The 57,671-nt window shown below is 43.9% G+C and carries 50 protein-coding genes (2 of these 50 running past the window's edge); 21 read left to right on the top strand and 29 right to left on the bottom strand.

The annotated features are described in order from the left end of the window. Window positions 1–809: the 5' portion of a leucine-rich repeat domain-containing protein gene (locus tag G6047_RS06050; RefSeq protein ID WP_235946502.1), read on the bottom strand. Its footprint begins 40 nt before the window's first position; 809 of the gene's 849 nt are visible here — the first part of the coding sequence; it begins with the start codon at window positions 807–809; its stop codon lies off the left edge, out of view. Between the two features lie 201 nt (window positions 810–1,010). Between G6047_RS06050 and G6047_RS06045 the strand changes: the two genes are divergently transcribed. Beyond that, the gene (locus G6047_RS06045) at window positions 1,011–1,493 is read left to right on the top strand and encodes a DUF1761 domain-containing protein (protein ID WP_169526585.1); all 483 of its coding nucleotides are present in this window, start codon (window positions 1,011–1,013) and stop codon (window positions 1,491–1,493) included. Between the two features lie 21 nt (window positions 1,494–1,514). After that, complete coding sequence (locus tag G6047_RS06040; protein ID WP_235946501.1) at window positions 1,515–2,705, top strand: peptidogalycan biosysnthesis protein; 1,191 nt, start codon at window positions 1,515–1,517, stop codon at window positions 2,703–2,705. A 2-nt stretch (window positions 2,706–2,707) separates the two neighbouring features. Here G6047_RS06040 and G6047_RS06035 read toward each other — a convergent pair whose 3' ends face one another. Both G6047_RS06035 and G6047_RS06030 read right to left on the bottom strand, forming a co-directional pair. Next, complete coding sequence (locus G6047_RS06035) at window positions 2,708–3,319, bottom strand: hypothetical protein (protein ID WP_169526584.1); 612 nt, start codon at window positions 3,317–3,319, stop codon at window positions 2,708–2,710. A gap of 14 nt (window positions 3,320–3,333) precedes the next feature. Beyond that, window positions 3,334–4,221, bottom strand: coding sequence for a diacylglycerol/lipid kinase family protein (locus G6047_RS06030; RefSeq protein ID WP_169526583.1), 888 nt, complete (start codon window positions 4,219–4,221; stop codon window positions 3,334–3,336). Window positions 4,222–4,278: 57 nt separating this feature from the next. On the opposite strand from G6047_RS06030, the gene G6047_RS06025 reads away from it, so the two are divergent. Then, window positions 4,279–5,274 (top strand): App1 family protein, encoded by a 996-nt coding sequence (locus G6047_RS06025; protein WP_169526582.1) that lies wholly within the window; start codon window positions 4,279–4,281, stop codon window positions 5,272–5,274. A gap of 184 nt (window positions 5,275–5,458) precedes the next feature. Here G6047_RS06025 and G6047_RS06020 read toward each other — a convergent pair whose 3' ends face one another. Beyond that, complete coding sequence (locus G6047_RS06020; RefSeq protein ID WP_169526581.1) at window positions 5,459–7,360, bottom strand: ABC-F family ATP-binding cassette domain-containing protein; 1,902 nt, start codon at window positions 7,358–7,360, stop codon at window positions 5,459–5,461. Window positions 7,361–7,431: 71 nt separating this feature from the next. On the opposite strand from G6047_RS06020, the gene G6047_RS06015 reads away from it, so the two are divergent. Next, a complete protein-coding gene (locus G6047_RS06015) occupies window positions 7,432–7,815 on the top strand; it encodes a DUF983 domain-containing protein (protein WP_169526580.1) in 384 nt (127 codons plus the stop codon). Here the strand turns inward: G6047_RS06015 and G6047_RS06010 are convergent. From G6047_RS06010 to topA, 7 genes are all read right to left on the bottom strand, one after another. Further along, complete coding sequence (locus G6047_RS06010; protein WP_169526579.1) at window positions 7,793–8,845, bottom strand: NAD(P)/FAD-dependent oxidoreductase; 1,053 nt, start codon at window positions 8,843–8,845, stop codon at window positions 7,793–7,795. The genes G6047_RS06015 and G6047_RS06010 overlap by 23 nt on opposite strands. A gap of 74 nt (window positions 8,846–8,919) precedes the next feature. After that, on the bottom strand, window positions 8,920–9,909 hold the full coding sequence (porN, locus tag G6047_RS06005) for a type IX secretion system ring subunit PorN/GldN (RefSeq protein ID WP_169526578.1): 990 nt from the start codon (window positions 9,907–9,909) through the stop codon (window positions 8,920–8,922). Window positions 9,910–9,950: 41 nt separating this feature from the next. Further along, entirely contained in the window at window positions 9,951–11,489 is a 1,539-nt protein-coding gene (gene porM / locus G6047_RS06000) for a type IX secretion system motor protein PorM/GldM (protein ID WP_169526577.1), read from the bottom strand. Between the two features lie 43 nt (window positions 11,490–11,532). Beyond that, window positions 11,533–12,165 (bottom strand): type IX secretion system motor protein PorL/GldL, encoded by a 633-nt coding sequence (gene porL / locus G6047_RS05995; protein ID WP_169526576.1) that lies wholly within the window; start codon window positions 12,163–12,165, stop codon window positions 11,533–11,535. Window positions 12,166–12,217: 52 nt separating this feature from the next. Beyond that, window positions 12,218–13,621, bottom strand: a complete 1,404-nt coding sequence (porK, locus tag G6047_RS05990) for a T9SS ring complex lipoprotein PorK/GldK (RefSeq protein WP_169526607.1) — start codon at window positions 13,619–13,621, stop codon at window positions 12,218–12,220. Between the two features lie 240 nt (window positions 13,622–13,861). Further along, on the bottom strand, window positions 13,862–15,019 hold the full coding sequence (locus tag G6047_RS05985) for a formimidoylglutamase (protein WP_169526575.1): 1,158 nt from the start codon (window positions 15,017–15,019) through the stop codon (window positions 13,862–13,864). A 2-nt stretch (window positions 15,020–15,021) separates the two neighbouring features. Next, window positions 15,022–17,562: a type I DNA topoisomerase gene (gene topA, locus G6047_RS05980; RefSeq protein ID WP_169526574.1), complete on the bottom strand. Its 2,541-nt coding sequence runs from the start codon at window positions 17,560–17,562 to the stop codon at window positions 15,022–15,024. 181 nt (window positions 17,563–17,743) lie between these two features. Between topA and G6047_RS05975 the strand changes: the two genes are divergently transcribed. The 8 genes from G6047_RS05975 to groL all read left to right on the top strand — a co-directional run bounded on the left by G6047_RS05975 (window position 17,744) and on the right by groL (window position 28,374). Next, the gene (locus G6047_RS05975; RefSeq protein ID WP_169526573.1) at window positions 17,744–21,382 is read left to right on the top strand and encodes a S8 family serine peptidase; all 3,639 of its coding nucleotides are present in this window, start codon (window positions 17,744–17,746) and stop codon (window positions 21,380–21,382) included. Between the two features lie 75 nt (window positions 21,383–21,457). Next, entirely contained in the window at window positions 21,458–22,906 is a 1,449-nt protein-coding gene (miaB, locus tag G6047_RS05970) for a tRNA (N6-isopentenyl adenosine(37)-C2)-methylthiotransferase MiaB (RefSeq protein WP_169526572.1), read from the top strand. 146 nt (window positions 22,907–23,052) lie between these two features. Beyond that, a complete protein-coding gene (locus G6047_RS05965) occupies window positions 23,053–24,297 on the top strand; it encodes a sigma-54 interaction domain-containing protein (protein WP_169526571.1) in 1,245 nt (414 codons plus the stop codon). 7 nt (window positions 24,298–24,304) lie between these two features. Further along, window positions 24,305–24,802 carry an LptE family protein gene (locus tag G6047_RS05960; protein ID WP_169526570.1) on the top strand — a complete coding sequence of 166 codons (498 nt, stop codon included), beginning with the start codon at window positions 24,305–24,307 and terminating at the stop codon, window positions 24,800–24,802. A 50-nt stretch (window positions 24,803–24,852) separates the two neighbouring features. Next, a complete protein-coding gene (locus G6047_RS05955; protein ID WP_169526569.1) occupies window positions 24,853–25,884 on the top strand; it encodes a tetratricopeptide repeat protein in 1,032 nt (343 codons plus the stop codon). A gap of 4 nt (window positions 25,885–25,888) precedes the next feature. Further along, the gene (gene secG, locus G6047_RS05950) at window positions 25,889–26,275 is read left to right on the top strand and encodes a preprotein translocase subunit SecG (protein ID WP_169526568.1); all 387 of its coding nucleotides are present in this window, start codon (window positions 25,889–25,891) and stop codon (window positions 26,273–26,275) included. A gap of 145 nt (window positions 26,276–26,420) precedes the next feature. Further along, window positions 26,421–26,696 carry a co-chaperone GroES gene (locus G6047_RS05945; protein ID WP_169526567.1) on the top strand — a complete coding sequence of 92 codons (276 nt, stop codon included), beginning with the start codon at window positions 26,421–26,423 and terminating at the stop codon, window positions 26,694–26,696. 46 nt (window positions 26,697–26,742) lie between these two features. Next, window positions 26,743–28,374 (top strand): chaperonin GroEL, encoded by a 1,632-nt coding sequence (groL, locus tag G6047_RS05940; protein ID WP_169526566.1) that lies wholly within the window; start codon window positions 26,743–26,745, stop codon window positions 28,372–28,374. Between the two features lie 666 nt (window positions 28,375–29,040). Here the strand turns inward: groL and G6047_RS05935 are convergent. From G6047_RS05935 to xrtF, 6 genes are all read right to left on the bottom strand, one after another. Continuing rightward, a complete protein-coding gene (locus G6047_RS05935) occupies window positions 29,041–29,742 on the bottom strand; it encodes a DedA family protein (protein WP_169526565.1) in 702 nt (233 codons plus the stop codon). Window positions 29,743–29,826: 84 nt separating this feature from the next. Then, entirely contained in the window at window positions 29,827–30,174 is a 348-nt protein-coding gene (locus tag G6047_RS05930) for a heavy-metal-associated domain-containing protein (protein WP_169526564.1), read from the bottom strand. Window positions 30,175–30,255: 81 nt separating this feature from the next. Then, on the bottom strand, window positions 30,256–32,280 hold the full coding sequence (locus G6047_RS05925) for a TonB-dependent receptor plug domain-containing protein (RefSeq protein WP_169526563.1): 2,025 nt from the start codon (window positions 32,278–32,280) through the stop codon (window positions 30,256–30,258). Between the two features lie 47 nt (window positions 32,281–32,327). Next, entirely contained in the window at window positions 32,328–32,723 is a 396-nt protein-coding gene (locus G6047_RS05920) for an HYC_CC_PP family protein (protein WP_169526562.1), read from the bottom strand. 39 nt (window positions 32,724–32,762) lie between these two features. After that, window positions 32,763–33,209: an exosortase F system-associated membrane protein gene (locus G6047_RS05915; protein WP_169526561.1), complete on the bottom strand. Its 447-nt coding sequence runs from the start codon at window positions 33,207–33,209 to the stop codon at window positions 32,763–32,765. After that, the gene (gene xrtF / locus G6047_RS05910) at window positions 33,196–33,738 is read right to left on the bottom strand and encodes an exosortase family protein XrtF (protein ID WP_169526560.1); all 543 of its coding nucleotides are present in this window, start codon (window positions 33,736–33,738) and stop codon (window positions 33,196–33,198) included. The genes G6047_RS05915 and xrtF overlap by 14 nt, the downstream gene beginning before the upstream one ends. Before the next feature lie 106 nt (window positions 33,739–33,844). Between xrtF and G6047_RS05905 the strand changes: the two genes are divergently transcribed. The 3 genes from G6047_RS05905 (at window position 33,845) to G6047_RS05895 (ending at window position 37,244) form a co-directional block, all read left to right on the top strand. Continuing rightward, on the top strand, window positions 33,845–34,303 hold the full coding sequence (locus tag G6047_RS05905) for a GAF domain-containing protein (RefSeq protein ID WP_169526559.1): 459 nt from the start codon (window positions 33,845–33,847) through the stop codon (window positions 34,301–34,303). A 220-nt stretch (window positions 34,304–34,523) separates the two neighbouring features. Continuing rightward, window positions 34,524–34,793 (top strand): 30S ribosomal protein S15, encoded by a 270-nt coding sequence (gene rpsO / locus G6047_RS05900; RefSeq protein ID WP_169526558.1) that lies wholly within the window; start codon window positions 34,524–34,526, stop codon window positions 34,791–34,793. A 141-nt stretch (window positions 34,794–34,934) separates the two neighbouring features. Next, entirely contained in the window at window positions 34,935–37,244 is a 2,310-nt protein-coding gene (locus G6047_RS05895; protein ID WP_169526557.1) for a polyribonucleotide nucleotidyltransferase, read from the top strand. Between the two features lie 36 nt (window positions 37,245–37,280). Here the strand turns inward: G6047_RS05895 and G6047_RS05890 are convergent, their stop codons facing one another. The 4 genes from G6047_RS05890 to G6047_RS05875 all read right to left on the bottom strand — a co-directional run bounded on the left by G6047_RS05890 (window position 37,281) and on the right by G6047_RS05875 (window position 41,009). Next, window positions 37,281–38,645: a phosphatidate cytidylyltransferase gene (locus tag G6047_RS05890; protein WP_169526556.1), complete on the bottom strand. Its 1,365-nt coding sequence runs from the start codon at window positions 38,643–38,645 to the stop codon at window positions 37,281–37,283. After that, complete coding sequence (locus G6047_RS05885) at window positions 38,632–39,219, bottom strand: CDP-alcohol phosphatidyltransferase family protein (protein ID WP_169526555.1); 588 nt, start codon at window positions 39,217–39,219, stop codon at window positions 38,632–38,634. The genes G6047_RS05890 and G6047_RS05885 overlap by 14 nt, the downstream gene beginning before the upstream one ends. A gap of 11 nt (window positions 39,220–39,230) precedes the next feature. Beyond that, entirely contained in the window at window positions 39,231–40,355 is a 1,125-nt protein-coding gene (locus G6047_RS05880; protein ID WP_169526554.1) for a hydroxymethylglutaryl-CoA reductase, read from the bottom strand. A 147-nt stretch (window positions 40,356–40,502) separates the two neighbouring features. Further along, the gene (locus G6047_RS05875) at window positions 40,503–41,009 is read right to left on the bottom strand and encodes a hypothetical protein (protein ID WP_169526553.1); all 507 of its coding nucleotides are present in this window, start codon (window positions 41,007–41,009) and stop codon (window positions 40,503–40,505) included. Between the two features lie 99 nt (window positions 41,010–41,108). On the opposite strand from G6047_RS05875, the gene G6047_RS05870 reads away from it, so the two are divergent. Then, a complete protein-coding gene (locus G6047_RS05870; RefSeq protein ID WP_169526552.1) occupies window positions 41,109–42,065 on the top strand; it encodes a hypothetical protein in 957 nt (318 codons plus the stop codon). 3 nt (window positions 42,066–42,068) lie between these two features. Here the strand turns inward: G6047_RS05870 and G6047_RS05865 are convergent, their stop codons facing one another. Together G6047_RS05865 and G6047_RS05860 are read right to left on the bottom strand one after the other, a co-directional pair. Continuing rightward, entirely contained in the window at window positions 42,069–44,174 is a 2,106-nt protein-coding gene (locus G6047_RS05865; protein ID WP_169526551.1) for a DUF3857 domain-containing protein, read from the bottom strand. A gap of 2 nt (window positions 44,175–44,176) precedes the next feature. Further along, on the bottom strand, window positions 44,177–46,075 hold the full coding sequence (locus G6047_RS05860) for a transglutaminase-like domain-containing protein (RefSeq protein WP_235946500.1): 1,899 nt from the start codon (window positions 46,073–46,075) through the stop codon (window positions 44,177–44,179). Between the two features lie 152 nt (window positions 46,076–46,227). On the opposite strand from G6047_RS05860, the gene G6047_RS05855 reads away from it, so the two are divergent. The 5 genes from G6047_RS05855 (at window position 46,228) to rpe (ending at window position 51,387) form a co-directional block, all read left to right on the top strand. After that, window positions 46,228–47,091, top strand: a complete 864-nt coding sequence (locus tag G6047_RS05855) for a sigma-70 family RNA polymerase sigma factor (RefSeq protein WP_026707723.1) — start codon at window positions 46,228–46,230, stop codon at window positions 47,089–47,091. A gap of 448 nt (window positions 47,092–47,539) precedes the next feature. After that, window positions 47,540–48,643: an acyltransferase family protein gene (locus G6047_RS05850; protein ID WP_169526549.1), complete on the top strand. Its 1,104-nt coding sequence runs from the start codon at window positions 47,540–47,542 to the stop codon at window positions 48,641–48,643. A gap of 81 nt (window positions 48,644–48,724) precedes the next feature. Then, the gene (locus G6047_RS05845) at window positions 48,725–49,630 is read left to right on the top strand and encodes a helix-turn-helix domain-containing protein (protein ID WP_169526548.1); all 906 of its coding nucleotides are present in this window, start codon (window positions 48,725–48,727) and stop codon (window positions 49,628–49,630) included. Window positions 49,631–49,710: 80 nt separating this feature from the next. After that, window positions 49,711–50,469 (top strand): SDR family NAD(P)-dependent oxidoreductase, encoded by a 759-nt coding sequence (locus G6047_RS05840; RefSeq protein WP_169526547.1) that lies wholly within the window; start codon window positions 49,711–49,713, stop codon window positions 50,467–50,469. Window positions 50,470–50,727: 258 nt separating this feature from the next. Continuing rightward, a complete protein-coding gene (gene rpe / locus G6047_RS05835; protein ID WP_169526546.1) occupies window positions 50,728–51,387 on the top strand; it encodes a ribulose-phosphate 3-epimerase in 660 nt (219 codons plus the stop codon). On the opposite strand, the gene G6047_RS05830 is transcribed toward rpe, so the two are convergent. The 6 genes from G6047_RS05830 to G6047_RS05805 form a co-directional block, all read right to left on the bottom strand. Continuing rightward, entirely contained in the window at window positions 51,384–52,196 is an 813-nt protein-coding gene (locus tag G6047_RS05830; RefSeq protein WP_169526545.1) for a zinc-dependent peptidase, read from the bottom strand. The two genes, rpe and G6047_RS05830, sit on opposite strands and share 4 nt — an antisense overlap. An 84-nt stretch (window positions 52,197–52,280) precedes the next feature. Further along, the gene (locus G6047_RS05825; protein ID WP_169526544.1) at window positions 52,281–53,534 is read right to left on the bottom strand and encodes a T9SS type A sorting domain-containing protein; all 1,254 of its coding nucleotides are present in this window, start codon (window positions 53,532–53,534) and stop codon (window positions 52,281–52,283) included. Between the two features lie 41 nt (window positions 53,535–53,575). Beyond that, complete coding sequence (locus G6047_RS05820; RefSeq protein ID WP_169526543.1) at window positions 53,576–54,955, bottom strand: alpha-amylase family glycosyl hydrolase; 1,380 nt, start codon at window positions 54,953–54,955, stop codon at window positions 53,576–53,578. 3 nt (window positions 54,956–54,958) lie between these two features. Continuing rightward, window positions 54,959–56,014: a pullulanase X25 domain-containing protein gene (locus G6047_RS05815; protein WP_169526542.1), complete on the bottom strand. Its 1,056-nt coding sequence runs from the start codon at window positions 56,012–56,014 to the stop codon at window positions 54,959–54,961. A gap of 11 nt (window positions 56,015–56,025) precedes the next feature. Continuing rightward, window positions 56,026–57,531, bottom strand: a complete 1,506-nt coding sequence (locus G6047_RS05810) for a RagB/SusD family nutrient uptake outer membrane protein (RefSeq protein ID WP_169526541.1) — start codon at window positions 57,529–57,531, stop codon at window positions 56,026–56,028. A 10-nt stretch (window positions 57,532–57,541) separates the two neighbouring features. Next, a protein-coding gene (locus G6047_RS05805; RefSeq protein ID WP_169526540.1) for a TonB-dependent receptor crosses the window boundary here: on the bottom strand, window positions 57,542–57,671 show its final stretch. The gene runs 3,134 nt beyond the window's last position; the window shows 130 of its 3,264 coding nt (coding positions 3,135–3,264); its start codon lies beyond the right edge, outside the window; its stop codon occupies window positions 57,542–57,544.

Raw genomic sequence — 57,671 nt, 5'->3', positions numbered from 1 at the left:
GGAAGATTCACTGCAAGGCCTTGTTCGTTGATCATTTTCATGTGCATCACGTCAAGCTGGGCAAGCTGGTGTGAAACCGGACCATTGAATTTGTTGTAGGAAATGTTCATTTCTTTAAGTGACCCTAATTTTTCAAGGGCGAAAGGAACTTGTCCTTCAAGATTGTTCTCAAACAAACTCAGATTTTCCAATGAAGTCAGGTTAGCGACTTCACGGCTTAGTTTTCCTGTGAATTTATTGCTGCTTAGCAAAAGTACTTTCAGTGAATTCAGTTTATAGATTTCAGTTGGAATCTGACCTGCAAGCTCGTTGTTGTAAACCGCAAGTGTCTGAAGCCTTGAACACTTCCCTATAGAAGCAGGAAGTTGTCCTGAAAAACTATTCATGGAAAGCTCCATAGATTTCAAAGAAGTCAATTCCCCTACGGTTGCAGGGATTTCTCCGGTGAATTTGTTGAACGCCAGGTTCAGGAACATCAATGATTTCAGTTTCCCGATTTCGGCAGGAACGGTTCCGCTCAATTGGTTCTTGAAAAAGTTCAGGCGGATAAGACCTGTAAGGTTTCCAATTTCACTTGGGATTTCGCCTTTAAGGTTGTTGTTCGACAAATCGATGGAAACCACTTTGTCGTTCTGGATCTTGACACCATACCAGGTCGTTTCCGGCTGTTTCAGGTCCCATTTGTTTGTCCAGTTCTTTCCATTGGTGCTTTTATATAAACGTACCAACGCAATTTTTTCGGCTGCTGAAATGTTGGCCATCAGTGAAGCGGAAGCCATCAGCATAAAGAGTAAGGTAAATTTTTTCATGATCGGTTGATTTAGGGATATTTTGTTGGTGTAAACGTACACACATAATCGACAATGAGCAAAAATAATCGACGAAATGCATTGTTTTATTTTATTTTAAATGTATTTTCTTACAATTATGCATTTTTGGACATAATGTCTGATTTTCAATTCCTTAAAATTTTTAGTTATTTTTGATGAAACCAATAATAAATCAACCTTATGGAAATCAATTTTTACGCAGTTTTAGTGGCCGCTTTGTCATCATTGGTGACAGGAATGATTTGGTACAACCCGAAAGTATTCGGAAACGCCTGGATGCGCGAAATCAAATTCACGCCGGATCCGAACGTTAAACCCAACATGATCAAAATGTTTGGGCTTACGTTTGTCTATTCTTTCTTTGTGGCTTTCTTTATACAAATGATGGTCATACATCAGTTCGGCGCCATTGGAATGGTCGGAGGAGATCCGACAAAAGCACTTCCCTCATTTACGGCATTCATGGCAGATTACGGAACGGCTTTCCGCACGTTCAAGCATGGCGCTTTACACGGAACGATGGTCGGATTGTTTTTCATTACTCCTATAATGGGTGTTGGTGCCCTATATGAAAACCGCAGTTTCAAATATGTATTGATCACCGGCGGATACTGGGTACTGACTTGTGCCGTTATGGGTGCCATTGTGTGCGGCTGGGTTTAATCGATATTCAAAACATAAATTATGAGCGGCTTTTGTGGTCGCTCATTTTTATTCCGCAACTTTGCAGCATTGGAACCAGTCGCTTACAAAATTTTCGAAACGTCCCGGGAATTGTTTCCAGATTCAGCCGAATCACCGGAAAATCTATTCCTTTCCAAGAATTATCTTCAAGTCCTGGCAGAATCGGCTCCCGAAAATATGCAGTGTTTCTACATTGGTTTTTATGCCGATGAAAAATTGATTGGCGGTGCACTTGCGCAATATCTCAATCTGGAAAAACTGGAATCGTTTGGTGACAGGGACAGATGTTTTAAAACGATGGTCCGCGATTTCCTGTTCCATAGCTTCAGCAGCCGCGTGCTGTTCATCGGAAACAATATGCTTACGGGACAAAATGCGTTTTTCCATGATGTTTCGGTCGATAGAAAAACAATCATTGCCTCTCTTTTGCCTGCCGCCGATGCCATCTGTAAATTATTAGCTGACAGAAACCAAAAGATACACCTAATCACATTCAAGGATTTCGGCCCAAACGATACAAAACATTTCGAAGAAGCCGGATTTTCAAATCTGTATACATTCTCGACCCAGCCGAATATGGTTCTGGACATACCCGAGAATTGGAAAACGATGGACGATTACGTATCGGCACTGAACAAAAAATACCGCGACCAATACAAACGCGCGCTTAAAAAAGCGGCCGGAATTGTTTGTCGTGAACTGAATCTGCCGGAAATCATTTTGTTTGAAGACCAGCTTTACGACTTGTATGACCACGTAGCCCGGAATGCGCCTTTCAATACGTTCTTCCTCGCGAAGAATCATTTTGAAAGCCTCAAGAAGAACCTTGGTGAAGCTTTTATGCTGTTCGGGTATTTTAAAGAGGATGCGTTAATTGGTTTCAAAACCATAATCCGTAACGGATGCGTGCTCGACACGTATTTTCTGGGTTATGACGACAATGTCCAGAAAGAACACATGTTGTATCTGAATATGCTGTACGACATGATATCGTTCGCCATTTCAAATACGTTCACCCAGATTGTTTTTGCGCGCACGGCACTCGAAATCAAAAGCAGTGTCGGTGCGGTTCCAAAAGAAGTTTTTGGGTTTATGAAGCACCGGAATAAATTCATCGATTCTTTGCTGCCGAAGATTTTTCCAAGATTGGAACCTGAACTGATATGGCAGCAACGGCATCCGTTCAAATAGATTCACCGGAAACTGTAAAGAACTTTTCTGGTTTTGCTGCGACCGTCTTGTTGGAGTTTTTCCTTCAGCAGATATTTTTCACCTTTTCTTTTCATTTCTATAGTTGTTCCACCTTTAAGAAATATCGGGCCGGGCGTAGGAAATCGTATTTCATAAAAATTGTCATCACCTGATTTCGGATCGATAGTGGTAGAAGATCCATAAAGACTGTATACCGTAATTGTCCCGCCGGTGTAATCCAATTCCCGTCGGCCGCTCCAATCTGTTTCATATGTTTTTCCGTTATAATCAATCTTTGTAAACGGGGAAGGCTCGCCATCTTCCAGAAAAAATACATGTATAAGGAGCCTATTTGCAAGCGTATCGAGCCTCGATTTATTGATTTCAATCTGAGGAATCTCCATTTCATCAAAATGGAACCGTATCGATTTCCCTTTTTTGATAAAGGTGCCCCGAGCCAACTCGACCTGACCGCAACCCGAATAGCGGAAGGAAAATGTACCATCTGCATTCAGCGTGTAGCAATTGCTGTACAGGACGGAATTCTCTTCACAAAGCGTCGATTGCGAAAAGGCCGGAAGCGTTGCAGCCCACATCAAATACAAATATATCAAGCAGGTTTTCGGAATCATTCCGCTGGTAAAGGATGAGCGATTTTCATTTGCCCCGGCAACATATACACATCGAGCTTTGATTCTTCGCCACAATATTCCCCGTCGACCTGGAAATGAATGGGAACGTTTGTGGTTATGGTTGCTTTATCTGTAGAAATGATTTCGATCTCACCCGTATCCAAAGGCATATTCCCAGTTATGATTTTTCCAAAAAGGATCAGGTCGAGTGTTTTGAGCAATACAATCTCGAACTTGCCGTCGTCGAGTTTTCCCATTGGATTGATGACGACTCCGGTTCCGTATTTCTGTGAATTGGCCACAACGACCATTCGTGCTTCCGATTCAATGATTCCACCATTGGCTTCAATACGCACATTGAAAGGCTCACCTTCTTCTTTTAAGGTATTGATGCTTTGCAACGCATATCCTATTTTCCCGCGGATGGAACTTTGTTCGTAATTTTTAACGAGTGATGCATTAAGCCCAAGATCACTCAGGTGGATGCTTTTGATGTTGTTGATGCAAACCATGTCGATGGCTTTGGGTTTTCCGTCGAAAGCAATATCGATTACGGCCTCAAAATCTGTCGGGAATTCAAGATCGACTGATAATCCGTTAGCCGAACCTGCCGGAATGAGCCCAAAGATCACATCGCAGTCTTCAAGGGTTTCCGCCACCATTTTTATGGTTCCGTCCCCGCCTGCAACCAATACCCGTTCCGGCTTGTTTGCATCATACCAATCCCTGATTTGGGTTTCGTCGTTCTTTCCGTCGGTTTCAAAAACATGGATTTCAATGTTCCGGTCTTTGGCCGCAGCCTGTACAGACTGGATCATGTCGCTTTTATCGAGGTCGCCCGAAATCGGGTTTACTACAAACAGGTATTTACGTGAGGAATTCATTTGGGACGGCTTTACAAAAAATCGTAACTTGTTATCTACTCAAATATAATTCATTTAATGAAGCCTTTATTGAAATTGTACCGTGGTTATGCCAACGAGGAAGAACTGATTGTAATGGGTCATGTATTCCGTCCGACGACACGAGCCGAGTATGATTTCCAGAAGAAAAGGTTCCGCAATGCCAGGTCGGTCATCCGGATGTATCGGATCAAGACCCAAAAGAATGCCGATGTATATCTTCACCTGAACGACGAAACCATCCACACCAAGACACTCGACGACGGGTATTTTAAATTCTCTATCCCGATCAAGTCAAAAGACAAAGATGGAGACGGTATCCCTGATGTAGATTACGGTTGGATGGATTACCGCGTGAGCCTGCATTACAACGGAAAAGAGATTGTGACCAAAAGCAGCTTTGTACGCCCACATACGGGAAACCTTGGTTTTATTTCAGATATAGACGATACCTTCCTGGTTTCCCACACCCGGAATCCGTTCAAAAAACTTTACATCTTATTGTTCCGTAATGTCAACAGCCGAAAGGTTTTTGAAGGTGCCGTGCCGCATTACCAGGCATTGAGTACTGCCGGCCGTAACAATAAAAATGAGGAAAATGCTTTTTTCTATGTCTCAAGCAGTGAATGGAACCTGTACCGGTTTATCGTGGACTTCACGGAATTACATGATTTACCACGGGCCGTATTGCTTTTGAAGGACATCAAGACCAGCCTGCTCGATTTTTTCGTGACCGGTCGAGGCGACCACAATCATAAATTCGAAAAGATCAAGCACATCCTGGAATTTTATCCGCATTTAAAATATACGTTGCTGGGTGATGATTCCCAGCACGACCCTTTTTTGTATGAAGACATCTGCAAGATTTTTCCGGTCAACGTGATTGCGGTCTACATCCGACAGACGGGAAGCGAAAAAAAAGGAAAAGCGGTTGAAGCATTAAAAAACATGGAATCGATGAATGTTGCCACTTGTTATTTCCGCGACAGCCATGAAGCGATCGAGCATTCGAAACGGATTGGGCTGATTTCATAAATGCTGTATCTCCAAGTCAACACACCACAAATAAAGCGTGATTAAAATCCTGACAATTTTTCTTTGACAAAAAAAAGTGTCAGGAAAAAATTGTCAATGCCTATTGACAAAATTATTTTTTGGAAAAAAATTGTCAACGACAGGTTTGTAGATTCAGGGCGGCCAACCCCAACAACTGCATAAATCAGGATTCCATTTCTTCCTGGACTTTCTCCCACTCTTCCATAAGTTTCTCCAGATCGGCTTTTTTGCGGTTGTAAGCCGTGAAGAAACTGGCGTCTTCTATGTGTTTGTCGTAGTTTGATTCGAGTGCTTTGTCGTCTTTACGGATGTCGTTCTCGAGTTGGGAGATCTGGCTTTCGATTTTACTCAGCCGATTTTGGAGTGTCTTGTTTTTCTTCTGGTCTTCGAACGAAACTTTTACGGCTTCTTTCGGAGTTTCCTTTTTCACCTCGCGTTTCTCGACTTCACGCATGTTTTCCATATTGCGCTGCTCGAGGAAAAAGTTGATGTCACCCAGATATTCGCGTATTTTGTGGTCGCGGAATTCATAGACTATGTTCGACATTCCCTGCAGGAAATCACGGTCGTGGGAAACAAGCAACAGCGTTCCTTCATATTTCTGCAGCGCTGCCTTGAGGACGTTTTTGGATTTGATGTCGAGGTGGTTCGTAGGTTCGTCCATCAGCAACACATTGATGGGCTGAAGCAACAATTTACAAAGAGCCAGTCGGTTCCGTTCACCGCCCGAAAGTACTTTTACCTTTTTATCGACATCGTCACCGCGGAATAAAAAAGCACCGAGCATATCGCGTACTTTGGATCGATTGGTATCGGTCGCGGCCTCCTGCATGGTTTCAAGTAGCGTGATTTCCCCGTCGAGGTGTTCGGCCTGGTTCTGTGCAAAATAACCGAGCTGGACATTGTGGCCCAGTTTGATGACGCCCGTGTAATCGATGTCTTTCACAAGTGCTTTGATGAACGTCGATTTGCCTTGGCCGTTTTGTCCGACGAAAGCTATTTTGCTGCCGCGTTCGACAAGCAGTGAAATGTCGCGGAGGATATTCTTTTCGCCATAGCTTTTGGAAACATGGTCGGCTTCAATTACCACACGTCCGGGTGTAATGGAAACCGGAAACGATATGTTCATGACCGATGTATCTTCTTCGTCCACTTCGATGCGTTCCACCTTGTCCAGTTTCTTGATAAGCGACTGCGCCATGGAAGCTTTCGAGGCTTTGGCGCGGAATTTTTCGATCAGTTTTTCGGTTTCCTCTATTTTCTTCTGCTGGTTGCGTTGTGTGGCCAATTGCTTTTCACGTATTTCACCGCGGAGTAACAGATACTGCGAATACGGCTTTGCGAAATCATAAGCTTTTCCAAGTGATATCTCAATGGTGCGGTTGGTCACGTTATCGAGGAACATCTTATCGTGGGAAACGATGACGACGACTCCGGGAAAATTCCTCAGGAAACTTTCGAGCCAAATAATGGATTCGATATCGAGGTGGTTCGTCGGCTCATCCAGAAGCAAAATATCGTTGTTCTGAAGCAACAATTTTGCAAGTTCGATACGCATGCGCCATCCGCCCGAAAAAGTGTCTGTGTAATTATTGAATTCTTCGCGTTTGAATCCGAGGCCGAGCAGGATTTTTTCGGTGTTTCCTACGTAATCGTATCCGCCGAGCAATTCGAAACGATGGGTATAATCTGAAAGGTCTTCTATCAGCTTTGAATAGGAATCACTTTCGTAATCTGTGCGTGTCACCAACTGATGGTTGATTTCTTCTAGTTTCTTCTCTGCCGCCTTGATGTCGGTGAATGCCTGATAGGCTTCTTCAAGAACGGTGCGGCCTTGCTCAAAATCGATATCCTGGCGTAAAAAACCTATGCGAACTTCCTTTTCCGTAGCGATAGTTCCGGAATCCGGGGCAAAATCACGGGCAAGCATTTTGAGCATCGTTGACTTGCCGGCCCCGTTTTTACCGACAAGCCCAACACGGTCGCCGGCGCCCAATCGGAACGTTACTTCTTCAAATAAATACGTGCCGCCAAAAGAAACGGACAGGTTGTGAATGTTGAGCATTTAGGTGTATGGTTACGATTGGGATAGCGTATCTTTGCAGTGCTTTTTAGATCCCATAAAAATTTTTGCAAATGTTAAAAAAAGGAAGCAAACTGTATAGCATTTTAACAGGAACTTGTCCGCGTTGCCAAAGTGATAAAATGTTTGTGAATAAGAACCCTTATGCGCTGGCCGACAATCTCAAAATGCATGAACGTTGCCGCAATTGCGGATTGATGTACAAAATGGAACCTTCGTTTTTTTTCGGGGCCATGTATGTGAGTTATGCGGTTGGTGTGGCTCTCGGTATCCTGATTTTTGGAATATGCCAATTGTCTGGAATTGGAATGCTGCATTCTTTCGGATGGATCTTCGGGCTTTTGTTTTTACTGATGCCGATCATCACGAGGGTTTCGAGAAATATCTACATCAACCTGTTTGTCAATTACGATCCTAAGACGCAAAAAGGCCACTGAATCTGGCAATATCCATCTGGGGATTGATTTCTATTCCGCTTTCAATGTAGTTGAATAGTTGATTTGCACAATAAGGCCCGAGCATAACACCTCTTGTCCCTAATCCGTTTAAGACATTCATATTTTGATGCTTTGGATGTGAGCCGATGATAGGTTTTCTGTCTGTTGTGGTCGGGCGGATTCCTGCAAGATGATCTACAAGCTCAACAGGTAGTTTGGTAAGTTCTGACAACGATTGCAGCAATTGTTCTTTTGCAGCCTCGGTAGGATTTTCTGTTTTGTCGTTCCATTCATAGGTAGACCCGATACGATATACATCATTGCCTAACGGAAGTATGAACACACCCGCTTTGATGATTTCTTTTACTGCAAGATTTTTGATTTTAACCGTCAGGATTTCGCCTTTTGTTCCTGCCAGCGGAAGAACATCGAAAAATGGATTGTGGTTGATTCCGAAACCTTCTGCGAAAACAATTTTCTTTGCCGTGAAGTTTTTATAGGCGAAACTATCATTGGTAAGTTCCAGCCATTTATAAGCGAAAGTTTCTTTAATAAGATGTCCTGATTTTATATAATCGGCTCGTAACGTATCGACGAACTTAGCCGTATCGACAAATCCGGTTTGCAGTACTTCACCAAAACCGAAAGATGCTTCGATTTGAGCATTTGAATTCGGAACCAATTTATTTGACATGAATGGCGTTGCGCCTGGTTTATCCATAGCCTGGAACCAATCGTTCTGCTCAGAGATGGACGAGAATCTTCGAAGCACAGGAATATCAGTAAGCAGATTGACGCCAAGCCGATTTTGTACCGAAGAGAAAAAGGCCCGTGAGACATTCAATTGCTCTTGGGCATCTGATAAAACACTGTATCTTTTGAGAATTATGGGGTTGTAAACACCCGCGGCTGTAGCTGATGTGTGCAAGCTGTCATTTTCAAAAAGAAGTACTTTCTTTCCTGCCTCAAGTGCAATCTCGGCAAAGCACAATCCGGCAATTCCACTTCCGACTATAATATAATCTAACATCTTAAAATCACTTCAATCCTTTTGCAAAATAAAAAACCCCGCTGTGTGAGCGGGGTTTGTATTTGAATATACAATTAGTAATTCCACATATCCTGTTCGAAATCGCGAATCTTATCTTTGATACGGTCAGATTCCAACAGCTGGAATTGTGCATTGTCTTTCATATAGTCTACAATCTGACGGTCACCCATTACGTTTTCTTCTTTGTAGATCTCGCCACTGAAACGACGTGAATTCAACAAGTGGTCAAACGTGATTGGCATTGCGGAGTTACGGTCGTTGAAAGCGGTGTGTTGATGCAACACTTCACGGGCAGATGGAAAATACACCCAGAACAATTCGATTGCATCCGCCTTTTCCTTACCAATATCCCTTGCTTCGATAGCCACAGGACAAATGGCAAGTAAACGATACTTCAACTCACCTTGACGTTTGTCAAAATACCAAAACCCTTTAATTTTATAGCCTTGTACATCGGCAGGAGTAAGCTCCGTCTTGTTGATATACTGTGCATCCAATTGTCTTTGAGCTGGGATTGTTCCTCCTGGCGTAGATGAAATGATTCTACCTTTTTTATCTTTCTTAACCACAGCTTTAGTCTGGCTAGGGAAATAAAGATCACGGTTATTGTTCAACTCATCACGACCCGAGTCAAGTGTGTCAATATATGTAAACACACTTTCCATATCTTTCAAAGTCTTCTTGGTATTAAAATAATCGTCAGCGTAGACTTCAGTTATCTTACCACTTTTGATAGCGTTTAACAGAACATTAAAAAGGGATCTTCTATCACCACCAATGTTGGCAGTATCAACCGGGTAAAGTAACGGAAAGTTAACACGTTGGTTAAGATCGATAAATTCCCAGACTGTTTTTCCCATAAGGATGTCACGATCATGAACATATCCGTATGCTAACGGTTTATCATTGTCGTAATTAAGCTGAGCCTCGGTCTTTTTCCCGATTTCGCTTGGCGTTTTTGCATTAAGCAGATTCGATTGAGCAGAAAGCTGAGCCGATGCCGCAATACAAAATACGGTTAATAAAAGGTTTTTTAATTTCATGTTAAGTTATCTTTTAGTAGGTTAACGACTAACTTAATTTGTTATTGTATTTCGTAAACAACCGGAGAACAAGCTTTAGTCTGAATTCCTTCGGCACCTACGATTTTAGTTTTGATATCAGAAATGACAACCAGATCACCACGGCTTGCACGGGCAAGAGCAGCTTTACACTGAGCGTTTACACGATCACCTGTAACAACTACTGCAGCCTGTCCGGGAACCTTAAATGTAAACTGGGTTACACGGAAATCAAGGTCATAAAGGAAATCTTCCAATTTAGCCGAAACCTGGGATACTTCAAGACGTGATTTAGCTCCTTTAGTGTTACCAATTACACCTCCGATAGCACCCTGAGGGCCTGGAATGTTTTTGATACGGAACACTTTTTTATCCGTTACAGATTTACCATCTGGAAGTTTACCGTTGACGTTAACGATAACTTCTGTACCGCTTCCTGGATTCAGGTTGTATTTTCCTTTTCCAGAACTTGACAAACCTGGAGCAGAAGCTTTAACATCACTGTCAGCGATACCTGCGATAGAGATTGTCATTGGGTTTGGAAGCCCGCGGTAAACAACGTTCATTTTATCAGCTGAAATATTAGCACCTGATGGACGAGGAACTACCACATACTTTCCTTCAAATTTCAAAGGGATTGTCTTTCCATCTTCCAAGAATGAGAAGCTACCTGCAATTTTTTGCTCACCGACAGAACCGGCAGTCATATTAATAACAGCTTGTCCGTTTTCGATTTTACCAGGACCGTTGAAAGCAGTTGGTACCGTATTTTCGTCATAACGACCCAATACAACTTTACCCGTTACTTTCTCTCCTTGGAAATAAGCATTTTTATCAAGAACGACAATAGCAGTATAGTTACTCATGGAAGCAGCAGCAACAGCCGCTTTTCCAAGTAGTGCAGAATAAATATCAGATTCAGCCTTTTTAACATCAGCTTGCATGGCAGAAAGATAAGCCAAAGAAGCTACTGCAGGAAAATGTTCGAAGTGATAGTTCAGATATCTCAATTTGATACCTTCTCCATTTACAACGTCTTTAGTATCAAATTTAGACTCAATTTCAGAAACGATTGAACTGTATTTTTTATCGCCTCCTAAGACAGATTTGATATCAGCCTTAAACTGATCAATAGTTGCAACAATTTCTTTACCTTTTGCTGAGTAGTTATCTCCACTAAACCAACCTTCATCGATTCCAGGACCCTTGTCCATAGCTTCGTAAGGGAGTTTTTTGGTCTCAGGATTAACTTCTACACCTTTAGTCGCATAAGATTTAAGAGACCCGATGTAATCATAGAATTTTTTAGTAATTCCAGCAATTTTATCTGCCCTTACTTTTGCTTCTTTAAAGCTCGCATCCTCACTACCCTTAAGATCAAGGGCATCGAGCATATCTTTATTAAGTTTGGTAGCAGCCGTGTTAGAAGACTCAAATTTTTCGTTCATCAAGCCAAAAGCCGATAGAACCTCTTTTGACATGTTCAATGCCAACATCGCGATGAAAACCAGATACATCAGGTTAATCATCTTTTGCCGTGGGGTTAATTTTCCTCCTGCCATTTTTTTCGATTAGTTAGTTTTCGTTTATAAAAAATGATCGGAATTAGTTTCTTCCCATTGCAGACAACATACCACCGTAAACATTGTTCAATGAAGACAAGTTAGAGGTAAGTGATTGCATTTGATCTTTCAGTTTAAGGTTGTTTTCAGCAACTTCCTGGTTGATTTGAGCATTTCTTGAAGCACTCTCCAATTGAACTTTGTACAAACTGTTCAAAGATTCCAATTGAGCGGCAGCCAATGTAAGCTCTTCGCTGTATTTCTTTTGTGAAGCGATTGAATCAACTGTTGGAGAAATTCCTTTAGCTGCAGATTCGAAGTTTTTGATACTGTTACCGAGGCTGGCCATTAATTCGCCATCGATTTTAGCTTCTTTCAATAGATTATCCAATTTTTGAGAAAGCAATCCCTGAGCTTCTTTAGGATCTTCTTTTTTAGCATCTTTCTTTTTTGCTTCTCCACCAGCCAATTCAGGATATACCAATGACCAGTCAAGTTCAGTGGCTACAGGATCAAAAGCAGAAAGACCGAAAATCAACGCTTCTGTTAAAAGTCCGACAATCAAAAGTGGACCAGCTCCAGGATAATGCTGAATTTTAAAAAGCGCTCCTACAATTACAACTGCTGCTCCCATACCGTAGCAGAAATTCATCACTTTAGGACTCAATAGTGCCATAATAAATAATTTTAGTTAAGTTAAGTTAATATAAAAAAGTTGGTTAATTTGATTATCTCTTTGGCGCTTTGCCAGTCACGTTCATACCCATATAATCCTGGACAGTACGGAATCCGATATAACTGCGGGCAGTATCGGCATATTCAAAGTCACGTGTACTAACCTGAAGATAGTAAGCAACATCTTTCCATGAACCACCGCGAACTACTTTACGCATATTTTTCAAATCGCCTACAGTCGGGTTCATTGTAGAAACATATTCATAAGCTGCCGCGTCGTAAGACGAATCTGTCCATTCAGACACGTTTCCAGCCATATTATACAAGTTGTAACCATTTGGCTCGAATGATTTTGCCTCTACAGTGTATAGCGCTTGGTCAGCCGCATAATCACCACGGTTAGGCTTGAAGTTCGCAAGGAAACAACCGCGATCATTTTTTGCATAAGGACCACCCCAAGGATATGTTCCTGACTCGAGTCCGCCACGGGCAGCATATTCCCATTCAGCTTCTGTAGGAAGACGGAAAGTATTGATTAAGTCGCGTCCTTTTTTCTTTTTGATATAAGCATTTTTGTTTAGGGTTCTCCATGCACAAAATGCTTTAGCCTGTTTCCAAGTGACACCAACAACAGGATATTCGCTGTATGCCTGATGCCAGAAGTAATCGTTGTGCATCGGCTCATTGTATGAGTAAGCAAAATCTTTAATCCACGAGGTAGTATCTGGATAAACACCTACTTTTTCAGTTTTTATGAATTCAGAGCGCTTTCCTTTTTTAGCCTTGGCGGCAGCCTGAATATCCATCCAGGTATAACGGAACTGCAATTTATTTACGTCAATAGTACGAAGACCATTATAAGCCTCAGCAGCAGGCAAATACATACTATCCATCACCTCAGTGTAATATTCATCCGGATACTTGGCCGTATCTGTATGAAGCTTCACTTTGTGGTTCAATTTTCTTCCGGCATACGGATCATCACCAGTACCTACACTATAATAATTCTCATACATATATTTATCGTACGGAGTCATTTTAGCAGGATCCTGGTCATTGAAAGCAAAGTCAGAAATACTTCCGCCTTTTCCACCGCCACCGCCACCTGTTCCGGCAGCGCCTCCGCCACCGACTTCGTCAGCAAGAATGGCCAATCGGACACGTATAGTAGAATCTTTAACCCATTCTACGAACTGACGGTACTCACTATTCGTGATTTCTGTCTCGTCCATATAAAAAGAACGAACAGTGACCGTTTTAGTAGGAGCATCCTGAACATTCGCCAAGTCATCATCTGACTTACCCATGATGAATGAACCACCAGGAACCAAAGTCATACCGTAAGGTTGCTCAGGGTGCCATTTCTTACCTTTCACACCAACCAGCTCGCCTTTGTCGGAACTACCGCAGCTGGCCAAGAATGCGAAAATTGCTGAGAATGCAACGAATTTCTTCATATAAATTTGGGTTAAGTGTATTTTCTTTTTTAAGGGCGTAAACGTATCCATAATTTTTTAAAAAAACAATTAAATACAAAACAAATTTGATAACGAGGTCAAATGTAGAATTATTACTTTTAATAAAAAAATTTTTTATCGATAAAATGCAAAAAAATATCGATAAAATGCACAAATGTAAAAATATTGTAATCCAAATCTTACGAAAACGATGTAGTTACATGAATAACTGTAACCTTTTTAGCCTATCAGATTTTTCCGTTGAGCTTTCCACCAGCGTTCAGGCAATTCATTGTTGCAAGCCGCGAGATACTCTTCATAAGAACACGGTAATAACGTATTTCTTTTTAGTTTAGTATGACCGCCGGAAGGGTGCGGAATTTCAATCCACCAACGATCTGTTTTGTCACTTTTGTAAAAAACCAGCTCTTCATCTTCCAAAGGAACGATATACTTTAAATAAGTATTCCTGTCACCGAACGGATATTCATTGGAACGATAATGCGATCCTTCTATAAAGTACCAAACCAATTGAGCGGCGATGCACGCTTCTGACCCGGAAAGTTCTTCACCAAAAATCCCAAAAGCGGAAACCTTGTCACTGATGCCGGCATAACGTGCCAGTGAACACATCTCTTTACCATTAAATCCATTTGGGACGAACGGATCGAAATTTCCGGTCGTTGCAGATGAAGCTGCCGAAAGATCAAAGCTCACCAAATCAGAATCCCTGAAAACAGGTTCCGCCAAAGTGATGTTATTTGAAAGTTCTCCCAATCGATAGGCATCAAAATACAATTTATCGACCAGGTCAATTTCTTCCTGCGAATTATAATAAGTCTGGAAACCGAGGTTGGTAAAATTAAAAAGGTTGTTCGGCTCGTCCAGGATAATCTTCGAAATATAGTTGTGGCTTGGCTTGGCTTTGTCATCGCCTTTTCCAAAATCAAACTTACTGTCGACCGAGGTCAGATTGACCATTTGTTCCAGCTTATCATACGAACGGTACATAGCATACGTCAAATCCTGGCATCCGCCGATTACGACGGGTAATATATTCCGTTTCAACAAACCTTCACAAGCCTTCTGTAACGCATAGTATGTATCCGACAATGAATCGCCTGCATCAATATCGCCCAAATCGGCAATCGATACTTCCCAGTTTCCGGGATAAAGCGAATACAGTTCTCGCCGGAAACGCGACAAATCCATAGTCCGAACCAAAGATCCGGAGCCACGTGATTCACAAACACCAATTATCCCGATACGTATTTGATCCATATCCGGAAAATCCGCTTCCGAATGAAACGTGACTTTACTCCCCAAGTGCTGACCCGAAAGTTCTTTTACAAAATCTAAAGTGTGCTGATCTACCGGTGACAGAAAATCGAATTCCATACTTATTTTTTCTTAGCGACTGCTGTTGTTTTTTTAGCGGCAGGTTTCTTAGCCGATGGCTTTTTCGCTGCGGTTGTCTTTTTCGCCGCCGTTTTCTTGGCGGGTGTTTTTGCCGCAATCAGTTCCTGGGCTTGTTCCAGAGTCAATGCATCCGCCTTGAAATCCTTATTGAGGTCAATTTTGATTTTTCCTTTGCTCAGCACGAATCGGCCCCAACGTGCTTTTTCAAGTTTGATACCTTCCGCTTCCCAGTTATGGATGAGCTTGTCTTCGTCTTTCTGAAGCTTTTCTTCTATAAGCTGAGCGATATCAGCCGCAGACAAATTATCAAAATTATACTTTTTGCTCACATTGATAAATATGCCGTTCCATTTGATGAAAGGCCCGAACCGACCCACTCCTTTTTGGACACCATGTCCCTGGTATTCGCCAATAGGCGCATCTGCCCTGTTCTTCTCATCGATAAGTTCTGTGGCGCGATCGAAAGTCACATCCAAGGGTTCTTCGCCTTTCGGCAATGAGATAAATGTTTTTCCATGACGCACATAAGGCCCGAATCGACCGTTGCTTACTTCTATGTCTTCACCTTTATAGGTACCGAGTTGTTTCGGGAGCAGGAAAAGGTTCAATGTCTCTTCAAGTGTGATACTGCCAATGTTCTGGTCAGACCTCAGACTCGCAAATATCTTATTCTCGTCGGTTGCATCGCCAATCTGTGCCATCGGCCCAAATTTACCCAGACGAACGCTGACCGGTTTTCCGGTTTTCGGATCGGTTCCAAGTATACGCTCTCCGCTTTCACGCTCGGCATTTTCTTCCACTTCTTTGACCTGCGGATGGAAACCATCGTAAAATTCCCGCATCATCAATGACCAAGACTGATTCCCGGCTGCGATTTCATCAAAATCTTCCTCGACCTTGGCCGTGAAGTTGTAATCCATAATTGATTCGAAATTTTTGACCAGAAAGTCCGTTACAATCGTTCCGATATCGGTCGGAACCAATTTCCCTTTATCAGATCCGGTAACTTCGGTAAGCGTTTTTGTTTCGACGTTCCCATTTGAAAGTGTCAGCTGCACATACTTACGCTCGCTTCCTTCCATATTCCCTTTTTCGACATAAGTCCTGTTGATGATGGTCGAAATGGTTGGGGCGTATGTCGACGGACGACCGATCCCAAGTTCTTCGAGTTTCTTCACCAAAGAAGCTTCGGTATATCTTGACGCCGGGCGCGAATATCTTTGGGTTGCCGATATCAATACAGCTTTCAGGCTTTCGTTCAGTCTCAGAGCCGGCAACATTCCTTCCTGTTCTTCCTCTTCATCGTCCTGTCCTTCGAGATAGACTTTCAAAAATCCTTCAAACTTCAAAACTTCACCAGATGCCGTAAACGTTTCCGGATGTTGGTTCGATGAAATTCCTGCTACAGTCCTTTCGAGTTCGGCATCGCTCATTTGTGAGGCGATAGTCCTTTTCCAAATCAAATCATACAGACGAGCCTGATCCCTGTCTATGGAAACCGTGTGGCGAGACATATCGGTCGGCCGGATTGCCTCGTGGGCTTCCTGCGCGCCTTTGCTTTTGGTGACAAAGTTTCTCGGTTTTGAAAACGCTTCACCGTATGATGAGATGATTTCTTTTTTAGTGGCCGACATCGCTTCATCTGAAAGATTGACACTATCCGTTCTCATATACGTAATAAGTCCGGCTTCATACAGCCGCTGCGCAAGCTGCATAGTGATTCCGACAGGCAGATACAATTTTCTTGCGGCTTCCTGTTGTAAAGTAGATGTGGTAAACGGAGCCGCCGGTGATTTTTTGGCCGGTTTGGTTTCCAGTTCCGATACTTTATAGTGTGAACCGTTCGTGCGTTTCAGGAAATCTTCGGCTTCCTGTTGGGTGGCGAAGTTCTTTCCGAGTTTCGCTTTGAACGATTTCCCGCTCTCATTCGTGAATTCGGCTGATACGGAAAACGAAGATTGGGCATTGAAGTTCTGGATTTCCCTTTCACGCTCCACTATCAATCGTACTGCTACCGATTGCACGCGTCCGGCAGACAATCCACCTTTTACCTTTCTCCACAAAACCGGAGATAGTTCATACCCGACCAAACGGTCAAGGACACGGCGTGCCTGTTGTGCATCGACCAGATTATAATTGATTCCTCTCGGGTTATCTATAGCCTTTAATATGGCAGGCTTGGTGATTTCATGAAATACGATACGGCGGGTCTTGTTCTTGTCGAGCTTTAGTTCTTCGGCAAGGTGCCAGGAAATCGCTTCCCCTTCGCGGTCCTCATCGGAAGCGAGCCAGACCATATCGGCGTTCTTGGAAAGATCCCTAAGTTTTTTTACCAAAACTTTCTTTTCTGGGGAAACTTCATACTTGGGAGTAAAGCCTTTGGTAACATCGACCCCGATTTCCTTTGACGGCAAATCGGCTATATGTCCGTAACTTGATTCGACCTGGTAATCATTGCCCAGGAATTTCTCAATTGTTTTGGCCTTTGCCGGTGATTCCACAATTACTAAGTTCTTTGCCATTTACCTTTTTGTTTGCGGCAAAAGTAGAAGAAAAAATCCAATACCAATTTTACGATTTCTCATTTACTGTTATACCTATATATATAGGTACACTTTTATACCTAAAACCGCAGATCCTAAATCACATGCTTTTCGTAATTGAATATTGCGTATTATTGCGCCTGAAAATTTCCCTGAACCTATGAATAAATGGCTAGCGCTCATTTTTTTACCGAGCCTTCTCCTCTCCCAGACACCTCAGCAACGCGAAGAAATAAAATCCAAAACCAACACGGTTTCACTGCAACGATTCGCTACTGCAAGTAGTCAGAAATTCCTACAACAAAAAAAGCGGGCCTTCCAACTTTCAAAGCAATATGGCTGGCCGGCAATCATTGAAAAAAGTGGAAGTTATTCACAACTCGTCGGTCTGAGGAACGGAGACAAACCAGTTTACTTTTCCACTTATAATTACGGCTCAGGAATTACATCGCGGGCAAATACGTTGTACACTGGCGGTTCTTTAGGACTCAATATCAACGGAGAAAACATGATTGCCGGAATCTGGGATGCCGGATCAGGTTTTCCTGAGCATGAGATTTTCAGCGGACGACTTACCGTAATGGATGGAGCTACACAGACTCATTACCATGCCACACACGTTTGCGGAACCGTAATCGGGACAGATCAGGTACAGGAAGGAGCCGCACGGGGCATGGCTTACAAAGCTTTCGGGCACTCTTATGACTGGAACAATGATGTTTCTGAAACCGCCCAGGCAGCAGCCGATGGTTTGTTGCTATCCAACCATTCCTATGGTTACAACCCAGATTTTTTAGACGATTACCAATGGGGAAAATACGATGAGGAATCGGCGGCTTTTGATCAGGTGATGTTCAATGCGCCATACTATCAATTCGTTTGTGCAGCAGGTAACAGTCGTGGAAATTACAACCTCACAAAAAACGGATACGACTTGCTTGCCGGGCACGCCACAAGCAAAAACGCAGTGGTCGTAGCCGCCGTAAATGAGGTACTGGATTATGAAGGCCCTGCATCTGTGGTCATGTCAGGTTTCAGCAGTTGGGGCCCAACTGATGACGGACGCATCAAACCTGATTTGTGTACCAAAGGCGTCAATGTTTTATCCTCTACGAATGAATCCATCGTCAGCTACGGAAGTCTTTCCGGAACATCCATGGCTTCACCGGGCGTTACCGGAACCTTGTTACTCCTCCAGCAATATTATCAGCAAAAAAACAATTCGTTCATGCGTGCCGCCACGTTGAGAGGATTGGCGATCCATACGGCCGATGAAGCCGGAAATGACCCTGGCCCTGATTACGCTTTCGGATGGGGACTTATCAATGCAGGCGCCGCTGCACAGGTCATCACCAAAAAAGGATTACAATCGTATATTTCAGAAAACACGCTGAATCAAGGACAAACATATGACTTAAACGTGACCGCTTTGGGCGATGAGCCTATGTTTGCCACGATTTGCTGGACAGATCCCGCAGCGGCTCCATCGAATGACATTCTTGACGACCCGGCTTCGAAGCTTGTCAACGACCTCGACATACGTATCATCCAAAATGGAAATACAATCTATCCCTGGAAACTGGATCCTGCCAACGTTACAGCAGCCGCAACTACCGGAGATAACCTAGTCGATAACGTCGAACGCGCCCAGATTGCCCTTCCGTCCGGAAATTATACGATTCGGGTTTCGCATAAAGGCAACCTTCAGGGCGGAAATCAGCCATATTCGCTTATCGTTTCCGGCGTTTCAATCAAGGAATTCTGGTTTGAAGCCACGCAGGATACACTTTCACTCTGCCAGGGAAGTACAGAAGCCGCCTATCAGTTCAACCTCAATACCCGGAATAATTTCTCTGGGAATATTACATTGACGGCTCAGGGACTTCCAACCGGCGTAACGGCTTCCATCAGTCCGTCGAACATGACAGCAGCGGGAACTTTTACCGTAAACCTTAACGGAGTCCAGACATTGTCTCAGGGGATATACAATTTCAACATTGTCGGAAATTCGGCCAATGGAGATTTCAGTTTTCCGTTGACGCTCGAAATATATCAACCGATTGTTACTGTGCCAGCCATCATTTCACCTGCAAACGGAATTGGAAGCATTTCACAACCGGTTTCACTGCAATGGGCGGCAGATACCAACGTACAGCAATTCGAGGTTCAGGTTTCCGCCGATGCGTCTTTTACCAATATCATCCAACAGCAATCGTTGTCAGGAAACACACTGACGCTTTCCGATTTGACCGACAGTTCCACATATTTCTGGAGAATTCGCGCAGTCAACAGTTGCGGAACAGGCAATTACACTTCGCCTTATTCCTTTACGACTGCCTGTGCTTCCCCATCAAACATCCATATCCTGAACGCTACTTCGACCACAGCGACTCTTGCCTGGACGGACACTACCGGAAGCTCGAGTTGGCAAATTATGGTCGTTCCGCAAAACAGTGGGCCAACCGGAACTTTCGTGACTGCATCGACCAACCCGTTCCTGATCCAGGATCTTTCTCCCGTAAGCTGCTATGACTTTTATGTCAAGTCGAATTGCTCGTCCGGAAACTCGGCTTTGAGTGGCCCATTCTCTTTTTGCACCCAGCTGGATTACTGCGCCGGTGCCCATTTTTATGATACGGGCGGAATCAACGGCAGTTATCCGAACGATCAGTCCTACACTACCGTCATATTCCCGCAACAGCTCAACGAACGGGTTGTGGCTACATTCAATTTGTTCTCGACGGAGGAAGATTTCGATTTCATGTCGGTTTATAACGGCCCTGATACCAATGGTGAATTACTGTTTTACGGCAGCGGCGATTTTCTTCCGGCCAATATTGTTTCCACGCACATCACAGGTGCATTGACTTTTGTTTTTGTATCGGACGAATTCGTTACCGAAGCCGGCTGGGACATTTCGTTTACGTGTGAACCGCTTCCTGCATGTGCCGCACAACCGAACAACCTCGATTTGCTTTTCGTCAACAACAATTCGGCGACTTTTGAGTGGAACGAGAATTCAGGTGCCGAAAGTTGGGAATATATGGTTGTTCCAGAAGGAAACGTGATTGGTTCTGCATGGAATACGACGGCTTCGCTTCCGTTGACCGTAACGGGACTTTCATCGAATGTATGCTATGACTTTTACATAAGGTCAGTTTGCGGAGCGACGACTTCTGAAATTGCCGGACCGCTTACTTTTTGTACCCAACCTGATTATTGCGCCGGAGCCTTGTTTACCGACAGCGGCGGTGTAGACGATAATTATGCGGATGAAGAAACGACGCTCGTCACCATTTATCCAGCACAGCCGGGACATACGGTCACAGCTAATTTCACTTATTTCTCAACAGAAGAAGACTATGATTTCTTTCGGATCTATGACGGACCCGACAGCACGAACCCATTGATTTATTTTGGTTCGGGAACAGATTCCCCGGGTACAGTGACTTCGACTCATGCAACAGGAGCATTGACGTTCTATTTCGTATCTGATCAATTTGTGAACGAAGGCGGATGGGAAGCCGAAATTGACTGTGAAACGCTCGGTTTGGATGGTGCCGATGAGCAAATCCTTCGTTATTATCCGAATCCGGTCAGCACCGATTTCCATATCAACGCGAAACTCCCGATTGCCCATTTCGAAGTGTACGATATGAATTTACGCCGACTGCAATCTGCGGGTATTTCATCTGATGCATTTTCCATAGACATGTCAGGTTACAGCGCCGGAATTTACATGGTACGGCTTACGGATACACAAGGCCGGTCTACCAATATAAAGGTGATGCACAAATAGTAACGACTGCCAAGTTGTCACACAATAGTTTTATAGTATCTTTGCGTTCTGAATTTTTTGTTCCGAATGCCTACTATGGAAAAGATTATCGAAGAAGACAAGCAGGGCGAAAGCCTCGTGCTCGAACAAAATCCGACGAATACCAAGAAGCTGTTCATTGAAAGCTACGGGTGCCAGATGAACTTTAGCGACAGCGAGGTGGTAGCATCCATCCTTGCCGGTCAGGGTTATAATACCACGAACCTTCTCGAAGAAGCAGACTTGGTTTTGGTCAACACCTGTTCCATCCGCGACAAAGCCGAACAGACTGTCCGCAAGCGTCTTGAAAAATACAATGCGGTCAAAAAAATCAATCCGGGGATGAAGGTGGGCGTGCTTGGCTGTATGGCCGAACGCCTCAAAAGCAAGTTCCTGGAAGAAGAAAAAATCGTCGATCTTGTCGTAGGGCCGGATGCCTATAAAGATTTACCGAATTTACTTGCCGAGGTCGAAGAAGGCCGCGATGCCATCAACGTCATCCTTTCCAAAGAAGAAACCTACGGCGATATTTCCCCTGTACGACTGAACAGCAACGGCGTCACCGCTTTTGTTTCGATTACACGCGGATGCGACAATATGTGTACGTTCTGTGTGGTTCCGTTTACCCGTGGACGCGAACGCAGCCGTGAACCACAAAGCATACTGGAAGAAATCACCGACTTGTACGATCGCGGTTTCAAGGAAATCACCCTTTTGGGCCAGAACGTAGACAGCTATTTGTGGTACGGTGGCGGACTCAAGAAAGATTACGACAAAGCTTCGGACATGCAAAAAGCGACGGCTGTGGATTTTGCCCAGCTGCTTGATATGTGTGCCCGAATGTTTCCAAAGATGCGTTTCCGCTTCTCGACTTCGAATCCACAGGACATGCACGAAGAAGTATTACACGTGATTGCGAAACATCATAACGTATGCAACTACATCCATTTGCCGGTCCAAAGCGGAAGCACGCGAATCCTGAAGGAAATGAACCGCCAGCACACCCGTGAAGAATACATGTCACTGATTGACAAGATCCGCGCGATTATTCCCGATTGTGCCATTTCACAGGATATGATCACCGGTTTCCCAACTGAAACCGAAGAAGACCATCAAGACACACTTTCGCTAATGAAATATGTGAACTACGACTACGGCTTTATGTTCGCCTATTCAGAAAGACCCGGAACGTTGGCAGCAAGAAAACTTGAAGACGACGTACCTGAACAGGTAAAAAAACGTCGTTTGCAGGAAGTGGTAGACCTACAGCGTGACCTGTCACACAACTGTACCAATAAATTCATCGGGCAGGTTGTGGAAGTACTCATAGAAAAAGAATCGCACCGTTCCGATGCACACTGGAGCGGACGCAATTCACAGAATACCGTTGCCGTTTTCCCCAAAGAAAATTACAAACCAGGCGATTTCGTATTGGTCCGTATCAATTCATGTACGAGTGCGACATTGATTGGCGAGGCGATTGGGTATTCGGAAAAGATGCAATAAAAACGAGAGCCTAGCCCGGATAGAAGCGACATCCTTTTGCAGCGCCCTTTAGCGCAAAAGATATAGCGGATAGCCGGAAAAAGCTCCAGATAAAAACAACAATTTCTAACGGGCATACCTTTGGAATTGTTATTCTCTTAATAAATATGGAATCAATCCAATCCATAAAACAACGCTTCGAGATTATCGGGAACGACCCGAAACTCAACCGCGCCGTAGAAAAAGCGATCCAGGTTGCTCCGACCGATATTTCGGTACTCGTGACCGGCGAAAGCGGCGTCGGTAAAGAAAGCATCCCAAAAATAATCCATGCGCTTTCTCACAGGAAGCACGGAAAATACATCGCAGTGAACTGCGGTGCTATTCCGGAAGGAACGATAGATTCAGAACTTTTCGGACACGAAAAAGGCTCATTTACCGGCGCGACTTCCACGCGTGAAGGCTATTTTGAAGTGGCTGACGGCGGGACGATCTTCCTCGACGAAGTTGGTGAATTGCCGCTGACGACACAGGTCCGGCTGCTTCGTGTGCTTGAAAACGGCGAATTCATAAAAGTCGGCTCGAGCCAGGTCCAGAAGACGAACGTCCGCATTGTGGCCGCGACGAATTTGCCTATGGCCGATGCGATCGCAAAAGGAAAATTCCGTGAAGATTTGTATTACCGGTTGAGCACGGTAGAAATCCAGTTGCCGCCGTTGCGCGACCGCCAGGATGACATTCATTTGCTGTTCCGCAAGTTTGCCGCTGATTTTGGCCACAAATATAAGATGCCACCAATACGCCTCGAAGAATCGGCAATCGCACAATTGCAACGTTACAGATGGAGTGGAAACATCCGTCAACTGCGGAATGTGGCCGAACAGATTTCGGTTTTGGAAACGAACCGCGAGATTTCCGGAAATACATTGATGTCGTATTTGCCTTCGGACGGAAATTCATTGCCACAGGTAATATCCGATAAAAAGAACGACAGCGATTTTTCTACCGAAAGGGAGATTCTCTATAAAGTGCTGTTCGACATGAAAAGCGACCTCAACGATTTGAAAAAGCTTACCATGGAACTCATGAAAAACGGAGGAGCCGAAGTGCAGCAATCGAATCCGGGGCTTATCCGTAAAATTTATGGCGACGACCAACAGGAATATGATATGCCGCAACGTGTTTCCGTATTTCCGACGCAAAAGCCACAGCCTGTTGTTCCAAGACATGAAGATTACGATTTTGCCGAAACGGTCGAGGAAGAAGAAACGCTGCGTCTCGAACAGAAAGAGATGGAAATGATCAAGAAAGCGTTGGACAGGAACAAAGGCAAACGCAAAGCCGCTGCCAATGAACTCGGTATTTCGGAACGCACACTGTATAGGAAAATCAAACAATTCGACCTGCAATAAACTGAAAATGAAAAAGATATTTTTATTATTACCTGTACTTTTCCTTTTCAGCGGATGCAGCGTTTACAACTTTACCGGAACCGGAAAAATAGATGCCGATACGTTCCAGGTGAATTATTTCCAGAACAATGCGGAAATCATCGAGCCCGGAATAGAACGTACGTTCACATTGGAGTTACAGGATCTGATCCAGAACCAGACCAACCTGAGCCTGACGAATTCCAACGGCGACCTGCTTTATGAAGGCGAAATAACCGATTACCGCATTACGCCAATGACGGCAACTGCAAACCAGCGTGCGGCCCAGAACCGCTTGACCATTTCCGTGATGGTGCGCTTTACCAATAAGAAAAAGGAAGACGACAACTTTGAAAAGCGGTTTTCATTTTTTTATGATTACGATGCCAATGTACAATTGGTCGGTGCACCTTTGACTACCGCACTTGACGTGATTTTCGAACGGATAACCCAAGATATTTTCAACGATTCGCTGGCCAAATGGTAATGTGATTATTTCGCCGATTTTTGCTAATTTCCCCTTCTGATCCAAATTACGTGAACCTGTCCGAATATACATATCTGCTCAATCACCCCGATGCCGTCACTGCGCATGACACGGAGGAATTGGACAAAATCGTGACGGAATTCCCATATTTCCAGTCTGCCCGTGCTTTGCGACTCAAAGGTCTTTATAAGGAAGACAGTTTCAGATACAACTACGCTTTGAAGGTTACGGCTGCTTATACTTCGGACAGAGGTGTGTTGTTTGATTTCATTACCTCGAATCAATTCCATTCGGTCACCAGAACTATTTTTGAGGACAAACAACAGGAATTGCTCGATTTGCCGGTTACCGAAAATATTTCCGAGGAAGTAAAACCGGACGAAATCATAGAAGAACCGACTATTGAAGCTGCGAATGTGGAAGTAGAAGAAGAGACGATTACGTTTCTGTCTGATCCAGCGACGCTTTCCATATTGGATTCCATTCGTGAAGCGACAGTGGATTATACCGTAGTCGAATCAGAACCCGAAATTGAAACTGCAACAGAAGAACCGGCTGACATTCCGGAATCGAAAGAAATAATTGAAACACCGGAAGCCGCCGCCGTTTCTGTCCCTCAAATAGCTGCCGATGAAAAACTCGGAATAGGAAAACCGCTTGATTTCTCACAAGACGAGAAACATTCATTCCAGGAATGGTTGCAACTTTCTGCCTTCCATCCTATCCAAAGGGAAAATCCGCAACCAGATTCAGAAGAAGAAACAGCACAAAACACTGACGGCGATCTGAATGAAGAACGCCAAAAAAAAAACGAACTGATTGATCGTTTCATAGAGAATAATCCGAAGATTCCACCTGTAAAAAAAGACCTGCCGTTGCCTGCTTTAAGCGTAGAGCCTAGCCGGGCGGTAGACAATTCATACCTGATGACCGAAACACTGGCGCGGGTTTACCTTGAACAAAAAAAGTACGACAAGGCAATTCAGGCGTATGAAATTTTAATTTTGAAATATCCGGAAAAAAGTAGTTTCTTTGCAGACCGAATTTTGGATATACGTACACTAAAAAATATAAATTCCTGATTAAATGAACAATTTTGCGATTTTCCTGGTCCTGATAACCATAGTTTGCTTTCTGCTGATAGTGGTAGTAATGGTTCAAAACCCTAAAGGTGGCGGCTTGTCTTCTTCATTGGGCGGATCTCAAATGATGGGTGGTGTTCAAAAGACCACCGACTTTTTGGATAAAAGTACCTGGACGCTTGCAGCGATCCTTATCGCTTTGATTCTTTTGTCTACACTGAGTTTCCCTGGAATGATGGGACAAAGCGAATCCAAAGTAATCGATAACCTTGAAGCTACGGCTCCCAAGACCGCAACGCCGGCAGCAGACAAAACGGCGACGCCAGCAGCTACACAACCTGCAACTGAAACGCCTGCTCCTGCAACTCCAGCCGAACCAGCTACAAAATAATACGGAAACAATCCCGTCTAAAATGCCAGCCTGTCAACGCTGGCATTTTTTTTAAGCAAAAATGTCAGGTTCAGGCGCATGGCATATTTTTCGACAAGCGGCGGACGATAAAAAAATAAATAATTTTAATAAACAATAAACGAGTATGGCTTTAAACATTAAACCACTTGCAGACCGCGTATTGATTGAACCCGTAGCCGCTGAAACACAGACCGCTTCGGGTATTTTTATTCCAGACACTGCCAAGGAAAAACCACAGAAAGGAACAGTTGTCGCTGTTGGAAACGGAACCAAAGACCATGACATGACCGTTAAGGTTGGTGATGCTGTCCTATATGGAAAATACTCCGGAACAGAACTTAAACTAGAAGGTAAAGACTACCTGATCATGCGTGAAGACGACATTCTTGCAATCGTTTAAACAGTCAGATCTATAACAAAACAAATAAACGCATCAACATATAACAATGGCAAAAGATATAAAATTCGACATTGACGCACGCGACGGCCTGAGACGCGGTGTCGACGCATTGGCAAATGCAGTAAAAGTTACACTTGGTCCAAAAGGCCGTAACGTAATCATCGGAAAAAGCTTCGGCGCACCGGTCGTAACCAAAGACGGTGTTTCGGTGGCAAAAGAAATTGAATTAAAAGATGCGCTCGAAAACATGGGCGCACAAATGGTTAAGGAAGTTGCTTCCAAAACCAACGATCTTGCAGGTGACGGAACAACTACAGCAACCGTCCTTGCCCAGGCAATCGTAAAAGAAGGATTGAAGAACGTTGCTGCGGGTGCAAACCCAATGGATTTGAAACGCGGTATCGACAAAGCAGTTGAAGCCATCGTTTCTGACCTTGCTTCACAATCCAAAGAAGTAGGAAGCGACAGTGATAAAATCAAACAAGTGGCCTCAATCTCCGCCAACAATGATGAAGTAATCGGCGATCTGATCGCGACCGCTTTTGGAAAAGTAGGCAAAGAAGGTGTCATCACTGTTGAAGAAGCCAAAGGAACGGACACTTATGTTGACGTTGTGGAAGGCATGCAATTCGACCGCGGTTATCTGTCAGCCTACTTTGTGACGAATACAGAGAAAATGCAGGCGGAACTCGAAAACCCGTATATCTTGTTGTACGATAAGAAAATTTCTGTACTCAAAGAACTGCTTCCTGTTTTGGAGCCGATCGCACAATCTGGGAAACCGCTTTTGATTATCGCAGAAGATGTCGACGGGGAAGCTTTATCAACCTTAGTAGTAAACAAATTGCGTGGCGCGTTGAAAATCGCAGCTGTTAAAGCCCCTGGTTTTGGTGACCGCAGAAAAGCGCTTTTGGAAGATATCGCCATCCTGACAGGTGGAAACGTGATCTCTGAAGAAAGAGGCTACACGTTGGAAAACGCAACGTTGGAAATGCTCGGAACCGCTTCACGTGTCTCCATCGACAAAGATAATACGACAATTGTAAACGGCGCCGGAAACCCGGAATTGATCCAAAACCGTATTGGACAGATCAAATCTCAAATGGAATCTACGACTTCTGATTACGACAAAGAAAAATTGCAGGAACGTTTGGCGAAATTAGCCGGAGGTGTTGCAGTACTTTATGTTGGAGCAGCATCTGAAGTTGAAATGAAAGAGAAAAAAGACCGCGTAGACGACGCACTTCATGCGACACGTGCGGCCGTCGAAGAAGGAATCGTTGCCGGTGGTGGCGTGGCACTTCTCCGGGCAAAATCGGCTTTGGCAAATGTAAAGGCTGATAATGCTGACGAAGCAACCGGAATCCAGATCGTTTCCCGTGCGGTGGAATCTCCATTGCGTACGATTGTAGAAAACGCAGGTCTTGAAGGATCTGTAGTTGTGGCAAAAGTATCGGAAGGTTCTGGCGATTTTGGTTATAACGCCAAAACAGATGAATATGTTGACATGCTTAAAGCTGGAATCATCGACCCTAAAAAAGTGACTCGTGTGGCGCTTGAAAATGCAGCCTCGGTTTCGGGAATGATCCTCACTACCGAATGCGCTTTGGTTGACATCAAAGAAGAAAATGCCGGCGGCGGAATGCCAATGGGCGGCGGAATGCCAGGCATGATGTAATTCGAATCATCTTAGTTTTTATAAAAGGAAAGCTGCTCAGCAATGGGCAGCTTTTTTATTGATTTCTTTTGATGGAGAATGACTAATAAATACTCAAAATCGGTTTTGGGATGAATCAATTGTAAAAAACTATTGGTAAAATGGGATTCCAATGAACGTTTTTATCTAAAATGACTGATATTTTTTTACATGAAAAAATTGAGACTGTAAAAGGCATGGCCTTCTATTTCAATCTGCAAGATGGAATTATTAGTAAGGGAATGTACTGGACACAAAATGTTTTATAAACTCCCCACAAGAAACCGATCTACTGATATTCAAAGGAATAAATTTAACACCCGAGGCTTTAGCCGAACTGAAGCGAAGCTATTTGGTACATAAAAAATGTATACAACTGATTTCAGGATTTTGTAGGGAACACCATTCGCCCCTCCCCGGCTTAAATTTACTCATTGCCAAAATATCCTAAGTACATTTTTTATGTATCAAATCTTAAAATACTGCTTAAGAGAACAAAGTGTAACAAAATGAATCGGGTAAAAACAATCGGCAAAAACACGTGACAACTTTACAATGACAAAATAAATTGTCGCATAAAAAATGTCGCAGATTTAGTTAACGCCATTTGCTGTTTCCAGCAATAATAGAACGCTTACACTAGAGGGATTACTCTTTAGAAGCCTCGTCTTCTGAAGCCACCGGACTTTTCTTCCCAAACTTCAAAATCACCGGAACAATCGTAATCGCAACAAGAATAATAATGATAAGTTCGATGTGCTCTTTGAGGTCGATGTTGAACTTTTCCAGCAAAAAGCCGTACAGATAGTGTCCCGCAAAAATCAAACTGAATGACCAAAGGCAGGAACTCAGGATGTTATAGAACATAAACTTCTTCTTATCCATAAGCACAATCCCCGCAACAATAGGCGCGAACGTCCTGAAGATGGGAAGGAAACGTGCAAAGATAATCGCACGTCCGCCGTGTTTTTCAAAGAATTCCTTGGATTGGATCAGGTATTTCTGTTTCCAGAGCAGGCTGTCTTTTTTGTTGTACAGATAGTATCCGCTTTTGGCCCCGAACCAATACCCGACCATATTCCCCACGATTCCCGCCGCTCCTACCAAAGCCGAAAGCACAAGAACATTAATGAAATCACTGTCGGCCACCATAATATTCTCAACCAATTCGCGGTTGTAGATTCCGGAAAGAAACAGCAAACTGTCGCCCGGCAAAAAGAATCCGGCGAATAATCCGGTTTCGGCAAACACAATGAACAACACTATAAAAAGCCCCACTTTTATTCCATTGATATCAAAATGGATGTAAAACAAAGGGTCAAAAAGGTCTTTCCAGCTAAAATCGTTCATTGTAGTTTTTGGTGTATAAAAGAGAGTGTGAAATTACGCATAATTTACGGGTGGGGCAATTCCGGTCTTTAGTTTAATTAAAACTTAATGGCCCGTTTCGCGATCATATTTACAGCAACTGTGCAGCTTTTCATAATCGGCATCGGTCGATTTCACGTCCGGCGTGTCGTGTCCGACTTTTGCGATAGCTTTTTCTACGTCGAGCAATGACGATTTTTCTTCGTTCAGAATCAGCGAAAGTTTTCCGTCTTCTTCATTCCATACAGCCGACTTTACGCCATTTACGGAAAGCGCCGCTTTTTCAATACGCTTTTTGCATTGGCCACAATTCCCGCTGACCTCAATAGAATATTTGGCGTTCTTGTTTTTTTCCTGTGCCGATGCCGTTACCAACGAACCGAAGGTCATCAAAAGGATCAATATATTTCTCATAATGCTATTATTAAATTTAAACTTGATTTGTTGTTTCTTGCCTTCTTCCGATCTTCCGATCTCTCAAACTTCCAAACTCACTTACTTCACCTTAAACCGCAGCCCCGCATACATCATCCTCCCAAAAACAGGCGCATAGATAATCGACGCGTCGAATTCCGCGCCAAACGGGTTTTCACTGCCAAGTATGGGTTTGTCCTGACGATAGTTTGTCAGGTTTTCGACACCGGCATACATTTCGAATTTAGAAGAAAATGACCTTGTCATTTGTGCATTTACGGTACTGAAAGGATTGGCATCGACGGGTAATTTATTCCAACTTGAATTCCCTTCGGTCGTCGGAAGCCGCTGCTCGCCCGTCCAGTTCCACGTCGTATCGAATTTCCACCTGTGCCCTTTGTCATCGATATGCGTCGCGAATTCAACATTGGCAAAAAGCCGGTGGCGCGCCTGCAACGGACGTTGGTTCGTACCTGACAGGTAATCGGTTTCTATGTCATAGTATTTGTATGCGGTGCGTAAGTTCAGGTGTTTTAACGGCTCGTAATTGAAGTCGACCTGAAGGCTTGTGGCAGATGAATTCCCGGTCAGATTATAGAATGAAACCTGATGCACATTGGCGTATAGATCTACGACAGCCTGATTGCTGAAATCTGTTCTGTATAAATCAAAACCTATGTCTGATGGTTGCCCGAAAATCTTGAACTTCTGGCTGAAACTGATACCGTAATTCCATGCGATTTCCGGATCCAAACCATAAATTTTACCACCCAAATCGAGTATGCTGAAACTTCTGGCACTCGCAAACAACTGTTGGTTTTCGGCAAAAATATTGGCAGCCCGTTTTCCACGTCCGGCAGAAGCACGCAACGTTCCATCTGCCCACGGATTATACCTGACATGCAATCTGGGTGTCGCAAAAACACCAAGACGATTGTGGTAATCGGCACGCATTCCGGCAATCAAACTGAAATTGTCTGAATTGTCGAATGTATATTCAGCGAAAGCGCCAAGCGAATTATCGATCCTGTCAAAGTTATTGTCGATTCCGGGAACGATTACATTTTCGCGATATCTGTCCAACGTAAAATTAATTCCGGCCGCAAATTTATGACGTGTATTGTTGATGATGGAATTCAGGATCAGGTTCGAATAAAAACTGTCCTGAGCGATATTATATATATTGTTTCCGAAATAAGAATCCTGCACATGACGGCTGTAGGCATTCTGGAAACCGATGCTTTGGTATGGCATATCCGGAAACACATATCCTATTTTGGTGGCGATATCATAGCGTTGGGTATTGATTTCAGACTTCCAGAAACCGGTCGCTGACGGATTATGATGTGAAGCCACTTCGCCTGTCAGTTTTTCATCGTTCATGACTCTGGCGGTGATAAAACTGACCCAACCTTTTTCGGCGTTGTTGTACTGCCATCGGTTCATGACGTTGATTTGGCTGGAAATAGGATTATCGAGAAACCCGTCGTCGTTCTGATCCATCGGCATGCGTCTCATGTTACCGTGGACAAACAGGCTGCTGCTCCATTTATCGCCGAACCGCTCATTGAAATGGCCGTTAAGCTCCAATCGCGAATCGGTCGATCCATACATATTGAAGAAAAACGGAATGTCGGTAGCGGGTTTTATCAATTCCGTGTTGATCTGGCCCGAAATGCTTTCATAACCGTTCACTACAGAACCCGCGCCTTTGGTAATCTGGATGCTTTCGACCCACGTTCCGGGCGTGAAAGTCATTCCAAATGTTTGGGAAGCGCCCCGCACAGATGGAATATTCTCCTCGGTAATCATTAAATACGGACTTGTCAAACCGAGCATCTTGATTTGTTTGGCACCCGTAAGTGCATCGGTGAAATTTACATCGATAGACGGATTGGTCTCGAAACTTTCAGCGAGGTTGCAACACGCGGCTTTGAGCAATTCACGGCTCGTCATGACCTGTGTATTGGTAACGGCAGTCTGTGATTTACGAATGCTGCTTGACGACGTTTTTACCGTAACGGTCGCCAGCGTATCCTTTTGTTCGGGTTCCTGAGCTAAGGCCGGAATAGCTGCGAACAAGACAATCAAAAAATATTTATACATAGAAATTTGATGAAGTGAAACATTGTTTTTTAAACAAGTTCAAATCATCAGGCGTAGAAAGTATATTGGCTGTACAGGCAATATAAAGGCGGTCCGTTTGCGTGGAAGCCTGAAGATAACGGCAGTTCCGGACGCGAATGAACTATTGGTTTTTTGTAGTTGACAGATGGAATTTCAGACGGAAACACAATCGCTTCAAAAGAGACCGAAAACGTCTTGACGATACTGTCGTGGCCTTTGTCTGCTTTGACGATTTTATCTTTGCAGCAACCTGAAGGCGCTTTATCCATTTTGCCGCAGCATCCCTTTGTATCGGATGTATTGAAAATGGGCTTGACAGATGCTACTTCGCCTCCGCAATAATGTACATGGAATGCAAAGCCCGATTGTGAAGCCAAAAGCAACACAGTGAGCCAGATTCCGATACATTTTTTTGCAAGCATGTGGCAAAAGTACTAAAAATGAGAAGCCACAAGATTCCGTTAACTCTTTTTTAATCCGACGGTTTGCTGATAATACAATGCTGGAACGAACAATAAGAGGAACAACGGCTGGATCAGAAAGCGTCTGATGTAGAACAAGGCAAATCTGTTTTCCGGCCAGAAAGCCAACACACTGAAAAACATCGGGACCAGAATCAGGAACAGAATCGCGTACAAAATAGCGAGCCAGGTGATTTTCTGATTCGGGAAAAGCAATCGGATAATAAGTAATGACAAAGCGGAATTGATAAGGAACCTAAGACTTAAACTCAACGTCAGCGGCAACAAATCGAAAGCCGGAAGTTCCTCGGTGAGATAATCGTTCCGGAAATAATCGTGGAGCGGATCATAGAACAGACTCGTTTCAAATCCGCGAATGCACAACAATCCGAACACACATAAAACAGCAGTGCCATAACGCAGGAACTTCAACTTACTTTTTTGCATTGAGCGAGAATTTATTGACCCAGACAATCCAAAGCAGCAAAACAACTCCATATATCACAGCCGGGAAAATGACACCATGCAAAACACCTTCCGATTCCGGAAACCGAAGCAACGCCATAGCCAAAAGTGCGATCCTCCAGACATTTAAAATGTGGATGATAACAATTCCCGAAACTATGAACAAAGCTGTAGTGAGCCATTTTCCTTTGAAAGCAATCACAAATGCCACAAAAAGAATCATGACGCTTATGGCATTGCAGCCTTCCACGACCCGCGCAATGTAGTGACCGTCGAGTATCAGTTTTACAGATGGCTGTTGCGAATGCGCCGCAAGTTCACACTGGCGACCGAGAAGTTCAAGAAACCATTTTGTTTGCCTGGCTACAGACCAGGTAATGCTATCTGTTTCAAGCTTTGAAGGATCGAATGTATTCAAATAAAGCCGATAGATCACAGTAAGCACTGCATAAACCCCGAAGAATTTGGCAAGGAAAACAAAAAACGGGCGATATTGCTTTAAAGGCTCCAATCTTTTTTTAACAAATTTATAAAAATTAAGAGGCAATGAAGGGCTAAATTTGCAGTTGCTCCACGCCTCAGATAAACAACAATCAAATCAACGAATAAACACCTATATGACTTTCGAAGAACTTAAACCAAAAGTACTTGACATTCTCAAGCGTACCAATTTGCTTAGAGACGATAAATTACTGCAGATATGCCATTTACTCAATGACAATATCGAATATTATGACTGGGTTGGCTTTTACTTCAGGAATGGCGACAAGGAAGAACTGATTCTCGGACCTTATGTGGGCGAACCGACAGATCATACGGTGATTCCATTCGGCAAAGGCATTTGTGGACAGGTCGCGGTTTCAAACCAGAATTTCGTAGTTCCTGATGTAAGTGCTCAGGACAATTATATTGCGTGTTCGCTCACGGTGAAATCTGAAATCGTGGTACCACTTTTTGTGAATGGCGAAAACATAGGACAGATCGATATCGATTCGGAAGTACTTGATGCCTTTACAGAACAAGACGAACGATTTTTGGAAGAGGTCAACGTGTTGATCGCGAAGTTTTGTTTTTAGAGGCAGGAGAAAAGAAGCAAGAAGCAAGACTATCCGTGATAGTGAACGTCGAATGCTATCAACATTTTCTACCTCATTCTTTTTTCTCCAGTCTTGCTTCTTGCTTCTTTTCTCTAAAATTATTCATTATTCATTGTTAATTATTAATTCAAAAAACGTACTTTTGCGCCCGTAACCGAAAGACGGCTACATACATAAAAATCATTTAAATAATATTGGAATGTATTTAACTAAAGAAGTAAAGGCAGAAATCTTCGCTAAACACGGGGAAACAGCTGCAAACACCGGAAAAGCGGAAGGGCAGATTGCACTTTTCACGTTCCGTATCAATCACCTGACCGAGCACTTGAAAAAGAATCGTCACGATTTCAACACAGAGCGTTCACTGGTGAAACTCGTAGGTAAAAGAAGAAGTTTGCTTGACTACCTCAAGAAAACAGAAATCAACCGCTACCGCGAAATCATTAAAGAATTGAATATTCGTAAATAATTCAGTTAGAAAAGAGGTGCCCGCGCGCCTCTTTTCATTTTTAAAAAAAGTTTGGTTTTTCATTGGGTTTCCACAACTACTACACAAGCAACAACAACACAACTACAACGAAGACCCATTGTTTAATCAAGAAAAGAATTTATGATTCCACAAGTTTTTAAGGAAGTTATCGATTTGGGAGATGGAAGAAGCATCTCGATCGAAACCGGAAAACTAGCCAAACAAGCCGACGGTTCCGTTGTTGTCCAGATGGGCAACACCATGCTGCTTGGAACCGTTGTTTCGGCACGAAAAGCCAGCCCTGGTGTAGACTTTTTACCACTTACAGTAGATTACCGCGAAAAATTCGCAGCTGCCGGACGTTTCCCGGGCGGATTCTTCAAACGCGAAGCAAGACCTTCTGACAAAGAAGTGTTGACCATGCGTTTGGTTGACCGCGTTTTGCGTCCGCTATTCCCGGATGATTACCACGCAGAAACGCAGGTGATGATCCAACTCATGTCTCACGACGAATCTGTAATGCCAGATGCATTGGCAGGTTTGGCGGCTTCGGCTGCTTTGGCTTTGAGCGATATTCCTTTTGAGACGTTGATCTCTGAGGTTCGCGTTGGCCGCATCAACGGCGAATTCATCATTAACCCAAGCATGGAACAATTGGCAGAATCTGACATCGACATGATGATTGGAGCTTCCAAAGATTCCATCGCGATGGTCGAAGGTGAGATGAAAGAAATCTCTGAAAAAGAAATGGTCGAGGCGATCAAATTCGCGCACGAAGCCATTAAAGTTCAGATTGCTGCACAGGAGCGTTTGCAGGCTGCTTTCGGAAAGAAAGAAGTGCGTGAATACGACGAAGAGGCAAACAACGAAGAAGTTTACGAAAAAGTAAAAGCTTTCGTTTACGACAAATGTTATGACATTGCCAAACAAGGTACCGGAAAACAAGAACGAGGCGAGCAATTCGGTCAGGTCAAAGAAGATCTGAAAGCTGAATTCAGCGAAGAAGAGCAACTCGAATTCGGGGAATTGATTTCAAAATATTTCAAGTCCGCCCAAAAAGAAGCCGTTCGTAACGTAATCCTTGATTTGGGATTGCGCCTTGACGGTCGTAAAACGACTGAAATCCGCCCGATCTGGTGCGAGGTAGATTACCTTCCGTCAGTCCACGGATCTGCTTTGTTTACACGTGGTGAAACCCAAGCTTTGGCTACGGTCACGTTGGGAACTTCACGCGAATCGAATATCATCGACGCGCCATCTGAACAAGGTGAAGAAAATTTCTACCTGCACTACAACTTCCCTCCTTTCTCTACCGGAGAAGCCAAGCCATTGCGCGGAACTTCACGTCGTGAGGTAGGTCACGGAAATTTGGCGCAACGTGCGTTGAAAAATATGATTCCTGCAGAGAACCCGTATACTGTTCGTGTGGTTTCTGAAGTATTGGAATCTAACGGATCTTCTTCCATGGCAACGGTTTGTTCCGGAACACTGGCTCTTATGGATGCCGGAATCCAGATGATCCGCCCGGTTTCAGGTATTGCGATGGGATTGATTTCGGACGATAAGACCGGCCGTTGGGCTGTATTGTCTGACATTTTAGGAGACGAAGATCACCTGGGCGACATGGACTTCAAAGTTACCGGAACCGAAAAAGGAATCACGGCATGCCAGATGGATATCAAGATCGAAGGATTGAAATATGAAATCATGGAGCAGGCTTTGAACCAGGCTCGCGACGGACGTTTGCACATTCTTGGAAAACTCCTTGAAGTACAGGCAACTCCACGTGCAGGCGTAAAAGCACATGCGCCGAAAATCATCAAAACCACTATTCCTGGTGCTTTCATCGGAGCGCTTATCGGACCTGGTGGAAAAGTGATCCAGGAATTGCAGAAAGCGACAAAAACTACGATCGTTATCAACGAAGTAGACGAGCAAGGTATCGTGGAAATCCTCGGAACAGACCAAAATGGAATCGACGCTGTATTGGCCAAGATCGACGCGCTTACGTTCAAGCCGGTAATTGGCGACAGCTACAAAGTGAAAGTGATCAAGATCATGGACTTTGGAGCAGTAGTGGAATATCTTGATGCTCCGGGTAACGAGATTTTGCTTCACGTATCTGAGCTCGCATGGGAACGCACCGAGAATGTAACCGACCTGGTAAACATGGGCGACGAATTCGAAGTGAAATACATGGGAATAGATCCTAAGACTCGTAAAGAACGCGTTTCTAAAAAGGCATTGTTGCCACGACCTCCACGCGATGAGAATGCGCCGCGTCCGGAAAGACGTGACGGTGACCGCCCGAGAGGAGACAGAAACGATCGCGGACCAAGACGTGACGATCGCAGGGATGGCCGTCGTGACGACCGTCCGAGAGAAGATCGCGGACCTCGTGAAGAACGCGCTCCACAAGCTGAAAAGCCAAGCGAAGAAAACGCTGACTAAATAGAAACCCGCTGATAAGGCGGGTTTTTTGTTTTATTAACCAAATAATTGCATTACAGCAATCACGCTCAACGGAATCGAAACATTGTCATATCCGTTTTTGCTGAAAGCCTCGACCAGGGTTGCGACGATTGCGATTGCTACACATTTAGTAATTGCGTCGATTGAAAAATTGCCATCTGGAAAACAAACCGAAAGCATCAGAACAGCAAAGCAGCTTGCCAAAAACGCCGCAGAACCAACTATCGTTTTAAAGTCGTTTCCAATCTTATATTTCCCATAAGACCAACGTTTTCCGGCTAATGCAGCCAACGGGTCGCAAATAGCCAGAATCAAAACCGGGAGATAAAATTCCAAATAATCCTGATTCTTATAAAACAGCAGAAAGCATCCGAAAATGGAAACCGGAAATAAAATGCTTCCGCTGGATTTTCTGTCGATGGCATTTATTGACGGCAACAAATTGTATTTTTTACTTACAATCAACAGGAAAATAAAACTGAAGCAAAGTCCCAATACAGAAATCCAACTATCAAGAAAGAACGGAAAAGTCAAACAAGTCAACCCGGAAAAAATATGGACGAATTTGCGTGTGATTTCGGCTTTGACCTTAAAAGTTCGGTAGCCGATTTCGGCCACAAAAAACAGCAGTAGAAAAACCAGAATATAAGCGATGCAATTCCAGCTTTCGGCATCAGACCAGGGAGTAAGTCGCATCAGATACAATGCGGAAGCCGCAACGATCAAACTGTCGAACCTGTCGAGGATGCCGCCGTGTCCGGGAATTGTCTTACCGAAATCCTTGACGCCACTTTGTCTTTTGTAAAACGATGCGAGAAAATCACCGGCTATTGAAAACAATCCGATCAATAATCCCGAAACCAAAGCTTGTCGCAATTCGATTTGAAGCATTTGGCTCAGAATTATCGACGTGACGATTACCGATGCACATCCGCCGACCATACCTTCAAGCGTCTTGTTCGGACTGGTTTTGGGAAAGACTTTGGTGCGTCCGAAAAGCTGACCTGAAATTTGCGAATAGCCATCGAATGTAATAACGATCACGAACAGGAATTGCTGCCATTCAATAGCTGTCAAACTAAAAAAAGTCCAATAGCCAAAGGCAAAAATCCCGTATAAAAATAAGGCAACGACGAATGTTTTTATCGATTTACGAATGTTGATCAACTCATAAAATCCACCGAAAATGACAACCACGACAAACCATGCATAAGCACTTTTTGAAATGAGGAAAACCTGTCCGAAAACCAAGACAAGATAAGTCAAGAACTTGATCCATTGTTTTCTTTTTTCAGATGAATCTGCAACTTTCCGGCTGGCTTTGTGAACTCCGAATGCGCCAATTACGAACATCATGTTCAGGATACTATAAAGCGTCATGATCTTTGGTTTTTAAAACATGGAAAATGGTTTTGGCATTCGACCTTAGCTTTGACACAGAAAGCACTACAAGCAACACCTCAAAATCTGCCAGGCAACTCGCCACGACCATGAAATAGAAATAGACATTCCAGTATCCGAAGACGAAAAAAGTAAAGATGAAAATGCCCTGGATGTATCCGAGCGCTTTACTTGTGTACAGATGAAAACTCGTCGGACGATGAAATCTGACCAGTGAAATAAACTGCGGAACAAGATAAAATCCAAAGACAAGCAAAAAAGCAATCCGGTTTTCGATGACAAAATCGCGCTCGAAAATCCAGAAACCTGAAATGGAAAGCAGGAACGTCCCGATGTCGGCCAATGAATCCAATCGTGCCCCAATCTCCGTTGACATATTGAACGTACGGGCAATGAATCCGTCGAGTATATCGGTGATCAAATTGATGCAGATTAGGGTGATGAACAAACTTCGGTTGTGTGAAACCAACGTCCAGATGATTACCGGAACCATCAACAATCTGTAAAATGACAATGCGTTTGGGATGGTAAAAATGTTGTCTTTATTGGTCATGATTTCTGGCTTTACTGGTTGTTTTTCCTTCCGAATTTTTTGTGCGCTGATGAAAAATGCCCGGCCGACAATGCCGCCGCAATAGACAATTCACCGCCAAGAATCACAGCTCCGATAATCTCGGCAAACTTCACAGCTTTACCTTCTCCGTAACACTCCATAAGTTCAAGCGCTTGTTTTTGGGTTGGCAGACCCGTTCCGCCGCCGACCGTCCCGACGATTAGTCCGGGTAAAGTGACGCTTGCGTAAAGCGAACCGTCGGCCAGTATTTCCATTCTTGTGATCCCGATAGCCGATTCAGAGACACAGGCTACGTCTTGTCCGGTCGCGATGTACAAAGCCGCAAGTCCGTTGGCATAATGACCTTGTAAGCCAATTGCACCGCTTTGGACGACGCCGAGAGTTGACGAAACCCAATAATCGGCCATTGCTTTTGGGGTGGTTTTTAACGTATTTTCGACTACCGATTTTGGAAGGATGATTTCAGAAACCACTTTTTTTCCGCGCACATTTGAAAACGAGAGTGCCGTTGCTTTTTTATCGCCAGCATAATTGCCTTCGACAAACCAACGTTGCGGCTGAACCGGAGTATTTTCCAGTATATAATGACAGATGCTTTCCGTACAGAACGTTACCATATTCTGTCCCGATGCATCGCCGGTTGTAAATTCAAATGTGAGCGTGAGATGATTCCCTTCTATGTTGGAACGCAACTGGATCAACCTGGCAAACCGGCTTGATTGTGAAGTGATTTCCCTGAAGTTTTCCACCTGACCCAAAGCCCAGTCTGAAAACACAAGAACTTCCCGAAGGTTTGAAAACCGGAAAACCGGACAACGTTGGACGCCTTGGTTCACGCAGACAGAGGTTACGCCACCGGCTTCAAAACAGGCTTTTGCGCCACGATTATACGATGCTACCAATGCGCCTTCGGTCGTAGAAAGCGGAATCATGAATTCGCCATCTACTTGCGAACCGAGAACTTTTACCGGCCCGATGATACCTGTTGGAACCATAGCCATTCCAATAAAGTTTTCGATGTTGCCCTGAAGTGATCCGGCATCTATTCTATGATTTCCAAAAAGACCGTTTGGTTTTTCTGGTTTGGTTTTAAAAGGTGAGGTCTGTGTTTTCATTGTGTCTTTATTGTTTATAATACCTTATGGCAAAGCGGATGAGATTGATGATGACTTCCCGGATTATGATTCTTTTTGGCGGATCAGGCTCTGTCCTTGTCATGGCTCTTTTGTACAAGAACCAGTAAACTTTGGTGGCGAAACGGGTCATGGGAAAGCAGAGAATATATTTTGGTTGCGATAACCTGAACCGCCTGCCATAAGTAAAATCATGGCGGTGTGATCATGCATTTCGGTAACAACCAAAGATTTATCGGGACTGATGCTGAACCGATATCGGTCCACTTCCCTAACCCAGAAAAAAGGTGGAATTCCGGTATGATCCCGTCTGAAAAAAACCTGGAAATCCTTTTTGCGCATTTTGCCTTTATAAGTCTGTGTCCGGAATTGGTTCGTATTGATATCCCGATAGGAAACAATCATTTCGCTTTGACTGAAAACGACACAAACAGAATCGACATGGACAGAATCAATTTTGAGTATGTGCAGAAAATCGTCTGGACATTTTTGTGATAATTCGGAATAAGGTCTATAGCAAGCCTTATTGTTTATTGGAGCAGATAAATCCTTTCGCGCAACAGGATTCAGTGGAGCGCATGAATACATCGATGCCAAAGTCAGTGCGATAATACAGGTTTGAACTAGTTTCATCATGGATTGATTTAAATTGACAGTTCAAACGTATTGTGATTTTATCAAGACAAATTGCGAGAATAAGTTTTTAAAAAAGATATATTTGTGAAAATCGCAAATATGAATCCTCAGGATATTCTGTTGACAACAATCCGTAAAAAAATAAAATCAGGTTCCATAATAGATGCCGTGGCCGTGGCACTCGGAATAAGTTACGATGCGGCACACAGGCGCGTATCGTCTAAAAGCAAGTTTTCGATAGAAGAAGCCATGACGCTTTGCAGGCATTATAAAATTTCTGTCGACGCCATCCTGACAGGCGGAAATACGCTGGTTGTAGAAAAGACCAATGAGATTACGTCATTTGAAGAAATGGCCGATTATTTCCGTCAGTCGGCAGCGTATCTGGGAAGTTATTTAAAAGAGGAAGGCGTTTCACTCTATTATGCAGCTAAGGATTTACCCTTGTTCTACACCATTGGCGGAACATTGCTGTCCAAATTCAAGCTCTATGTCTGGATGGATCTACTCGGTGGCAAAGATGCAAAACCGTTCGAGGAATTCGTTTTTCCCGAAAACCTGATGCAGCACAATGCGAAAATCAGGTCGGTCTATGACAATGCATCGGTACATGAAATATGGAACGACACCACGATAAACAGCACACTCCAGCAGATTTTCTATTTCTTTGAATCGGGGCTGCTTTCGAGGAATTCAGCTGAATTATTATGTGACGACGTGGTTGCACTTCTGGCATCGGTCGAAAAAAAGTGCAGCGAACCCAATGGAAAATTCCAGTTGTATTACAACGAATTGGTCATCCTGAACAACAACGTGATACTGTCGTCAGAAGAAAAAATAACCATGTTCATTCCGTATACGGCTCTGGGTTATTTTATTACCGAAGATGAAAATACCACGATAAAAGCCCTCGATTACTTCCACAGGCAAATCAAGAACTCGAAATCGCTGAATCTTTCCGGCACGCGCGACCGCAAGATCTTTTTTAACAAAGCCTTGCGGAAAGTCGCGTTTTACCTGGATAAAATCCGGAATCCGTCTTCTGACGAAATATAAGAATCAGCCTTTTTTAAGCAGTACTTTTTCCTGGGTGAACTGATACGCCGCATCGAGGAAATCGATCATCTGAGCCCAATTCTTGTTCGGCTCAAAATAATTCGCATAGAATTTTTTGGTATGGATGACCAGTTTGTTGCCTTCCACTTTGGCCGTAGACGTGAATCCGCCTGTCGCGTTGACAACATTCTTATTGAATTTCTCAACTCCGGAAACCGAATAGCCGGCAGGGATTTCAAACGTGATATCATTTTCAAAACTGCGCGGAAACGGCATGTAGACATCGAGTTTTCGCTTTCGATCTTCTTCGGTAATCTCAAGTTGACCTGTGAGGATTTTGCCTAGTTCGACTACATAATTGTTTCCGGCTTTTTTGACAAGGTTGTTTTCCAAATCAAAGTTTTCATCATAAATAAAGGCTTCCTTGCTTCCGAAACGACCCGTATTTTTTACCGAATATTCATAATTCTCGATTTTGAGATCGAATTCCTCACCGATGGATTTCTTGAAAGACTCCATTTGTTTGTCCTTGAATTTATCGACCAAAGCCTGATATTCCTTTTTATACTGCGCCTGTTTGCGATCGCTGCGGACACGTTCGAGCACAGATTCTGTTCCGAATTTCTGGTAATCTTCGTTTACATAATCAAAGAAATACAGTCGGCTGCGCTGCTCATCTTCCTTGAGATGGCCGGAAAATGACGATTCACGCTTAACCTTCAATCCCGTGAAATCCTTGTCCATCGAAACTGTACTGTTGACGATAGATTTATTGTCTTCGGAAGTAGATGTGGGAAGTTTTACAGATTCCACATCAGTCACTTTTTTACGTTTAAGTACGTTGAGCATATAGCCGTCTGTGTTTTCCAGTTCCGATGGTATCTGGTCTGCATTCGTAAACGGCGTGAAAAACTGAAGGTAAACAGGCTCTGGAGTCGTATTGACCCGCAACATGACCTCAATGTTTGACGACAAGAGCAAATCTGACATCGGGCCGTTGAACCGACCTGTAGCCAACACAATGTCATAATCGATTTTATTGTCTTTTAAGAACGCCATGAAGTGATTGATGAACTCGCCTTCGCTGTCCATGAAAATGGGCTTCTTATACAATTCCCAAGGTTCGAAAATCTTGGCTTCACTAATGGCGAACGCCTCTACGTATTGGGTGTAATAATAATGTCTGGTGAAATAATAGACGGCACGGACTTTTTCGGCATCGTTGGCGAATGTCTTCTTTTTAAGGAAGTTCTCAATGTGGACCATATCGCCAAAAGGCCTGTAGCGTTCGCCATAAGCAAACATCATATCGTCTTTGGTGAGCACTTTTTTAACCCGGCCGTTTGCGACTTCCTTATCTGGTTTTCCATAAGGTTTGCTTCCGATCTGCCATTTATACGAAGGCAATACCACAAGCGGATACAGCCAACGCTCACGTCCGGCTTTCGGAAGGTTCGTGGCTTTGATCTCAAGCCTGCGGTCGCCTTTTCTGCCTGGAGGCAAGTCTGTAAATTCCGGTGCGCCGTTGTAGGAATTGAGGTTGATGTATAATTTTTTGTCAAGCTGAAGTTCTACCCGAAGAAACATCGTCGGGTAATAAGCATCGCTTAACGTGGCTTCTTTTGAATCGAAAATAGAGTTGACATCGGTTACCGTTGCATAGAAATAATAGTCGATGATATCTCCGGGCTCAAGGTTGGGAATGGCAATTTTGCGGTCGTCTTCGGTGGTTTTGGCTTCTTTTGCCGCGTCGATTTCGATTTCTTTACCATCTGGCTTGATGATCCGGATTCCGATCATATCATTGTCCATGTTGCGCTTTCGGTCTGAAAAACCTTTATATGACAATTCAGAAAAGTCCTTCACGGCAGCCGCATCCTGCAATTTGATACGACGGCGGAAACCGCTTTTGGGGTAAAACATGGGGTAATAGTAATAATTGTATTCGTAGATGATTACTGCCGATTCAGATTTCCATTCGTCCGGAACGTCCTTTACGGAAGCTTCAGGATCTTTGAGTCCCCAGAACATTTCCCGGACTTCCTCTTTGTCCTGGGCAAAAGCAGCGGTAAAGCACAGCAAAAGCAGCGCGGCAAATTTGTTTTTCATGGTTAGGATTTGGTCAACACGATTTGTTGTTTATAAATGGTATTCAGGTTGGTCAACAGGTCGTTCCAGGCCGTGATTTCTTTGATCGGGATGGTTCCGTTGGGAAATTCAAAGGCCTTTTTACACGTGATTTCGGTTGGGGTCTTGGTGAAATTGAGCGTCACCGAATAGTCTTTTCCTTTATAAGTGAGGCTGTCCGGAAGCTTGTCGACTTTGTATCCGGATGGGATTTCAAGGACGATGGAAGATTCGTAATTCGTCTTGTAATCAAACTGATAATCGGTCTTTCTTTCCTTGAGGAAAAAATTGCCGAATTCGCGAAGGAAATCCATATCGACATAAATCTCATCGTCAAATCCGGATACTTTGTTATCGAGCGTGACATCGTAATCGAGCTTAAGCTGCTGTTCGCGGTTGCTCATATCTGTCGTAACCAAATTGCTGACTTTGATGTTTTTATCGCGCTTTGACAGATAGTTCGACAAAGCGTCTTTTTGCTTATTGTTCTCAATCTGATTAAATCCATACAGGAATTCCATACAGCTTTCACCGGCGAACGTGCGTGAACATTTACCTTTGAGCGATTCTTTATCGATACTCATCCGGATAGCGAACGTTTCTTTATTCTTGGTATCGGAAGACGATGGGATTTTGTCGATGATGAATTTGTCGCCGTCTTCGATCATGACTTCCTTGTTCTGGATGCGTTCGGCGTATTGGCCAAACGGATTGAATTTTTCGGTTCCGTCGAGGTAATATTTCTTGCCTTTATAGATGAGCGCACAAATCATATGATTGTCCACGGCCAAAGACGGCAAGGTGTAATCATAGGCAATGTGTTTGGTTCCGATCCAGGCCAGACGCGCATCGAAACCCGCTACTTTGAGCATCTCCTTGATCAGGTTGGCCATGCCTTTACAATCTCCGTAACGCTTGGTGAATACCTTGTCTGCATCATCGGGCTTGAAACCGGCAATGCCGTCTTCGAATGCGATGTAACGGATGTTGTCCTGCACCCAATAATAGATGTTCTTGATTTTTTCTTCGTCAGTCTTGGCTTTTGCCGTCAGTTCATCGACTTTGGGCTTGAGCACCGATTCATTTGTTTTGGTCATATCGACAAGCGACTTGTACCATTTGTATAAATCTGCCGTGGAATTGAAAAGTGCCGCTTTCTGTCCGTCTTTATCGTATGATTTGGCTACGATGAGCAAATGTGGATACAGGTAACTTCTGCCAGGCGCATTTTCTTCTTTGAACGCGGCAGGGATATTTTTGAGCCGATAGGTATATTCTGTCGTTTTGCCTGATGGCGTCTTTTGTTTGACAATATCGTATCCGCCAAAGTTGAATTCACGTATGTCGACATCGAGCCAATCCGGAACAATAATCTTGATCGTTTTGTCTATGACCGGATATTCGTCTGTAAAATAAACCGAAGTAAAATACTTGACGTCGTCGTACTGTTTGTCCATCTCATACAGATAACTGTAACCCTGAACCGGGAAATCGACCGACATGTATTTCACACGTGCATCTACATAGAACAAATCCTTATCAGCATAGTATTCATCCTTGACAAAGAATTTTGCTTTTTTTCCGTTCCGATACTGTAGCTCAAAGTGATCGATGCGCGATTCGGTATTGTAAAATTCATACTTGTGGATGTCCGACCTGTAATTCAGGTTCATTAGTTTCTCACGGACTTTATTCAGGACGGTTACCTGCTTTTTGTCACTGTCGAAACCGAATTCGATGTTATCGGAACTTTCAAGAATGGCAATGTCATCTTTGGAATAGGTCTCACGCAGGTTTTTTGCAAGCGAAATATCTTCGGGCGTCGGATCAAAAGCTTTCTGCGCAGAAACACTGCAACAGAAAACTGCGATCGCTAAGGTCATCAGTCTCTTCATTTTATTTCGTGGAAATGCCCGCAAAATAAGAGAATGCCACACATCAAACAAGAGCTTGGGAAAAATATTTTTTGATTCTGTAACTTTTTTTGACCTCTTGCCGTACAAGCCCCGTATCTTCTAAAAAAGGAATCCCTTACATGAGACAATTAAAAATTACGAAGCAGGTAACCAACCGGGAAACTGCTTCACTGGACAAGTACCTTCAGGAAATTGGGAAAGTCGACCTTATCACCGCTGACGAAGAGGTGGAATTAGCACAAAAAATCAAAGCCGGAGACCAGAGAGCATTGGAAAAGCTTACAAAAGCCAACCTTCGTTTCGTGGTTTCGGTCGCAAAACAATACCAAAACCAGGGCTTGACCCTACCCGATTTGATCAACGAAGGAAACCTTGGCCTTATCAAGGCTGCACAACGTTTTGACGAGACCCGCGGTTTCAAATTCATTTCTTACGCCGTTTGGTGGATCCGTCAATCGATTCTTCAGGCTTTGGCAGAACAATCACGTATCGTTCGTTTACCATTGAACAAAATCGGGTCGATCAACAAGATCAACAAAATGTACGCTTTGCTGGAACAATCCAACGAGCGTCCGCCAAGTGCAGAGGAAATCGCGAAGGAACTTGACATGACTGTCAACGACGTAAAGGAATCGATGAAGAATTCCGGTCGTCACCTTTCGATGGATGCACCTCTTGTTGAAGGAGAAGATTCAAACCTTTACGATGTACTTCGTTCGGGTGAATCGCCGAATCCGGATCGTGAATTGATCCATGAATCATTGCGTACCGAAATCGAGCGTTCTTTGGAAACGTTAACCCCGCGTGAAGCAGATGTGGTTCGTTTATACTTCGGATTGGGCGACCAACACCCAATGACGCTTGAAGAAATAGGCGAGACTTTTGATCTGACACGTGAGCGCGTGCGTCAAATCAAGGAAAAGGCAATCCGCAGATTGAAGCATACGTCCCGCAGTAAAATCCTGAAAACCTATTTAGGATAAATGCAAACCGGCATATGTATTTTTTGCGTATGTTTGGAAATTGAAACTGATAATTATATTATTAATAATATAGTACCGCAACAACAGTCTGATTAACTGTTCGTTTTTTGATTGATGATTGAAACTCCGGCTGATTACCGGAGTTTTGTTTTTTAAGGAAACCAGCCAACGCGCCATCTGGCTCCTTCACTAAAAAAGTCCACTGGACTTTTTCTTAACGCTTGGCCCTGGTCAGTTCGCTTCGCTCGGGTATCCCGGAGTTTTGTTTTTTATGCGTCGCTTCGCTCCTTTTTGACACGAAGACTCTAAGGCACTAAGACACAAAGATTTTTTGTGTATAAAAATCGAATTACCGGAAACAATTCCATAACAACCATACGTCATATCTCCGTTCATAGCCCCGAATATTTACCTACTTTTGGGCCAAGGTTTATCCAATCGGACGTTTATGAACAAATCTGAGTATTTCAGCTCACTTACCGGAATCAGGGCAATAGCTGCCTATATGGTCTTTATACACCATATCCATCTTTTTAAAGGCACGCCGATTTTTGATTTCACTTACGAGTTCCATATTGGGGTTTCCATATTCTTTGTACTCAGTGGTTTTTTGATTACCTACAGATATTCCGACCTCAACAATTTCAACATGAAACAATACATGGTGAATCGAATCGCGCGGATATTCCCCGTTTATTTTTTGCTCACTTCGCTTACATTTTTAGCTTTCTATCTCAAAGGTTCCGAAAGCCTGACTACAATCACGTGGCTTTATCTGTCGAACATCACCTTTTTACGCGGATTCTTCGACAGTTTAAAATTCAGCGGAATCTCCCAAGGTTGGTCATTGACCGTCGAAGAAACGTTCTATCTTTTGGCTCCTTTGCTATTCTTCCTGATCAAAAAAAGCAAATCATACCTATATGCATTGCCGGTGCTGCTTTTGGCATTCGGGGCTTTATTGGTCGTCATTTTCTCGCGTATGGACTTTTTCGGGTTCTTCGGATCGTTTGAATTTATGCTGAGCTATACGTTTTTCGGACGCTGCATAGAATTTTTTGCGGGAATTGGCTTAGGCATTATTTATAAAAAGGGAACGTTCAAAAGTGCTTTCAATTATTTCACTTACTTAGGGATATTGGGCATTATTGTCTCCATATTCGGAATCAGTTTCGGAAGACATATGTACAATCAGGAAATCGGTTCTGTGATGCGGCGTGTTTTCCTTTTGGTCATTCTGCCTATTATTGGGGTGCTTCCCTTATTTTACGGATTGCTGACCGAAAAAACACCTGTATCGCGAGTACTCGGCAGCAAGCTTTTCATTTTGCTCGGAAAAAGTTCCTATGTATTTTACCTGATCCATATTGGCATCATCCAATCTTCAATAAACAAAATATCGGACAATCCGTTGTTTACATTTATCGTACTGAATTTGATTTCAATCGGGCTTTTCAAAATGTTCGAAGAACCGGTAAATAATTTTATCCGGGCAAAATATGCCGCCAGGATTTCTTCGGCCAAACTTAAAACAGCCGAACAAAATCATTAAAGCCTAACGATTTTCTTTCGGAACAACAACTTCAATCTTCATTTTTCGCAAAAGGTTTCTATCTTTGATTTTTGCAACAAAATGAAAGCAACGACAATTCCCGAATTTTACGCCGAATTACACCAACACCTGCCACAAGAGGTAAGCCGCGAGATTGGGCATTTCAATGTGTTCAATTATGAAGAAGTCTACAAAGGATGCAAAAACCAACAGATGCCTTACAACCGGCGTACGTATTACAAAATAAGCTTATTGCTGGAGCATAATGAGGCGCAATATGCTGACAAGACCATTGAAATTGACAATCCATCGCTGTTATTCGCCACACCTCACATCCCTTATAATTGGATCAGTAAGTGTGACCAACAGCGCGGATTTTTCTGTGTATTTACAGAAGATTTCATGGCGCCGGCCAAAATAGGAATCAGACTGGAAGACTTTACATTGTTTCAACCGGGTAATGTGCCGATTTTCAGACTTGAACCAGACCATATCGATTATCTGACAAATCTATTCCAAAAAATAAACACCGAACTTTCAGGTGATTATGCATTCAAATATGACCTGATTCGGAACTACGTGATGGAACTGATTCATTTTGGACAGAAACTCCAACCGGCAACAGCACTTTATCCGAAACACAATGCCACTTCACGCATTACGTCGCTTTTCATTGAGCTTCTGGAACGGCAATTTCCAATCGAGAACAAACAACAGCGTCCAAACCTGCGAACCGCGAGTCATTTTGCCGATCAATTGGCCGTACACGTCAATCATTTGAATAAAGTACTCAAAGAAACCACGGGCCTGACCACAAGCAATTTGGTAAGCAAACGTTTTTTGCAGGAAGCCAAGATTTTGCTCAAACAGACAGATTGGTCGGTTTCTGAAATCTCGGACAGCCTGGGCTTTGAGGAAATCGCCCACTTTTCTAATTTTTTCCGAAAACAGGAAGGCCTTTCCCCTCTTGCTTTTCGCGACATTTGATTTTCGCAAATTCCCGATTGACGGTTGCAAACACGGTCATGTGATATGACCGTAATTTTGTCTCATAAAATTTTAAAATCATGAGCAACAAAATTGCATTGGTCACCGGCGGAAGCCGCGGCCTCGGAAAAAATATGGCACTTCAATTAGCTGCAAAAGGCCTGGATGTTGTCATAACCTATAACAGCCGCAAAGATGAGGCGGAAGAAGTGGTAAAAGCCATCCAATCTGTCGGTCAAAAAGCTGCTGCCATCCAACTCGACGCATCTAAATCTGGTGTTTACGATGATTTCTACAACAGATTGAAGCCTGTGCTCAAGGAAACGTTCGGAACTTCAACATTCGATTACCTGGTCAACAATGCCGGTTTCGGAATCCACAAATCCATAGAAGAAACTACAGAAGAAGACTTTGTCCAATTGACGCACATCCATTTGATGGCGCCATTTTTCCTGTCGCAAAAAGCACTTCCGCTTTTGAATGACAATGGCGGAATCGTGAATATTTCTTCAGGTCTTGCACGGTTCTCTTTCCCTGGTTACGCAGCGTATGGTGCATTGAAAGGGGGCGTGGAAACATTGACCCGTTATCTGGCGAAAGAATTCGGAGGTCGTGGCATTCGCGCCAACGTAGTAGCTCCTGGCGCTATTGAGACTGATTTTGGCGGAGCAGCCGTACGGAACAATCCGGAACTCAAACAACAACTGGCTTCATTGACAGCTTTGGGGCGTGTTGGACAAGCCGATGATCTTGGAGGCGTTGTCGCTTTCCTTTGTTCAGATGATTCCAAATGGGTCAACGGGCAACGCATTGAAGTTGCAGGCGGGATTTTTCTGTAATGGGCACGGAGATGGTCATCTCGAAGATTTAGTCCATCTTCAATAAATTAAAAAGTCAAGCTCTTTACACATTCTCAGGCATATAATTGCCAAAATGTGTAGAGAGCTTGATTTATTTATGGATTACTTTTCCCAGTTCAGGTTATCCTTAAAGAAATTTGTATACCTATTGCTTATTATTTATTGTTATTGCGTATTGATTACTGTCGATTATCTATCCTCTCCGTTTACTTATCTTTGCCATACAACTCATCTACAATGAAAAACCCAATCGTAGCTCCGTCTGTCCTTGCAGCCGATTTCGCCAATCTGCAACGCGATATTGAAATGATAAACGAAAGCCAGGCCGACTGGTTCCATGTCGACATTATGGACGGCGTTTTTGTTCCGAATATCTCTTTTGGGATGCCTGTACTCGAAGCGATTTCGAAGCATGCAAAAAAAACGATCGATGTTCATTTGATGATTGTAGATCCGGATCGATACATCAAGACGTTTGCAGATTTGGGCGCCAACAGGCTGACCGTCCACTACGAAGCCTGCGTTCACTTACACCGTACGCTTCAGGTAATAAAAGCCGAAGGAATGAAAACCGGTGTCGCTTTGAATCCGCACACGCCGGTTTCGCTTTTAGAAGATTCGATCATGGATATTGATTTGGTTTGCCTGATGAGTGTCAATCCGGGTTTTGGCGGACAATCATTCATTGAACATACCTACACGAAAATCGCCAAATTAAAAGAAATCATTTCCCGAAACGGTGCCCCGACACTTATTGAAATTGACGGTGGTGTGAACAGCGGAAACGCAAAGAAACTGCTTGATGCCGGAGCCGATGTACTGGTAGCCGGAAACTTTGTGTTCCGTTCTGAAAACCCAGCCGAAACCATTGCTTTGCTAAAAGCCGTAACGGTTTAATTGCGGTAGTTGAGCATCTTTGAAATGCTTGTGAATAGTTGCGGAAATCGTCTTTGGAATTCATCGGGCGTTTCAAAGAAATGTTCGAGTACTACGGCAAGGAATTCGAATTGGTCGGTGTAAGCGTATTCCCGCAGATAGCCGGATTCGCGTAAGGCGCGGTTGTTATTCGGATGCATCACTTCACGCATGCACTCTTTGTAAAGTTTGGCAAAAACCAAGGCACTGATATCGGCACTTCGCGTTCCGTGAAAATGCATCACATGGGCAAATTCATGGATTCCGAGATTGAGATTGTCGTTCGATGCATCTTCTCCTGAAACAAAATCGGCCCATGAAAAAACCACAGCTTTCATCCGCGGATTGAATTCGCCTTTATGCAGGTTTCCTGTAGCTGATGACTCGTAAACTTCCGGAAAAATAACGATGCGTTCAAAAACTTTAGTCAGGTAATTACGCCATCCGAATGACATCATGATATAGGCATGAGCCACACGGATACGAACCTCATCGGTCACTTCAAAACCCTCTTTTCCAATAAATTCATAATTGTCCAGGAAACGGGCTATACGGTGTTCGAAATACTGTTTTCGATTGTCGTCAAGTCGTCTGTAAAAAGCAGAATGTTCATGCAGAAAAGACTGGTCGCTTAAAGCCAGGCGTTTTTTTACCGGATAGAAATGGACATAAAACGGCCGGTCGAAAAATCCGGCGTAAACGGTTTCCAACTTCAGGATAATGATACTGAAGAAAAAAAGGACGAACGCCAAAAATACCAACAGTACGAAAACGATGGCCAGGATTTCCATATAGCTGCAAATATAACTGACCAAAAACAAAAATCCCCGTCCGGATTACTCTGAACGGGGATTTTATTTAAATGAAAGATATTCTTATTGCTTAACGACTTTTATGATTTTTGAACCCGTAGCAGTAGAAACATTCGCAAAGTACATTCCTGTTGAAAGACCTGACGCATCGATTGCAGCTTCAGATGTATTCGGATGCATTTCCATGACCACTTTTCCTGAGAAATCTGTCACGCGAATTTTTTCAATTGTCTGCCCGTTGGCCGAAACATTCCAGTTGTTGCGGGTTGGATTTGGATAAGCCTTTACGTCAGATTGCTGGAATTGCTCCAAGCCAAGAAGCGCAAAAGTGTAAACACCTGTCTGGCGGTTGAAAGCCAGGCTGTAATTCCCTGCAACATCTGGATTGATATCGCCACCACTTTGAGTTCCAATTCCCGATGGAAATTCAGGAGTCGTACTTGCGCCCCATTGTACAGTCCAAGCGTTGTCTGCGCGAAATTTAAAGGCATTTCCACCCGCAGTCAATGCAATGCTTGTCAGATAATAATTTACGCCATCGTCTGTATCCAAAACCAGTGGATCAATCTCTCCGGGCGTGTTCAGCGGCCATCCCGCAGTGGTAGCATTCCCTACAATGGCAATTGTTGGAAACGTAAAGGTGTAGGCCAATGTCTGTAAATTAAATGTGACATTATAGTTGGCTTCTACAGCTATGCTAACCGCAGTCTGCGCATCAAGAACGGCAGTTCCCACCAGGTCAGCCGAATTTTCCGGGCCCCAGTTTGTCGTAGCGCTCCAGGTATGGTTTTGGCGCCATTTAACAGCTGCAGGATATAAATGTACACCGTTGGCGCTGTAATGGATACCATCTGTCGTACCCAAATCAAAATCGGCATCGAATACGTCTGTACCACTAACTGCTGTTCCGACCAGGCTGATTGTTGGATAGATATTTGAGATAGTAAAACTGTAAGCCAGAGTAGTACTGTTAAATGTAACATTGTAAATACCTACAGGCAAAGCGAGATTTGTTCCGCTATTGGAAACCGCCGTGCCAGTCAAAGGACTGAAACCTCCCGGATTTCCTGCTGATCCCCAGTTGTGATCCCATGTGTAATCGGCACGGAATTTAAAGGATCCATTCCCGACCACCAGGTTTTCAAGTGTCCAGTTAATACCGTCCGTGCTTGTCATTTGATTGATATCTTCGGTTGTCGGATAACCCGGAGAATCTGGCCAACCACCAACTCCATCGCCGGTAATGCCCATTTTAGTGTATTGCGCATTGCCCAGCGACATTGCGAACAAACAAATCAGTAAAGTAATTTTTTTCATGTTAGAGATAATTAAGTGAATTGGTTAAAGATAATGAAATTTTATAGCGAATAAAATATACGATATTCATTAGGAGCCAAAATTATCTGAGAAGCGAGCGCAACAGCTTGTCCCGTAAATGCATCGTTCCAACCAACGTTTGAAAGATTCGCAGGAAAAATGTAATTTGATTGTGCATTTGTCATATTAGCAAGCACAAGTACCTCATTCCCATCTTTTTTCATGGTGAATGCAGTTACCGATGCGGAACTGTAACCGGTATAATTTCCTCTTTTCACAGCATCACTCGAATTACGGAACGCAATGATCTTTTTGTATTCGGCAAGCACAGATGCATCACCCGAATTCCAGTCAATAGGAACCGCCGACATAAAATCGATTCGTTGGTTATAGCCCACTTCCTGTCCGTTATAAATCATCGGGACAGATTTCATCGTGGAAGCCACGGCAAAAGCAGCCATAGATCCATCGCGTCCGTGAAAAAGCTCATATGGCGTGCCGTCGCTCCAGTTCACGTCGTGGTTTGTCGTATAGCGGACAATTCGGTTTTCCTCGTTGTAATTATTGCCGTATTCAAGTGCATTTGCGTCCTGAAGAGAAGTCGCAGGCTTGTTCTCGGAATACACTTTTTCAAGCGCACTGAAGAATCCGAAACCGAACGTGTAATCGAACCCGGCATAAAAATGATTGACACGTGTTCCTTCGGCCAGCATCAAAATATCTTGGTTTTTGATCGACCGCAATTGCGGGATCGCTTCAGACCAAAAACTCTGCTGGACAAAATCGGCGGCATCACAACGAAAGCCATCGATGTTTGCATTGTATACCCAATAAGACATAGCATCTATCATGGCCTTACGCATTTCCAGGTTGTTATAATCCAATTGAGCGACATCGAGCCAATTCGTTCCAGCCGGATGCTGGATAACCCCGTTTTCATTCCGGACATAATATTCCGGATGTTCGGTGATCCAGTTATTGTCCATAGCCGTGTGGTTCGCGACCCAATCGAGAATGACTGCCATTCCCATTTCGTGTGCCTCCGACACCAACGCACGCAAATCTTCAAGAGTCCCGAATGAAGGATTGACGGCTTTGTAATCTTTAACGGCATAAGGCGAACCCAGTTCACCCACGGCATCAAGTTCACCAACCGGATAAATCGGCATCAGGTAAACCACGTTGGCACCGAGCTCCTTTATTTTCGTCAGGCCGTCACGAACTCCATTGAGATTTCCCTGCGGACTGTAAGACCGGATGTTGACCTGATAAATAATCGCATCCTGTTTTTTTGGCATTGCCGTAAAAGCGGAACCGTATTGTTCGTAAGGCGAAGGTGCAGCTGTATTGTCATCGGAATTACAGGCCCAAAGGCTCATCCCGATAAATAAGGCGATGGAAATTCTATATATCTTTTTCATTTTTTACTGTAGTGTTACGGTGTAGGCTGCCGATGGTGGAACGGTTGCATCCGGCATATCCAGGGTTACTATATACGTTCCGGCGACATCTATGGTATGTGCGCCCGGATTATCGAGGAAGACGACGAAGTCCGTGCTGTTGTTCGGGCCGTAGTTGATCGTCCACGAATCATTGAGACGGAACTTCAAAGCACCGGGAACCAATGCGCCGGTAAATTTCCAGATGTGGTTTTGGTAATCCCAGACCATATCGGTATCGGTATTCCATTGTCCCACGGTTGAAGTTCCGATTACCCCCCATGAATACGGAACGGCCGTGTAACTCATGGTATTGAGATTCAGCGTAATCTGATATGTTCCGGCAGCAGGCACATGAAGGTTGTTTATGCCGGGCGATGTGAGATTGCCGTTCGCATCACCTCCGTAAGGCTGATCCCAGTTTGGCCCTGTCGTAAATTTGAATTCCAATTGGCCCGCAGGAAAAGTCAGGAAACCTTGATAAACGCCGGAGCTTATTGCAGCAAGTGTAGCAGCAGTTGCCGGTTGCCAGTTCTGATATTGCCCGGGAACATACACTTGGCCGAAAGCAATCGGTTCGGTAAAAGGAACTACTAGAATTGTGGTTGCAGATGAAAACACGCTTCTGTCCATGTACGCTTCCACACGTACCACAAGTTCTCCCTGAACATCAGAAACGAGTCCGAGCGTATGAGCCATATTGTTTATTTCATCACCTAGGAACGATTTGCTTAACACATCTTCACCTGCATCCAGGGTGATTGCATTTTCCCAGGCATTGTCTCCGATGGTATCGGTAGCTACATCAAACTGGATTTTGTAGGTGACAGGCGCATCTATCGGAAATTGGACATGCGGCCACGAAACGGTAACAATGTTCTGGTATTGATTGTCCGAAGTTATTGCCAGAGTATTCGGGGTGGCAATGACAGGTTCCTCAAAACTTACTTTTGCCAAGGTAGTCAGCTCGGCATCATCGCACGACACTCCCAAAAAAGCAATGGCTGCGATAACCATTATTTTATTCAGATACTTCTTCATGATCTATAGAATTAATAACCTGGATTTTGTTGAAGGTTGGGGTTTGTATCCAATGCATCGGTAGGAATCGGGAATACGTTATGGTTATCCGGGGAAGCCGCGCGGAACTGGTTGGCATTGAGGAATGTCCCAAACCGGATCATGTCCTGACGGCGATGGGCTTCCCAGTTCAATTCGAACCCTCTCTCGTTGTAAATATCCATCAGTGATGGATCTGAAGCCAAAACAGCCATTCCGGCACGCTGGCGGACTTGGTCTACGAATGGTTTTGCAGTTGAGGCATTTCCTAACCTGAGATTGCATTCGGCTTTCATCAGCAAAATATCGGCATAGCGGTAAATCGGGAAGTCGTTTGACGCACCACCACCATTCAACGGCAAGGCCGGATAGAATTTCACATCGCGCACACCGGCCATCGGCGCTGCTCCCGGGTTGTCCAGGCTTCCTACCTCAAGCGTATAATTGACGCCTCCACCCTGGTCGCCAACAAGAAATTGCTTTTTGCGGATGTCACCATCTGCAAACGACTCATAAAACGGCGAAGGGACAATGGTTCCGTTCCAGCCGCTGTAACCAAAAAGCGCCTGACCGTGAGGGCCGTAAAGGCTGCGGAGTGCATAGACGTTTCTCGATACGATATCAACCGTTGAAAACATCGCCAATATTGTTTCATCTTCGGGCAGCATATCCCCGAACAACTCATAATAGCTGTTCCCAAGCGGGCTTCCGGCGTTAGTATTCGCCGGATGCAATGAAAATCCACCCGTAGAGATCACGTCACAGGCGGCAAGGCAATCCTGCCAGTGTGCCGTTCCGGTATATACTTCGGCGTTCAGGTATACTTTTGCCAATAGTGCATAACCAGCCCATCTGTTGAACCTTCCATAGTATTCGCCGCCTTTTGTAGAAGAAAGCAAATCGATGTTTTCTGTAAGCTCACTGACAATGAAATCATAGACTTCAGTTCTTGAAGCTTGGGGGATCTGATCTGCAGGTATGCCGTTTTCGGTATAAAAAGGAACGCTTCCGAAATCGTCTATGAGCATATAGTAGAAAAAAGCACGCAGCACTTTGGCCTCAGCGATCTTTGCAGGATCTGCATTTGCATTTTCAAGCAAACCTACAGCGCGGTTGGCCTGATAGATTGACTTATAGAGCCAGTTCCATGTATTGGTCAGGATAAAATCAGACGGCAGCCATTCATGTTTGTATAATCTCGCGAAATCCAATTGCCAGTCACCCGTAGTCCGGTGTGGAATGACCTGTTCGTCTGCTGTCATGCAATTAAGATCATACCATCCGTTATCGGCTCCGGCATAACCTACTCCGTTCCAGTTTCCGGCAACCTGGGAATACACCGCCGCGAGTGCTGCGTTTGCTCCTTCTTCTGTTCCGTAGAAGGTTTCCTCGATATATTGGTCATAGACGTTTTCGTCTACATTCGTGCAACCCGCCATTGCCATCAGGGCAAGACTGGCCAGCAAGATGTTCTTTTTCAGTTTTAGTATTCTTTTCATTTTCAATTTTTTATCTGATTTTCAAATTCAGTCCTAATGCCACCGTGCGTGTCCGCGGATAGATTCCATTATCGTTCCCGCCTCCTTGTGAGCCGCTGAAATTGAGTTCCGGATCAAGTCCTTTGTATTTTGTGAACAAT

This window comes from Flavobacterium silvaticum (assembly GCF_012911565.1).
Classification (GTDB): Bacteria; Bacteroidota; Bacteroidia; order Flavobacteriales; family Flavobacteriaceae; genus Flavobacterium; species Flavobacterium silvaticum.
Note: the sequence above shows the minus strand (reverse complement) of the source record. Positions and strands in the feature narration are given on the sequence as shown.

Coding starts and splice junctions, on each gene's coding strand:
- G6047_RS05930 (WP_169526564.1), bottom strand. CDS start 30,174: ATGAGAAATATATTGATCCTTTTGATGACCTTCGGTTCGTTGGTAACG.
- G6047_RS05850 (WP_169526549.1), top strand. CDS start 47,540: ATGAACAAATCTGAGTATTTCAGCTCACTTACCGGAATCAGGGCAATA.
- G6047_RS06015 (WP_169526580.1), top strand. CDS start 7,432: ATGTTAAAAAAAGGAAGCAAACTGTATAGCATTTTAACAGGAACTTGT.
- G6047_RS05855 (WP_026707723.1), top strand. CDS start 46,228: ATGAGACAATTAAAAATTACGAAGCAGGTAACCAACCGGGAAACTGCT.
- G6047_RS06030 (WP_169526583.1), bottom strand. CDS start 4,221: ATGAATTCCTCACGTAAATACCTGTTTGTAGTAAACCCGATTTCGGGC.
- miaB (WP_169526572.1), top strand. CDS start 21,458: ATGGAAAAGATTATCGAAGAAGACAAGCAGGGCGAAAGCCTCGTGCTC.
- G6047_RS05825 (WP_169526544.1), bottom strand. CDS start 53,534: ATGAAAAAAATTACTTTACTGATTTGTTTGTTCGCAATGTCGCTGGGC.
- porK (WP_169526607.1), bottom strand. CDS start 13,621: ATGAAGAAATTCGTTGCATTCTCAGCAATTTTCGCATTCTTGGCCAGC.
- G6047_RS05920 (WP_169526562.1), bottom strand. CDS start 32,723: ATGCTTGCAAAAAAATGTATCGGAATCTGGCTCACTGTGTTGCTTTTG.
- G6047_RS05945 (WP_169526567.1), top strand. CDS start 26,421: ATGGCTTTAAACATTAAACCACTTGCAGACCGCGTATTGATTGAACCC.
- rpsO (WP_169526558.1), top strand. CDS start 34,524: ATGTATTTAACTAAAGAAGTAAAGGCAGAAATCTTCGCTAAACACGGG.
- G6047_RS05965 (WP_169526571.1), top strand. CDS start 23,053: ATGGAATCAATCCAATCCATAAAACAACGCTTCGAGATTATCGGGAAC.
- G6047_RS05885 (WP_169526555.1), bottom strand. CDS start 39,219: ATGACCAATAAAGACAACATTTTTACCATCCCAAACGCATTGTCATTT.
- G6047_RS05840 (WP_169526547.1), top strand. CDS start 49,711: ATGAGCAACAAAATTGCATTGGTCACCGGCGGAAGCCGCGGCCTCGGA.
- G6047_RS05985 (WP_169526575.1), bottom strand. CDS start 15,019: ATGGAATTCGATTTTCTGTCACCGGTAGATCAGCACACTTTAGATTTT.
- G6047_RS05905 (WP_169526559.1), top strand. CDS start 33,845: ATGACTTTCGAAGAACTTAAACCAAAAGTACTTGACATTCTCAAGCGT.
- G6047_RS06045 (WP_169526585.1), top strand. CDS start 1,011: ATGGAAATCAATTTTTACGCAGTTTTAGTGGCCGCTTTGTCATCATTG.
- G6047_RS06040 (WP_235946501.1), top strand. CDS start 1,515: ATGAGCGGCTTTTGTGGTCGCTCATTTTTATTCCGCAACTTTGCAGCA.
- rpe (WP_169526546.1), top strand. CDS start 50,728: ATGAAAAACCCAATCGTAGCTCCGTCTGTCCTTGCAGCCGATTTCGCC.
- G6047_RS05810 (WP_169526541.1), bottom strand. CDS start 57,531: ATGAAAAGAATACTAAAACTGAAAAAGAACATCTTGCTGGCCAGTCTT.
- G6047_RS05845 (WP_169526548.1), top strand. CDS start 48,725: ATGAAAGCAACGACAATTCCCGAATTTTACGCCGAATTACACCAACAC.
- G6047_RS05975 (WP_169526573.1), top strand. CDS start 17,744: ATGAATAAATGGCTAGCGCTCATTTTTTTACCGAGCCTTCTCCTCTCC.
- G6047_RS05925 (WP_169526563.1), bottom strand. CDS start 32,280: ATGTATAAATATTTTTTGATTGTCTTGTTCGCAGCTATTCCGGCCTTA.
- G6047_RS05870 (WP_169526552.1), top strand. CDS start 41,109: ATGAATCCTCAGGATATTCTGTTGACAACAATCCGTAAAAAAATAAAA.
- G6047_RS06010 (WP_169526579.1), bottom strand. CDS start 8,845: ATGTTAGATTATATTATAGTCGGAAGTGGAATTGCCGGATTGTGCTTT.
- G6047_RS06025 (WP_169526582.1), top strand. CDS start 4,279: ATGAAGCCTTTATTGAAATTGTACCGTGGTTATGCCAACGAGGAAGAA.
- porN (WP_169526578.1), bottom strand. CDS start 9,909: ATGAAATTAAAAAACCTTTTATTAACCGTATTTTGTATTGCGGCATCG.
- G6047_RS05935 (WP_169526565.1), bottom strand. CDS start 29,742: ATGAACGATTTTAGCTGGAAAGACCTTTTTGACCCTTTGTTTTACATC.
- topA (WP_169526574.1), bottom strand. CDS start 17,562: ATGGCAAAGAACTTAGTAATTGTGGAATCACCGGCAAAGGCCAAAACA.
- G6047_RS05830 (WP_169526545.1), bottom strand. CDS start 52,196: ATGGAAATCCTGGCCATCGTTTTCGTACTGTTGGTATTTTTGGCGTTC.
- G6047_RS05815 (WP_169526542.1), bottom strand. CDS start 56,014: ATGAAGAAGTATCTGAATAAAATAATGGTTATCGCAGCCATTGCTTTT.
- G6047_RS05820 (WP_169526543.1), bottom strand. CDS start 54,955: ATGAAAAAGATATATAGAATTTCCATCGCCTTATTTATCGGGATGAGC.
- G6047_RS05865 (WP_169526551.1), bottom strand. CDS start 44,174: ATGAAAAACAAATTTGCCGCGCTGCTTTTGCTGTGCTTTACCGCTGCT.
- groL (WP_169526566.1), top strand. CDS start 26,743: ATGGCAAAAGATATAAAATTCGACATTGACGCACGCGACGGCCTGAGA.
- porL (WP_169526576.1), bottom strand. CDS start 12,165: ATGGCACTATTGAGTCCTAAAGTGATGAATTTCTGCTACGGTATGGGA.
- G6047_RS06020 (WP_169526581.1), bottom strand. CDS start 7,360: ATGCTCAACATTCACAACCTGTCCGTTTCTTTTGGCGGCACGTATTTA.
- G6047_RS05860 (WP_235946500.1), bottom strand. CDS start 46,075: ATGACCTTAGCGATCGCAGTTTTCTGTTGCAGTGTTTCTGCGCAGAAA.
- G6047_RS05895 (WP_169526557.1), top strand. CDS start 34,935: ATGATTCCACAAGTTTTTAAGGAAGTTATCGATTTGGGAGATGGAAGA.
- secG (WP_169526568.1), top strand. CDS start 25,889: ATGAACAATTTTGCGATTTTCCTGGTCCTGATAACCATAGTTTGCTTT.
- G6047_RS05880 (WP_169526554.1), bottom strand. CDS start 40,355: ATGAAAACACAGACCTCACCTTTTAAAACCAAACCAGAAAAACCAAAC.
- G6047_RS05890 (WP_169526556.1), bottom strand. CDS start 38,645: ATGACGCTTTATAGTATCCTGAACATGATGTTCGTAATTGGCGCATTC.
- porM (WP_169526577.1), bottom strand. CDS start 11,489: ATGGCAGGAGGAAAATTAACCCCACGGCAAAAGATGATTAACCTGATG.
- G6047_RS05915 (WP_169526561.1), bottom strand. CDS start 33,209: ATGCAAAAAAGTAAGTTGAAGTTCCTGCGTTATGGCACTGCTGTTTTA.
- G6047_RS05875 (WP_169526553.1), bottom strand. CDS start 41,009: ATGATGAAACTAGTTCAAACCTGTATTATCGCACTGACTTTGGCATCG.
- G6047_RS05960 (WP_169526570.1), top strand. CDS start 24,305: ATGAAAAAGATATTTTTATTATTACCTGTACTTTTCCTTTTCAGCGGA.